The organism is Shewanella maritima (genome assembly GCF_004295345.1).
Lineage (GTDB): Bacteria > Pseudomonadota > Gammaproteobacteria > Enterobacterales > Shewanellaceae > Shewanella > Shewanella maritima.
In genome coordinates this window covers 4,094,901-4,152,571 of the sequence record NZ_CP036200.1, presented here as the reverse complement: position 1 = coordinate 4,152,571, position 57,671 = coordinate 4,094,901, and the positions used below count along the sequence as shown (strand labels likewise).

The window sequence follows — 57,671 nt, the reverse complement described above, 5'->3', positions numbered from 1 at the left end:
TTGCGTTTTGCTTGACCTGGGGAGTCATATCAACGCCTCCATATTGGGCGCATAAATGCTTGGCTAAAATTAGCGACAAAGGGACACAAGCCAAGCTCTAGCCGTCCCATCAATAATTGACTTGTTCGGTTTTCATCGTGCCCATGTTAAAACTAACACTGCTACAAAAAAATAAAGTAAATAAGGCAATGGTTTACCAATACCATTAACAAAAATACGCTTTCGACTGTAAATAGAGAAAAATAGAATTAGTAGAAATGTTATTCCTAGCAAATGAATATAATAATCATTGGCACCTTTCAGTATTTTTGCATTGAACAATGATAGCCTTTTAACGTTATCGCTTGCCTTGACACTTATGTTTACTGAGCCCTTGGGCAGATCGTATACACCATAGTTTAGGTTTGATTCATATTTACGTCCTGCGCCAGCACTCGCGTTTTTGGGCAAAATATTGTCATATTTAATAGTCTCTTCATTTGTTCTAATAATTATAGAAACAGGGACTTTTATTGCTATCGTTTCTGTACTACCACCAGAATGAACAACCAAGCGAAAATTAGTGATCGAGTTGTCATTTAGGCTGCAACTGGCTTGCTTTCCACTTAACAAGCTCAATTTGCACAATGATTCGCCACCCAACAATTCAGAGTTAAATGACGATACAAAAGCGATAAAGAACACCATAGATATAGCAAATAGTAACTCTGGGAATGTGGGTAATCTCATTGAAAACCTAACACGCTAATAGGGGCTGATACTGCTTCGCTAAACTTGTGTAACAAAGCGGAACTGAGCCAGGCGTTAGCAGTCCCTTCGCTTTAACGCGCTTGTTTTATTTTTTGAACACTCAATAGTTAATAGCTACTTAATACTCGCCACTGTACTTTTGGTTAGCTTTAAACGCCTCAACTTCCAAAGGTGCGTTCTGATATCCGTACTGTGCAAGATCAGAGAAGTGCTGAGTAATAATTGTTCCCAAGTCCGATCGTTCAATTTGTAACACATGCACTAATTCGTGAGCCAGTCTTGGTTTATCTAACTTGTAACCTGATCTGACATAAATGGAATAACCGAAAACTTGAGCGTCATTGACAATTCCCTCGCCAACAAAGCCAAGTGCCTCGCCAAGAATTTTCAAGGCATAGTTTTCATAAGGGAAAGGAACTTCATCAACATAGATGATTCTTACTTTTTCTGGATTCTGAATTCCAATTTCAGTTGCCAATAAAATCTCTCGCTCTTTAAGCGGAACTCCAACCTCCAAGCCTTTCGCATCAACATCATAAGCCCAGGAAACATACTGAGGTAAAAGTATACTAGAAATAATCTTTTCATAAGACAGTGCTAAAGTAACTATTACAACGACAACCGATAACGATAGCAATTTGAATGGTTTCATCTTTGACTTCCTTGCCTAGAACTAGTGACAACTAAATTTGTAAAAACATAGACATAATGATTCCCCAATAAGGGGCTGAAAATGCATGGCTATACTGTGAAGCGAAACTGAGCAAACTGTTTTTAGTCCCGCATGATTGGCTTGTTATAAGCACTTTCAACAAAAGCTGTAAAATTATTTATTGTATATGCAGGTGGGCACATAGTTATCCCAGACTCTGGATTATAAGAGAAAGTAACATTAATTTGATACTCACTATCCAAAGGCAGGCATCCAGTGCCAACACCTGTTGGTTCAGTTTTAAACGGTGATGTTGACAAGTTACCGTTTAGAAATACTTTACCGTTCTTAATTAATTCAAAGCTGAAAATAAGCTTTGTAAAGTCAGGATGTTTTTGATCAACGAGAGGAACCAATATCTCGAATGGCGTACATGAAAGGTATTCTTTATGTGACGTACGCTCTTTTTCAGGTATATCGTACCATTTAGATACTGATATTTTCATTTTCTCAGCATCTTCATATGAAAGGGTTGCAGGTGTGCCTGCTACAGCATTTGAGCTAAATATGAAAAAGATAAATACACCTAAAAACTTCATCGGATTCCCTGTACTTATGACGCCTCAATATTGAGCGCATAAATGCATGGCTATAATTAGCGACGACGGATCGCAAGCCATGCGTTTTGCGTCCATGCCATAATTGGCTTGTTAGTTTGCTGACATACACCAACTAGTTTTGATTAGGTAATGTACCAGCAAATACCATGTACAAGCCCCAAAAATATATTAGTAAAAAAATACTACCAAATAATCTGACTAGATTGGGTCTTATAGAAAAATCGGGCTTAATTGCACCTGCATTTAATCTAAAATATTTCATTACGCTTAGTAAAACAAATAGTAACTTTTGGTAACCTAGAGGCCAAAAAGTCAACCAAAACCCGAAAGAACCACAAATAAAAAGTACTATAATCCCTTCGAAGTCATTCATTTTGCGACAATCCTTGATAGTGAGCTAACGCCCAAATAACCGGCGCGATTTATTCGCGTCCGGTTGATTTGCTTGTTAGCTCTGGAATGGTAGAAATAAACTCTTCTATTTTAAGTTGCAGAGCCTTTGCTCCAATTACTAAGTCTGAAGGTTCAGATAAGCCCATAAAGTTAATGTAATCATCCCTTTTTGACATCTCCCTAAAAACCTTAGCAGCAGTAAACCCCAGTGATAAATGCTTTGTTTCATTAAATAGCTTTTCATATATTTCATAATTATTATCAATTATAGAGTGGTGCACTTCATCGAGAATGATTATGTTATATGTGTGTTCTTTATCTGACTCATCTAACTGGGATTTCAATTCAACTAAATCACTTACAAGCAATTTATGAGAAATAGCGCCAAACGCTGCATTGTTACTATTCAACTCTTCAAACAGTGACTCATAGATCTCGTTGTATGAGCTATACAACCAGTTTATTCTGGTTTTACGAAGCGCAGCTCTCTGAAAAGAATCACGCGCGACTTGATCTATGGTTTGGTGAATAGAATACCATTCTCGTCCGACTGCGTTACCTTTAAGTTTCTCTATTTCCGACTTAACAATTGAAGTAGATGGAGAACTGGGCAGGCATAGCCCCTTAAGAAATGAATGCGCCATAAAAATCGGTTCAAAGTATGACCTTATAGCACTGGTGGCTAAATCAGGAATGCTTTGAATGATGTATTTTACTGTTCCCATAACGCTTTACCTGCTTTAAGTGACGTTCGGACAACATGAATTACAAATAAAAGTATGTCTACGAAGAAAAGTAAATATTCTACTCCAACCAATCCAATGATGATGATATTGTCAACTGTTCCCTCAAGGCTTTTAATCCAGAGGTTTAATCCTATTGCAGGGAGTGCAATCAGAACAAATATTACCACTCCTATAAATATGTGCACTCCAAACTCATAGAGAGGAAACCACCACTTATCTTTATTTTCTTCAGTCACTTTTTCTGATCTCCGTGAATCCTAACTGTAGAGCTAACGCCCGCATAATGGGCGGATTAAGCTTGGCTAGATATAGCGAGGAACGAGCGCCAGCCAAGCTTTATGCGTCCATTCATTAATGCGCTTGTTATAAATACTTACTCAAATAGTGCGAAAACTCTTTTATTTGAATGAGATAAGCATGCGTACTTCAATTCTAATAAATGACCCGCTAAATCCATAGAGTTAACATTAGTATTAACCCATGAGTGTTCATCCGACCAATGAACTGCTGCATTTTTCAATTGCTCATCATCAATCGTAACTAGTTGTTCAGAAAAACTCGTAGGCAATAACCATAGATTATCGTTTAGAGTGGATGCAGAACAGTCAAAGCAACCAAGTAAATCACCAATTTGATCTTTGGTAAAACACCCGCCACCTAGAATTGAGCCTTCAGGGACTTCTTCGAAACTATTTAAATCACAATCTTCTTTTTCTGCGAAAAATGTAACGTCCATACTCAATCCTTTAGGTATTTATAACGCCCTGTTAAGGGGCTGATAATGTTTGGCTAAACTTGTGAAGCGAAACCGAGCCAAACTTTAGCAGTCCCGCGCTTAAACAGCTTGTTATGTTTTTACTTAAACCTATATGTTTGATACTGCATAAATTAGAACGAGAACACAACACGCGAACGCAACTGAAACACCTGTAACCACTTGCGCAATAAGTGACTTTTTAACAACTAAAAACGCTGATAGAGCCGAAACAAACGTAATAACAAATATTGAACTAATGAAATCGGAGAAATAATCCGTACCAGTTATTATAAAAGTGAAAATACTGGCGGTAAGCAAACCACTAAAGCCTGTTGTAGCAAATGCTCGATATTTCACAAACCCCTCTTAAAACATAACGCCCTGTTAAGGGGCTTTTTATCAGCCTGCTAAAATGTGTAGCGAAGCGGAACTCAGCAGGCTATAAAAAGTCCCGATTAAACAGCTTGTTATATGCGAATCATGCATACTTAATTGTTTAATGCATAAATTTTATTTATTTCTTTTACACTTAATTTTGATAAAGAACTTTCAACTTGCTCTAAGCTATGTTTTAAATTGAAATACATTGTATGAACTTCACCTTGAGCATTAGTATGTACAGTCTTATCTTCCCAATCGAGATCGCAAGTTTCAGTTACATAATCGTCAATAAAATCGAAAAGTTCATAATCTTCGATACTTACTTTTACAGCACCGTACTGATCTAGGCCGATTTCAATGTGAGGCAATATTTTCTTCATAGCATATAACGCCGCCATAAGGGGCGACCAGTACGTAGTTTGCCTTGTGTTATGGTGGAGCGCAGCGACAACACAAGGCAAACGAAGTGTTGGGCGTCCTAGCCGGTGTGTCTTTACCGGCTATTCCTTCATGGCTTTGTTATCTCACTACTCGATTACAACTAATTTTCCTGATTCATCAAGGCCAAACTCAACACCGATATCACTATCAAGAATATCTACAAAGCTATCATCTACTCGAAGTACAGCCCCAAGAGAAACATATGAAATATTATCAGCATCATCCATATATTCTTCGGATTCCAAGCCTGTAGATAAGCGCCACCCACTATCAGTTTCGTCATCTGGGGCTTCTCTATACAGATAGCCAACAGGTTCCCCTTCATAAAGAACATTGTTTGTAACAAAACACCGCTTGATATATTTTTCCGTAATGGAGGGGACGGGGTCTTTCAAATCGGTATCTATAATGTGACATTCTTTGAACTTAAGTGGATCACGATGCTTGAGATCCTTAATATAAGCAGGATCATTATCTAAATATCCGGAAAATCCATCTTCAGACCTTCCCGCAATTTCAACCCACATTCTTTCAGCTTGTGGCGCTTCAGGATCATCAGATTCGAAGCTGAAAATTAGTTTTGCTTGATTCCCAGGCTCTAGTTGATCAATCACTTGAGGCGATGGTTTGTAGAATGTATATGGAAATTCATCTGCGATCTTTTGCGCATTTTCCAATTGCCAACTCTCTTCTTCCACAATTTCCCCGATTTAGATTACAGATAACAGCGTATTAGCAGGAATTCCGATTTAATCCATTAACATTTCGCCGAAACTCAAACTGTTATACGCTTTTTAATTAATAATTCCAGTAACTTACCAGTATCACTAACCAACAGCAATAGCCGCTAGCCCAAGAGAAACCGAGAATTTACTTAACCGAGAATTATCTGGTCTCGTTATGTATTTAACTAAAAGCATTCAAACCAAGTAAAATCAACATCTTAACTGCACCCCATTCTGTAAACCGAGAATTTTGTTGCTTACATAACGAGAAGCGATTCTTGAAAATATTGGATTTTAAATTATAACTGTATAAATATACAGCTGCAGTTGGAGAGTAAAAAATGCCATCCCCATTTTTAGAATCAGTTAGAACCGAGTTGCGCACTCGGCGCTACAGCATCAAAACAGAAAAAGTTTATCTCCATTGGATAAAGCAATTCATCATTTTCAATGATAAACGCCACCCACAGGAAATGGGCAACCCAGAAATTGAGCGATTTTTGAATCATTTAGCAGTAAATCGTCAGGTGAGTGCCGCCACACAAAATCAGGCTTTATGTGCGGTGATCTTTCTATATCGCTATATCATCCAGCGCGATATTTCCAACTTACGCTACTCGTTTACCAGCAGAGAAGTGCAAATACCTACTGTATTATCTCATTCTGAAGCAATAACCATTCTGGGAAATATGTCGGGGAAATACTGGCTTATCGCTTCATTACTTTATGGCTGTGGCATGAGAATTAATGAAGCGCTCAGACTAAGAATAAAAGACATTAACTTTGCGAGGGCCTGTTGATCTTTGCTGATTAGAATTTGTTCGAATTAAAAGCACTTTAATCGCGGCGCGAGCGATGACGTCTAGTCACCTATACAAACTCGCACGCAACAATGAGTAAAGTGCTTTTAAACGAACCGTTCCGGCAGCGCTTGTTGTCATTTCTACTGCGTTAACGACTTATCATGTGGAACAACCACACATCAAAGTCGTTGCCTTGTATAAATTTCCAACAAGCAGCTGCAAAAATAATCTTGAAAGTTCAACAGGCCCTAACAGTACAGTGTTTATTTTTCGCGGTAAGGGCCGAAAAGACAGGTATACGCTGCTCCCACAATCTCTACACGACGCGCTAGCCTCGCAATTTGATAGTGTTAAACTGCAGCATCAAAAAGATTTACAAGCGGGATATGGTTTAGCATCTTTGCCGCCTTCATTATTGAAAAAGTATGGCAACGCTGCAAAGGATTTTTCATGGCAATATGTCTTTCCATCTACAACTCGCTGCAATCACCCTTACGACGGTTATATTTGCCGTCACCATATTCATGAAACCGCTTTTCGCAAACAATTAAGAAAAGCAGTTTTAGCTTCAAATATCCCTAAGAGAGTAAAAGCGCATACCTTTAGACATAGCTTTGCTACTGAGCTACTAAAAAATGGTGCAGATATACGCACAGTGCAAGAGCTGCTTGGTCACACTGATGTAAAAACAACTGAACTATACACGCATGTTATAGGCTCACGATTTGGTTATACCGCGAGCCCGTTGGACAAAATTACTCTAACTGCGAATGACTCCCAAACTACAAGCCAAGTAAATAATCTAAACCGCCAATAATCGCGGCGACTTGCGCATCAATACATTGCTGCGGTGTTGCTTTAGGGCTATCTGGATATACTTCAGTAGTGGTGTTGAATTGATTGTTGGTCATGCCAGCACATAGCCCAAGTTTTTTAGTTGGGTAGTTAATCACCCCAAATTGCTCAATATCGACACCAATTAATTGCCCGTCATCATCAGGTGCAACGTGAGTGACTTTTGCAACCGAGTCATTAATTGCCTTTTGAAACGCGGGGTTAGGGTTATCGGTATCGCCTACCAAGTAGAATCCATCTGGAATGACGCCTTTAACATAATCTTTGCCGTCTCTCGCGGCTAATGCAGGGCGAAACTCTAGCTCGTCTGTATCAGTAGTTTCATGCAAGTCAAAGTGCACAAAAACCGTGTTATTGACTTGCTTTTGTAGTAGCGCCATTAAGGCTGCTGACTCTTCTGCCGGGCTGATCTCACAAAATGAGCGATTTGGATCTACCGCATTAGGGTTCCAGCGGTTAATGGTTTCATAACCCCAAGGGCTAACACATGGGGCGATGATAAAGTTAAAGTCGCTGTGGTAGCGGTTAGCTTCATTAAGCAAAAATGCGATAGCCCCTTGCACACCGCTAGTTTCGTAGCCATGCACACCACCAGTAACTAAGACTGTTTTCTTCGCGTCATCCCAATTGGCAGACTTAAAAGCAACAAGTGGGAATCGCTCAACATTGTATGACAGCGCGCCATATTGAACGCGTTCAAACTCATCGCTTACTGCCTCTAGCTTGGTAAGCACTTCTTGCTGATAACTACGCTTGACTGAAGTTTGCGCTAACCACTGGGCTTTGTGCTCGTCTGTCCATGGCTGACCTTGAACACCAATTGGGTAAAATGACATATCTGTACCTTTATAGTTTGAATTCTGGGTGGGTGAAACTACTTCTTACGGAACTTGGCCGCAAACCAGTCTATCACCGCGATTTGTTGAACGCGTGTTAGGCCGAAATACACACATATCCAGGGTGAGATGAGTAAAAACCAGGGAATGGCACTGGTGGGCTTGCCTGAAAATAACAGATACAAAAAGCCACCATAGATAACCAGCACGCCAGCAATACCAACGAGTAGCATGAGCTTTTTGTAAATGGCTTCGAGTTTCGACATCTTAAATTCACCGCAATATTATTGTTTTTATAAACGTGTATAAGTAGAGGCCACACAGTATACAGTGATCGGTGTTAATTAATGTAGTGCTCTAATCTAGCTGCCACACAAAAAAGCCGAGCTACACAAGCTCGGCTTTTAATATGTTGCAAGGCAACTTACATCCGAATACCGCCGTCGATTTCAAACACGCGGCCGTTAACGTAATCGTTCTCAATGATAAAGCGAACCGTTGATGCAATTTCTTGTGCTTCACCAAGGCGCCCTACTGGCACCATTTTTTCTAAGCGTTCCAGCATTTCAGGCTTCATTGCTGCCGTCATTTCGGTTGCTATAACACCCGGCGCGACCGCTGCTGAGCGAATATTGTAACGCGCAAGTTCTTTTGCCCAACCCACTGACATAGCAGCAACACCAGCTTTAGAAGCTGAGTAGTTAGACTGCCCCATGTTACCAGCTTTAGCTAGGCTCGAAATGTTAATGATAACGCCAGCGTTACCGCCCTCAATCATAGCGGCAGCGGCTTCGCGGCCACATAAGAAAGTACCAGTTAGGTTGACATTGATAACCGACTGAAACTGGTCAAAAGACATGCGGTTAGTCACTTGGCCGTCTTTCGCTTTAACCATCAGGCCATCACGTAAAATGCCCGCGTTGTTAATCAATACATCAACACGTCCCATATCTTCACGGATGTACTGAAAACCAGCCATTACGTCTTCTTCATCGGTAATGTCTAGAGCATAGCCTTGCACTTCGGTCTTAGCACCTAAGTTTGCACAGGCGTGCTCAAGCTTTTCTTGGTCAACATCAATTAGTGCTAGCTTAGCGCCTTGCTCAGCTAAATCATGAGCCATTGCCAACCCTAGACCACCAGCACCACCGGTAATGACGACAACTTTATCTTTCAACTCCATTATGGGTTCCTTTACTCGTTATTTTGATTTTTGATTGGCAAACTGCTCAAAAATACTTGAAAAATCTAACTTACCATTGCCTTGGCGGGCATGGTTTACATATAAACTGCGGGCTAAAGCGCCCATTGGCGTGCTTGAATTTGAGGCTAATGCTGCTTGTTGCGACAAACCTAAATCTTTCACCATTAAGTCGACCATAAAGCCGCCTTGATAGCTATTTGATGATGGCACTGACTCCATCACATCTGGACACGGGTTATATTTCTCTAACGTCCAGTTGCCGCCGCTGCTCACCTTCATAATGTCAGACAGCACTTTCGGGTCTAACCCGTTGTCGATGCCAAGTTGCAGCGACTCACTGGTACCCACCATCAGCACAGAAAGCAGCATGTTATTACAAATCTTAGCAATTTGTCCCGCGCCAACTGCGCCAGCATGGAAAATATTTGCGCCCATCACAGTTAGCACAGTTTGCGCCTTGTTATAGGCGGCATCGCTGCCACCACAAATAAAGGTTAAGGTGCCAGCAGTTGCGCCTGCGGTGCCGCCTGATACTGGCGCATCCATAAATGCAATGCCTTTCTCTTCTGCAGCTTTCCCCACTAACTGAGCTGTGCCTGCATCTATGGTTGAGCAATCAATTAATACCGCATCTTTACTCACTACATCGAGTAAACCTTGCTGTTCACCGCTGCCTAAATATAAGCCTTGAACATGTTTACTAGCTGGCAGCATAGTAATCACATAGTCAGCGCCAGCTGCCGCGCCGCAAGCAGTTTTGGCACTCAGCGCACCTTGGCTTGTTAATGCCTCAACAGCTTGTGGTACTAGGTCAAATACCGTGACCGTCATACCAGCTTTAACTAGGTTGGCTGCCATTGGGCCGCCCATATTGCCTAATCCAATAAATGCTACTGTTGCCATATCCAATTCCTTTGTTGTGGTGTTACTTGCTGTTTTTGTACTCTCCCCCAATAACTTAACCAGCTATTCTGATGGAGATAGGTAAGCAGCGAGTCTTGTTGATCTTCTTATATTTTTATTATTGCTTTAATACTATTCCGCGTTCCATACAGCTTATTACAGCGCGTTTAACGGATGCTCGCTATCACTCCACGGCGAGGTTAATAGCTGAGTTACCGCCTCAGGCGTAACATCAGCGGCGTGAGCAAACTTCCACTGTGGGTTACGGTCTTTATCAATCAGTAGTGCGCGCACACCTTCACAAAAATCGCCGTGCATACAGCAATTTACGCTGATACCAAGCTCCCACTTAAAGCATTCAGCTAGGGTTTTGTTGGTGCCTAAATTTGCCTGAGCAAAGATTAAGAACCAGCTTAGCGGGCTACCTGCCATGGCCGTTTTTTGTGCGCGGCTTAGCCATTCAAGCTCTGTCTCTAGGCTAGATAGCTGATGATGCACATCTTCGATTTCGCCATCCATTAACATGTCGATTTGGCTTTGGTACAGCTCAAGATTAGAGTTGCCCATTTGCGCCTGAGTTTTGTCTTGCCAACTATCAAGCAGTTGCGTCAATAACTCATGGTTTTGATTAGTGTCGCTAGTCCAGTTCACATCGGCTAGCGCATCAAATAGTGGCTCTTTGTCGCTGCTACCAACAAAGTGGTTACCTAGCCCAACAAAAGCAGCATCAGCGGCATTCATATTGTAAGCAGTTAACCCCAAAAACAGCCCAAGCTTGCCCGGCATACGGTTTAAGAAATAGCTGCCGCCAACATCTGGATACAAGCCGATAGTGACTTCTGGCATGGCAATACGGCTGCGCTCAGTCAGAACCCGATGACTGCCACCAGCCATCAGGCCAAGGCCGCCGCCCATCACAATGCCATCGCCCCACACCATCACAGGCTTACCAAACTGATGCAGTAGGTAGTCAAGCTGATATTCCTCGGTGAAGAACTCACTGGCTTGAGTGGTCATTTCACCGGGGTTTGCCACCGATGCTTGATAAATAGCACGCACATCACCGCCAGCACAAAACGCTTTGTCGCCACTACCATCGAGCACAACAAACGCAATTGAGTCATCAGTTTGCCAGGCTTGAAGCTGGGTTGTCATCGCACGCACCATATCAAGGTTTAGCGCGTTGAGGGCTTTTTCAATATTGAGGGTAACAACACCAATAGACTGCCCTGATAAGGTGCCTAAGGTTTGAAAAATCACATCTTGAGTCATTATGCATTCTTCCAATCTGGTTTGCGTTTCTCTAAAAAGGCATTAACACCTTCAGCTTGATCTTCGGTATCAAACAGACCAACAAATAGCTCACGCTCTAGCGGTAAGGCTTGTGTGCGTGGCATAGTGCGGCCAGCCTGAATTAGCGTTTTACATACTGTCACGCTTGATGGCGATTGACGAGCAACTTTAGCAGCTAATTTTGTTGAAGCTTCAAGTGCTTGGCCTTGCTCTACCACCTCTTCTACTAGACCAATTTTTTCAGCTTTAGCAGCATCAAGGCGCTCACCACATAAAATCATCCGTTTTGCCCAACCTTCGCCAACAAGCGCTGTTAGGTTTTGGGTACCACCAGCACAAGGCAATAGGCCAACGGTTGCTTCAGGCAGTGCCATCTGAGCTTGTTGCTCTGCAATACGGATATCACAGGCGAGCGCGACTTCTAAACCGCCGCCCATAGCGTAGCCATTGATGGCTGCAATCGATACTCCGCGAAATGCACTTAAGGTTTCAAATGCTTCACCAAAGTGTTTTGCCATGGTCGCCGCATTACCCTTATCGCCATCTGCAAACAGGTTTAAATCAGCGCCAGCTGAGAAAAACTTTTCACCAAAGCCAGTGATAACTAATGCATAAATGTTTTTATCTTGGTTTAGCTCAAGCACCATAGATTTAAGCAGTTGCAGGCTATCTGCAGTCCAGGTATTCGCTGGCGGGTTGTTAAGCGTAAAAATGGCTGTGTTGCCTTCTACCTGCTTGATGATTGCCGTTGAGTTGTTTTGCTGTGTCATAAAACGTCCTTTAAAACTGTTGCCTGCCAATTACAGAATTGGGTGTGCGTTTTCATCTAAAATGCGACGGGCAATAATCAGACGCATGATCTCATTTGTCCCCTCAAGAATTTGATGTACACGCACATCACGGAAGTGACGTTCAAGCGGGTATTCGCGAATGTAACCATAGCCACCATGCAGCTGCAGCGCGTTATCACACACCTGGAAGCCAATGTCGGTAGCAAAACGTTTTGCCATGGCGCAGTATGCGGTTGCTTCTGGATCTTTAGTATCTAATTTAAACGCTGCTAAACGCACCATTTGACGAGCAGCAACTAGCTCAGTTGCCATATCAGCAAGCTTAAACTGCAGCGCCTGGAACGCCGCAATTGGCTTACCAAATTGCTTACGCTCATTCATGTACTGTGTCGCGCGCTCAAGGGCAGCTTGGGCAGTACCAATTGAGCAAGTGGCAATGTTAATGCGCCCGCCGTCTAAACCTTTCATTGCAAAGGTAAAGCCTTGGCCTTCTTCGCCCAGTAAGTTGGCAGCTGGTACGCGCACATTTTCAAACGTAATTAAGCGTGTTGGCTGAGCATTCCAGCCCATTTTATCTTCGGCTTTACCATAGATTATGCCGTCAAGGTTTGCTGGTACGGCAATGGCTGAAATACCTTTAGGGCCAGGCTCACCAGTGCGGCACATCACCACTAACAGCTCAGTGTCGCCCGCGCCTGAAATAAACATTTTAGAGCCGTTTATTACATACTCATCACCTTCGCGCACGGCTTTGGTTTGCAGCGACGCAGCATCACTACCAGCACCAGGCTCAGTTAAGCAGTAAGACGCAAGTTGCTGACCAGTGGTTAGTGGCTCAGACCATTGCTGACGCAGTGTTTCGCTGCCCCAGGTCGTCACCATCCAGGTCGCCATATTGTGAATGGTTAACATGGCTGTAGTTGCGGTGCAGCCTTGTGATAACTCTTCAAAGATAATTGATGAATCAAGACGTGATAAACCCATGCCGCCTTCAGATTCAGGCGAATATAGTGAGCAAAATCCAAGCTCACCCGCTTTTTGAATCACGTCTTTCGGAAAGTGGTGCTCTTCATCCCATTTAGCTGCGTATGGCGCGAGCTCTTCTTGGGCAAATTGACGGGCAAGATCGGCAAATTGGCGTTGATCTTCGTTTAAATTAAAATCCATGGAAATTTCCTCATAAGGTGATGACTCTGCGGTCATTTCTCTGAGTCAGCAGCGGTGCCATGTATTGATAGCAAGCGCTTGTTGTTATTAATCTATTGTTGTTATTGGTTTTTAGCGCGAGTTGTCGCGTTGCTGCTCAGTTTTCAAACAGGTAATTAAAAAGCCTTGCTTATCCCTCTTTTGGTAATCGAGGTACAAGCAAGGCTTGATGACTATTTCAGGTTGATACTCATGTTCGGGCCGCTTACGCTACCTTCATCAAACCAGCGTGAAGTGATGGTTTTAGTCTCGGTGTAGAAACGTACCGCTTGTTTACCATAAGCGTGTTGATCACCGTAGAAACTGCCCTTCCAACCTGTGAATGAGAAAAACGGCAGTGGTACAGGAATTGGTACGTTAATACCTACCTGACCTACTTCAATTTCATGCTGATATTTACGCGCTGCGCCGCCAGATGCAGTAAAGATAGAAGTACCGTTACCATAAGGGCTGTTGTTTACAAGGGTAATGGCTTCATCTAATGAGTCAGCTTCCATACAACAAAGCACTGGGCCGAAGATTTCTTCTTTGTAGATACTCATCTCTGTGGTCACGTTAGTGAACATGGTTGGGCCAACCCAGTTACCAGATTCATAACCTTCAACAGTAAAGTCACTGCCATCAAGCACACAATCTGCGCCTTCTTGTTTACCTTGCTCAATAAGGCTGAGTACGCGCTGCTTAGCGGCAGGGCTGATAACCGGGCCATAAGCGGCATCTTTGTCATCCCAAAGGCCAGGGCGAACTTTAGCCAGCGCTTCTTTAATCTCTGGGATCCACTCTTTCGCTTCACCAACAAACACCGCAACTGAAATCGCCATGCAGCGCTGACCAGCAGCACCGACCGATGCGCCGACCATGTTGTTGATCACTTGCTGCTTGTTAGCATCAGGCATGATCACACAGTGGTTTTTAGCACCGGCAAAAGCTTGTACACGTTTAAGGTTGTCAGTACCGGTTTTGTAGATGTATTGACCCACACCCACAGAGCCGACAAATGAAATCGCCTTAATCGCTTCATCGCTAAGCAGTTTATCAACCGCAGTTTTATCACCATGAATAAGCTGCAACACGCCTTTTGGCGCGCCCGCTTCTTCAAACAGCTCAACCAGACGTTGCGGCGTCATTGGGTCTTGCTCTGATGGTTTAAGGATGAAAGTGTTACCACAAGCAATAGCTAACGGAAACATCCATAACGGGATCATCGCTGGGAAGTTAAATGGTGTGATACCAGCACAAACACCTAAAGGCTGAGTGTAAGAGTAAGTGTCAATGTTACGCGCCACGTTCTCAACGGTTTCGCCCATAAGCAGCGATGCAACATTACAAGCGTGTTCAGCGACTTCAATACCGCGCCATACGTCGCCCTTGGCATCTTCAAAGGTTTTACCGGTTTCTTTGGCAAGAATTGTAGCAATTTCATCGTGGTTTTCTTTAAGTAGGTGCTGGTAACGCAGCATAACGCGGGCACGCTCAGAAACCGGCACTTCCTTCCAAGTCTTAAAGGCTTCTTTAGCACTGGCGATAGCTTGGTCTACTTCAGCTTCGGTTGCCGCATTTACCTTGGCAATCACGCTGTTGTTAGCAGGGTTAGTGACTTCAATAACCTTGCTACCTGTACCTGTGGTGAACTCACCTGCAATATAGTGTTTTACTTGTGTGGTCATGTTATTCCCTTCCATCCGTGAGGATTGCTTTGCTAGGCCATTTTTAAGATTGTTATTCGCGCTAGCAATGCCGTCTTGTTGAGTTTTATACTTCGAAATCTGTTGTCGAATAGGCTTAACTATTCGACCTCGATTGCCATTGCCGTTGCTTCACCACCGCCAATACATAAAGTGGCCACACCGCGTTTTAGACCGCGTGCTTTAAGTGCGTGAATTAGCGTAACCAGCACACGAGCACCAGAGCAACCAATTGGGTGGCCTAATGCACATGCGCCGCCATTAACGTTAACCTTGCCTGCATCTAAGCCAAGTTCAGAAATGGCTAGCATGGTGACCATGGCAAACGCTTCGTTGATTTCAAATAAATCAACGTCATTTTTAGTCCAGTTAGTTAAACCAAATAGCTTGTTTACCGCACCCACTGGCGCTGTGGTAAACATGGCAGGCTCTTGCGAGTGTGTTGTGTGGCCTTTAATGGTCGCGAGCACATCTAAACCTAAGTTGGCAGCAGTTTCGCGCTTCATTAACATCAGCGCCGCGGCACCATCTGAAATTGAGCTTGAGTTTGCAGCGGTAATGGTGCCGTCTTTAGCAAATGCAGGGCGCAGCGTTGGAATTTTTTCTGGGCGCGCATTGCCTGGCTGCTCATCGGTGGTAACTGTGACGTCGCCGCGACGAGTGCTAAACGTAACTGGGGTAATCTCGGCATCAAATGCACCAGAGTTAATCGCAGCGTTAGCTTTTTCAAGTGAGCTTAGGGCGAACTCGTCCATCGCTTCGCGAGTTAGGTTAAAGTCATCTGCCGTTTTTTGAGCGAATGTGCCCATTGCGCCACCAGTGTATGCATCTTCTAAACCGTCAAGGAACATGTGGTCCATTACCTTGCCATGGCCCATACGCATACCGCCGCGGGCTTTATCAAGTAAGTAAGGCGCTTGGCTCATGCTTTCCATACCACCTGCAACCACCACATCGTTACTACCAGCTTTAATCGAATCGTGCGCTAACATGACGGTTTTCATGCCTGAGCCGCATACCTTGTTTACCGTTGTCGCGCCTGCTGTAAGTGGTAAGCCAGCACCTAGTGCAGCTTGACGCGCCGGCGCTTGACCAAGACCAGCTGGCAATACACAACCCATTAATACTTCATCTACCGCGTCAGACGATACACCTGACTGCGCCAGTAAGCCTTTAATGGCTGTCGCCGCCAGCGTTGGTGAAGTGACTTGTGATAGTTCACCTTGAAAACCGCCCATTGGTGTGCGGGTTGCCGCCACAATTACAATATCTTGGCCTGACTGTTGTGCGCTCATAACGTCTCCGAAATCTATTTCTTGGATACTTTTTCAAAAATCTACCATCACTTTGACGTTTACGCGAACGTAAAGCAATAGCCAATTTTGTGATCAAGGTGGAAATTTATTCGGGGATTGTCAGTCAAAATTTACACTTTGTTTGACCAGGGTCCCAGATAACAAGCAGGGATGCACAAGCAGGGAATGGCCGAAGGTTAGTTGGGATGACACCTCTAATATGACGAAAACTAAAACAGCCCTTAACCACAATGGCTAAGGGCTGCTATTTAATTTCTCGATTAAGGCCAAAACTTCGGATTAAACCTCTGACTCCCACGGAGTGATACCGCTCATGTCGGTCAAATCATACGGGGTTAACTGGTAAACATAGTAATTAAGCCAGTTACTAATGAGCAAGCTGCCGTGGCTATGCCAGCGGGCGACCGGCTTTTGTTGTGGGTCGTTATTTCTAAAATAATTGCGCGGAATTTCTGGGTCTAAGCCCTGGTCAATGTCACGCAAATATTCATCTTTTAAAGTATTACGATGATATTCAGGGTGACCGATGACAAACAGGTTGCGGTTAGTTTTACTTAATACTAAATACGCCCCAGCTTCATCAGAATGCGCCAACACTTCAAGATCTGGATGTTGTTGTAACTCGTTTATATCCATCTCAGCAAAGCGTGAATGAGGCGCGTAGAACTCTTCATCAAATCCACGTAACAATGGGTGCGGCGTATCGGTGCGTTGGTGACAATATACGCCAGAGCGCTTGGTGCTTAACAGCTTGCGCTGCAAGTTATAAAGGTGGAACAAGCCTGCATGCGCTGCCCAGCATAAGAATAGCACTGAGGTAACATGCTGCTGCGACCAATCGATGATTTCGCGAATATGGTCCCAATAGGTAACGTCTTCAAAATCAATCTGCCCAAGTGGCGCGCCAGTGATAATTAGACCATCGTAGTTTTTGTGTTTTACGTCATTAAAATCACGATAAAAGGCATTCATATGGTCGATTGAAGTGTGCTTAGATTCTTTATCGTGAATACGCAATAAATCGACATCCACTTGCAAAGGCGTATTACCTAGCAATCTAAGGAGCTGGGTTTCGGTTTCAATCTTGTTGGGCATCAGGTTTAAGATAAGCACACGCATGGGACGGATGTCCTGATTGGCGGCGCGGCTTTCTGACATCACGAAGATGTTTTCTGATTCTAAAATTCCTGCTGCTGGCAGGTTATCTGGAATTCTTACTGGCATATACAAGCCCTAGTTTGTAGTGACTATCTTTGGTCATTATTTGAGATTGTTACTTTTAGCTGCTCATTGTGATTACTGTTATTAGTTGCAACGTTTAATTCAGCCTTTGTTCTTAGCCAAAGCCTTAACCCACTAATAAGGGAATACGATAATTTGAAGATGCACTAGTGAATGCAGATCACAATTTGATAAATAAATAAAAACCAAGTACTTAAGTGATGAGTTACCGAATAACACCACATAAAAATTATTGCTTTATTAGCAAATACAATTAAAACAGCAACTAACAATCAGTTACTTAACAAACACCTGCTAAATTGAGCGTCAATCTCATCATACACAAGGACATCTAGAAGTCTATACATCCAACATTGAAATTTTTCGAACTTGTTATCAATATCGGTAATTTCTATTATAAGTGACCAAATCAAGTCAGCCATTGAAGATAAACGCCCTTATGACTCAAGCTACCGCCATGATAATTGGCGCCAGTTCGCAACTTAGCCAAACCCTTGCAAAACAATTCTCTGAGCAAAATGTTGAGTTAGTTCTGTTCGTGCAAAACCCAGAATCAATTAAGCCATTAACTGATAGCTTAACTACACCAGTGACGGTTTACCCACTGGCAATCGAGCAGCCAAAACAATTGATTGAGCAAATTGAAACTGCTTGGCAAACCCACAATGGCGCGCATTTAGTTATCATCAATACTGGCCTCAATGGCTACGATCCAGCCCTGCCCTGGCAACTTGATGAAGACATTATTGATGTTAACGTGAAGGGCTTTGCTGCAGTGGCAAACAGCGTGTTTAAACTCTTGTGTGAACAAGGTTATGGTCAGCTTGCAGCAATCAACTCAATCGCGGGTTTACGCGGTGGGCCGAATGTGGCTTATCACGCATCTAAAGCATTTGCCCAAAGCTACCTTGAAGGTTTAAGCATGCATGCCCAGCGCTTAAAACTACCGGTGACAATTTCAGATATTCAGTTAGGGCTACTCGATAAAGCGGCTATGCAAGGCAACAAATTCTGGTTACCACCGATTGATAAGGTAGCCAGTCAAATCATCAAAGGCTTACAGAAAGGTAAGCGCAAGTTTTACGTGACGAAACGCTGGCGTTTGGTTGCTTGGTTAACCGTTGGATTGCCAGAGTTTATCTACAATACTCGTCACTGGAAACCAAAGAAGAAGCGTTAAGCTTTTGGTGATTTGGCTTAGTTATTTGAGTTGATAGCTTGCTGTCTTAATCAGCGAAATCCAATACTTTTCAAAGCATAAAAAAACCGCGCTAAGTAGCGCGGTTTTTGTTTTGCAATTTAGCTTATTAAGTCAAATTAGAACTTGTACTTAACACCAACTTTTAACTGCCATACTGATTTTTGAATGTCGTATGTGTTGTAGTTATCAGTTTCTAAGCCATCTTGACCGTAAGGTACTGAGTAAGTGTATACACCAGTATCTGGGTTGTAGTTGTGGTCAACTAACTTTTTACTACCGTAAGACTGGTAAGTCACACGACCCCAGTCGTCATTAAGCAGGTTAAGAACGTTCTTAACGTCAAAGTAGAAGATACCTTTATGCTCTTTAGTAAAGCCCGGTAGCTCTTGACTAAAGCGGAAGTCTAACGTGTGGATCCAAGGCTGGTTATCCGTACCTTTAGGTGCAATACCACCTGCGTACTGACTTAAACCAACTTCATCAAGTACCTTCTTGAACTCTTCGTAAGTTAGACCACCTGAATATTCAACGTTGGCATCATCCGCGCCTGTTGGAATGTATGGCAGGTAGTATGAAGAGTTACCAAATGTGCTTTGGTCACCAAAGCCGTAGTCTCTATATGAGCCAAGTACCCAAGTTAATGGACGACCTTCACGTGCTTCGTAAAACATATTGAAGTTAGATGCATAACCTTCAACAAACTCTGTCTCGTAACCTAAAGTCAACGTGAAACGGTGTGGCGTTTCGTATTGACCAGTGCCCATAGTCGTGCCGTTTCGGTCATACTGAACAGGTGTGTATTGGTAGTTAGATGTTGCTGTAGACGAAGAACCTTGGTTACCTTCTTCAACTGAGTTGTAGGTGTAAGTTGCACGCATGCTCATACCCATATCCCACTCTTTAGCAAGTGTTAGGGCGAGTGTTGTGCTCTTACCATCTTCTTCAGCATTGGTTAGCATTAGGTCATAGCGCTCAGTATTACCACCTGCACCATCGTTAGCTAATGGATCCCAAGTCTCGTAGATAACACGACCAGTGTCGTCTGTCTTTACGTAACGACGTGCTAAGTCTTTCCATGCAACATCGTTTTCACGTTGGATGTATAGGAACTCACCACCAACAAACCAGTCTTCACCTAATGCTCCAAAGTCCCAAGTAGAGTCAAAACCGATACTTGCGCGCCAGTCTGAAGGTAGCTCAAAGTTAGGATCCAATGAGTTAGTATTACCGTCACCACCTACTAAGCCGTCTTGTGCTTCGCTTGGTACGTTACCAAAATCAGGTGTTCCCCAAGAATCTTGCCAACCGCCGTTGTAACTTAGCAGACGAGTACCGTCGTTTGAGTAGCTGTTTGACATCCAAACTGTTGGGCTGCCGCCACTGTAGCGACCTACACCACCGTGCAGTTTCACATCATCAGTTAACTGATAAGTTACACCTACACGTGGTAACCAAATATCTTTACCGTCAAATGTGCCGTTGTTAGCAAAACCATAGCGGTCATAGAAATTTTGGTTGAATGTTGGTGCATCAGGCATGCTAATGGTTTCGTAACGCATACCATAGTTAAGTTGCAGGTCATCGGTGATGTACCAGTTATCTTCAACAAACAGCGCTAGGGTGTTCATGCTAAATGAAGCCGCAACGTCTTGTGTGTTACCAGATAGTGCATTCGAGTAATAGAAAGAACCAGGCTCACCGTTTTCGAACTCTTCAATAGAGTCAAACGCCCAAGTACCCATTACGTTTTGCGCGAACAGGTTAAATACTTCAACGTTGTTGTATTGCGCACCAAAGCCGATTTCATGATCGCCTAGGTAGTAATCACCAACAAAACGTAACTCTAGGTTTTGGTTATTTAACTGGTTAGCTTGGCGAGATTTGTCTGTACCGAATACGATATCACCGCTATCAGTTCTTACTGACACTTCACCAATACCTAGGTCTTGAATGGTATTTGAATTAGTAGTGGTGTCTTTGTAAGCAACTTTAATTTCAGTAGTAAAGCTGTCAGTCCAGTCACTGTACAGTGTACCGGCATAGGCTTCTAGAATTTCTTCTTTATTGTACCAAGTACTTGCAAGCGTAAGTTCGTAAGGGTCTTCCGCAATATTGTTGGTTAGGTTACCAACGGTTTTTTGGTAGGTGAATGCTGCACGGTGACCATCAGTAATGTTCCAGTCAATCTTAGCTAGGACTTTCTCATCTTCTTCTTGAGGAGACAGGTCATAGTCACCAATAGTGTCTAGCCCATATACGTTGCTCGCGATGTCGCGAACTTTTTGCAAGTCTTCAGAAGTTACGTTTGACTCGTTTCCAAAACCTGAGCCTTTAGGGCCGAATAATGCAGATTTAGGTGCGTCAAATTTCTCGTAAGAGCCGAAGAAGAATAACGTGTCTTCAATTAATGGGAAGCCAATGGTGCCACCAAAAGTCGTTTCTTCGAAATCGTTCTCTAGTTTTTCGCCTGATTTAGGATCTTTACCATCGCCAGCCATGCTGTCGTTAGTTGTTTCCCAAAATACGGTACCAGATAGTTCGTTAGTACCAGACTTGGTTACAGCGTTGATCTGTGCACCGGTAAAACCACCAATACGCGCTGAATATGGCGTTACGTTTAACGCAACACTTTCAACTGCATCAATTGAAATAGGTGAACGCTGAGTTGGGTAACCGTTCGAGTTAAGGCCGAAATCATCGTTTTGCGAAATACCATCAACAACGAAAGTGTTATAGCGAGGGTTTAGACCAGCAACACTTAATGACACGCCGTCCGTACCAAGTACGGCAAGCGGGTTTTGACGTACTACATCTTTAAGGTCACGGCTGATACCTGGAGAGTTTTCAATATCTTTAGAGCCAAAATCACTATTTGAACTACCACTGCGGTATAGTGCAGCATTACCAACTACGTTGATACGCTCAATATCTGCAGCTTCTGTAGTATTTAGTGAACGGTTGAAACTAAGTGTTTCACCCACGTTTAAGAATAAGCCTTGCTCAACTTCATCAGCAAATTTGTCAGAATCGACCTTGATAATGTAAGGACCGCCGACACGTAAACCACGTACGTGAAACTGGCCATTTTCGCCTACTTCAACTTCAGTTACCTTACCCGTAGGCTCGTGCATGATGGTAATTTTTGCATCAGTAACAGCATTACCTTGAGGACCGGTGATTTGACCGCGAATAGAAGACGCAGTATCGGCTGCCATGGCTGGTAGAGCAACACCCATGGCAAAGCAAGTCGCAAGTGCTATGCGACTTAGTTTTTTGTTCAACATTTTAGACCCCTGAATTTTACAAATTCAATATTATTTTTAATTGGAAATTGCTTAAGCTTGGCTCAATTTATAAGTAGTAATGGGCTCAAGTCCCTAATTAATAAGCTCAAACTCGAAAGCGAGTGTATACTGACTTTGTTGCACAAATATTTCAACTACTCACAAGAAATAAACACAAGCTCAACAATGTATCTTTCCATCAACATAAGTGTGATCTAACGCTTATTTTTCAATCACTAACTGGTTATACCAGATGGATCACCTCCAAAACCCGTTGTTTTCGTAACGAAAAAGTTACAGCTTGGATAACAAAAAATTATTGAAATTCAATTCGTCAAACTGCAATCTTACGCCCGTAAAATAAAAACTAAAAAATAACCAATTATTTTAAATAGGATGAATAATGAAACTGCACAAGTTGTTGGCAGCGACTAGCTTTGGGTTAACGCTAGTTTTGCCAATGCATGATGCTATGGCTTGGGGTCAATTAGGTCATAGAGTCATTGGTGAGATAGCCCAGCAGAATCTCACCGACGAAGTAAATGAGAAGATCACTGACCTACTCGATGGTGCAAGTCTGGCTGAAGTCTCAACTTGGGGTGATGAAATTCGCTCCAGTGGCAGCTGGGATCACGCTGCGCCTTGGCACTATGTGTCGATAGATGATCATGAAACCTGGAAAACCGTTAAGCGCAATCCCCATGGCGATGTTATCGCAGCAATGGAACTGTTTGAAAAAGCGCTACGTAACCCTAACTCAACCATTGAGCAAAAGTGGCAAGCGTTAGCGTTTTACGTACATTTTGTCGGCGATATACACCAACCTTTACACGTTGGTTATGCTGACGACTGGGGCGGAAATAAAATCAAACTAAAATGGTTTGGCGAGAACACTAACCTACATAGTGTTTGGGACACTGAGCTAGTTGAACAACAAGGCTTAAGCTTTACTGAAATGACGCGCTTTATCGGCCGTATATCAGAAAAAGAGCGTAAACAATGGCACGGTAAAAACTATTACGAATGGGCGGATGAATCTAAAGCGCTGCGTAAAGCAACGTACACGCTTGAAAAAAACCGCGATGGCGAAGATGATTTACGCTACCAGTATGTTTATGACCACACACCCACTGTGAAACTGCGTTTACGCCAAGCTGGCGTGAGGCTAGCTGAAAAGCTCAATGATATCTTTAAGTAATCATTACTAAAAAAACCAGCTGAAATTACAGCTGGTTTTTGCTTTTATGGTGTTAGTTTCATTGGTGAGTTGAACTAACTTTCACACTATCGTTTTCACGCTATGGTTTTCACGCTATGGTTTTCACGCTAGTTCAACACCAAAGAGTTGATTAGAAAGTATAACCAACGCTCACCATGTAAACCCATGGGTTAATGTCTGTTTCGATTGATACAGGAACTGAAGTTGCGCCACCATTAGGTGCATATTGGAAATTAGCGTCAGTTGAGATCTGTGCGTACCAGATTGAACCATTCACTAGCCAGTTATCACTCACTTGGTAATCAACACCCACTTGCGCCGCTAATCCCCATGAATTAGTTAAGCTTAGGTTAGACAAACGACCATCAACATCATTGGTGATTTTTGTGTCAAAGAAGTTGGTAAAGTTAACACCGACTCCCACATACGGACGAAGTTTTGAATCAGCACTGCCGAAGTAATATTGGCCAACCAAGGTTGGTGGTAGGTGCTTGGTTTCCGCAACTTTCATTCCAGCAATTGAAATGTCGTGGCTAAAAGGCGTTGCTGCAAGTAATTCAACACCAAAGTTATCAGTCAGCATGTAACCGAAATTTAAACCAACCTGAGTGTTTGAACCTACTGAGAACTCGCCTAGGTTGCCTAAATCTGGCGTTTCTACTTGCTGACTTGAATCATTTGGGCTGACCTGCACAGCACCGGCACGAACAATGATGTCACCTGCCTGGTGAGCAATCGCGCTACCTGAAAAGCTCGCAGCTAATAGACCTGCAGCAACTAGTGTTTTTGTCATTAATTTGGTTTTCATATTCATCCCCTTGAATTTGCTTAAAACCCGTGCGTTTTTCTTGTACGCACATACAAACAATTCGATAACACCCTTAACAATTGGCGCTACACTGCCAGACAAAATCCTTAACAACATTGATACAGATCAATATCTATCACTATCACCAAAGAGGTAATCGTTTTATTGATCTAGATCACCTCTACACAAGCATTTAAGATTAAAAATCAACCACTTTTGGTTAATAAAGTATCTATATTCAACCTTTAGGATTAGACCTAAGCGCATCAAATTTTGACTGTAAATGGTGAGGTGCACTCGCTGCAGCAAGTGAGAGAACGCCTAAAAATCTAAAGTTATTGAATAAAAACCGTTGGAAACAACACAGTTGAGCGAGACGAAATAGACTTTAAACTTGTCAGCCTTTACGACAGGACTATGTGGAAATTGCGAGCTTTGAATAGCGCTCAAGCCAACCTTTGGTGGTCACCCGTCGCGTAAACAACTCACGATTTCGCTTCGGGTTATGAGTGATCGAAAAATCAAATAAGCGCGCCAGATCAAACGCGTGGATGATAGAAACATGTGCTTGTGTCTGCTGGCAATCGTCTAGTGAACAAGCGAGCTCAAGCTTTACACCAACTCCAGTTTGCAGCTCAGGCCAATAACTCATGGCATCGGTGCAGCTGGCGTAAGGCGCATCACCGTTTCTAATATGCATGCGCGCTTGGTTCTTGACCGAGAAAGGTAAATTACAAGTGCTCTCCCCAAGCAGTGTTTTAGTTAACGTGTTGCTTGGAGACTGCACTAATGCTTGGGCCAACTCTTGGGTTAATGATTGAGCTAGAGCTTGCTCAAGCCGACGATCACGCTCGGGGCTTATGTCTTGCTGACAGTAATAAATCACATCAATGTCATTAAACGCAGAGTTAGGTAACTGGTGCAGCTTGTCCCACACCATATCACGCACAAAACCAGCTGCAATACACCAGTCTTCAATACCCAGCTGGGCAAAAAGCTGCGCGCACATCTTAAGTGCTTGCAGACGCGATTCATCTTCAAGCAGCCACTGACATATTTGTGCGCGGTATTGCTCGTTATGCGTCATCAATTAATTGACTGATTTAAGTCGCGTCATGCTGAGCTTCAGGTGCGGCTAGTTTAAATGCTTCCAGCTCATTTAAGGCGGCATCAACGCGCACGATATTTGGATATGCAGCTAAATCGACATTAAAGCGTCTTGCGTTGTACACCTGAGGCACTAAACACAAATCAGCTAAAGTGACACTATCGCCAAAACTATACTTGCCACCGAACTGAGCAATTTGCGCTTCAAGCGCTGCAAAACCTAAATGGATCCAATGGTGATACCACTTCATCTTGTTGTCTTCGTTTACGTCCATTTCATTCACCAGATATTGCAACACGCGCAGGTTATCTAGTGGGTGGACTTCACAAGCAATAAGCTGCGCCATCGCGCGCACTACCGCTCTATATTTTGCTTTTTGTGGCAACAAACCAGCTTGCACATAACGCTCATCAAGATATTCGATAATCGCCAGCGACTGGGTAATGCAAAACTCGCCATGTTCATCGCTATCAACTAACGCTGGAACTAAATGTTGTGGATTGAGCTTAACGAAATCTTCACTGTGTTGCTCACCGCCATTTTTCACTAGGTGAACTGAAATCTGTTCGGCATCTAACTGCTTTAAATTAAGCGCAATACGTACACGATAAGCAGCGCTTGAGCGCCAGTATCCATAGAGTTTCATTTTATACTCCTTATAAAAAAAGCAACAACGTTACCGCTGTTGCTTTTATTCAAACTCGGCGTGCTAATTAAGCCTTGTATTCAACGACTTTTTGGTCGATTGAACCAAATATTGAGTTGTCATTGTCATCAAACATTTCAATGCGAACTGTATCACCAAAGCGCATAAATGGTGTGCTAGCTTTACCATCTTCAATGATTTCTAACATACGCTTTTCAGCTAAGCAGCTTGAACCAGCACTGCGGTCATAGTTCGAAATTGTACCCGAGCCGATGATTGCACCTGCAGCCAGTGGGCGAGTTTTTGCTACGTGAGCAACAAGCTGACTAAAGTCGAAAGTCATGTCGACACCAGCATTTGGGCGACCAAATAACTCGCCATTTAAGTGAGTAACCAGTGGTAGGTGTACTTTGCTGTCTTGCCACTTATCACCTAGCTCATCAGGTGTGATGGCAACTGGAGAGAAGGCACTAGATGGCTTAGATTGGAAGAAGCCAAAGCCTTTGGCTAGCTCACCAGGAATTAAGTTGCGCAAAGACACATCGTTAACTAGCATGAGCAGTTTAATGTGCTTTTGTGCATTGCTGCTGTCTACGCCCATTGCCACATCGTCAGTGATCACTGCGATTTCAGACTCAAAGTCGATACCGTATTCTTCGCTCGCCATTTGAATGTCTGCTTTTGGCGCGATAAAGCAGTCTGAGCCGCCCTGGTATACTAGTGGATCAGTCCAGAAAGACTCTGGCATTTCTGCGCCGCGCGCTTTACGAACTAGCTCAACGTGGTTGACGTATGCACTACCGTCAGCCCATTGGTATGCACGTGGTAGTGGTGATAAGCAACGTGACTCTTCAAAGTCTACCGCGTTATCCATTTGGCCTGCGTTAAGTGCTTCATATAGCTCTTGCAGCTGTGGGTTTAGTAAGTCCCATGCATCAAGCAACTGCTGCATAGTGTGGGCAATTGCTGGTACTGCCACCGCTTTGGTTAAATCCTTACTAACTAGCATTAATTGACCGTCACGGCGGCCATTGTCATATGTGGCAAGTTTCATTGTTGCTCCTAATTTTTATATTTGATGGCAAATTTTAAAGTGCTCAACAGCTGCGCTAGTGCACAGGTTCAACAAGCTAAGCCATCAAGCTATGCAGCAAAAGGCTGCATTGGAATTCATTCTTGGGCACGTTCATTTGTGGGCACGTTCATCTGCTGGCATAACAAATACCGCAAATTGCCTGAGATTAAAATGATGTGAACTAAATCACATTTATTCTGCATTCAAACCACAATGTAAACTATTTATTACACCAACTTGATTGTGGCAGATAATCGGCAATAGGCGGTTAAATCAAACACTGCCAGCTCGTTGCTGCTGGCAGCTTTTCGTTACATCATTTCTTCTTGGCGATTTTATAATCACGCAGTTTATTAGCGATGGCGGTATGCGAAACCCCAAGCTTTTTCGCCAGTTGCCGCGTACTAGGGTACGCAGGATACAAGCGGCGCAATAAGCTGGCTTCATATTCCTTCATTGCTTGATCTAAGCTGCCTTCAAACTCTTCGTCAAAGTAGCCAAAACCTTCGGCATAAGATGGCAGCTTCAACTGCTCCACGGTGAGTTCAGTTGCACCATCCCACATTGATACAGCTCTAAAAATCGCGTTTTTAAGCTGGCGTACGTTACCAGGCCAAGCGTAGCTAAATAGGTAATCGCGACAACTTGCTGAAATACGTCGAAGTGGGCTAGATAACTGCTGACTGTAATGTTCAAGGAACATTTCGGTCAACGGAATAACGTCCACCTTGCGCTCACGCAGCGATGGCATGTGATAACTAAGTACATGAATGCGGTAGTACAAGTCTTCACGGAACTCGCCAGCCTGACATAACTCTGCCAGATTTTTCTGCGTTGAACAGATAATGCGAACATCGGCGCGCACTTCTTCGTCGCCACCAATGCGTCTAAAGGTGCCATCTTGCAGTAAACGCAGTAGTTTAACCTGCGCAGCTTTTGACATTTCAGCAATTTCATCAAGAAATACCGTGCCGCCTTTAGCTTCTTCAAACAGGCCGCGTTTAACCACTTCGCCGTTATTCACAAAGCCGAATAACTCTTCTTCTGCGACACTGTCTGGCAGTGCTGCGCAGTTAATCGCAATGAATGGTTTCTCACGGCGCATACTGGCATCATGACTTGCGCGCGCCATCAACTCTTTACCAGTACCCGTCTCACCTGTGATAAGTAGCGGCGCATCAAGCTGCGCCATACGCTTCGCTTGCTTAAGCACTTCTTTCATCTTGTCGCTGTTAGCCAGCACATTGTCAAATCCTGTAGTTTGGTTTTGCAATGCATTGAACTGTTTGCCGACTCTCGCAGGAGATTTTAACGACACAACCGCACCCGCAAGAATGGTAGTGCCATCATCATCGGGTAGGTATATTGGCAGCATTTCAGCCAGATATTCATTATTGTTAATTTGCAGACGGCAAGCCTGCGCCAAAACTGGCGTTTCACTCATCCAGCGAGAGAAGTTAAACCCTTGAACCCAATGGTTTAATGGCTCGTCTAACACTTCATGCTCGCCCATACCTAACGTCAACAATGCCGACTCATTGGCAATACGGATCCTGCCTTTGGAGTCTAGGGAAAACACTGAATCTGGTAAGGTTTTAAGTAGGGTTTTAAGCGCGTAATGTTCTTGTTCAGATGGCATAAACGACACGGTTCTTACATCGTGTACGCTTTCAACTTTACGAATTTGCGGGAGGAGCTCTCTTAGGGTTTCGAAATCGACTTCTGCAAATTGCAGATAAAGAAAGCCTTGGTTGCTGGCATCAATGGCTATCAGGTTAATGCCGTGATGTTCGAGCACGGTTAAAATATCTTTCGCGAGGCCGACGCGATCGATACAGCTAACTTCTAAACGCATAATCAACCATTTCCTTTGTTTATAATATTTTCTTTTGGAAATCGTGCATACGTTAATGTTAAAAGTTTACGCTGGCAAGCGAAGTTTACAGCAATTTTGTAACAGGCAGAAACATTTAGCATGTTACGTTAACGTAACATGCTGAATTATTGTGTTTTCGTGACTAATCAAGCAACTGGTCGGTCTTGGCTGCCATAATGAAGTCGTTCTTATGTAAGCCTTTTATAGAGTGTGACCACCAAGTTACAGTTACCTTGCCCCACTCGGTCAAGATGCCAGGATGATGGAACTCTTCCTCTGAAAGATCTGCAAGCTTGTTGGTAAATTCCATGGCAAGTTTAAAGTTTTTAAACTTGTAAACACGCTCTAATTGCATGATGCCTTCACGTACTTCTACGCCCCAATCAGGGATCATTCGGATTAGCTCAGCTAATTCTGCTTCGGTTACTTTTGGCGCGTCAGCCTGGCAAGCTTCACACTTCATTTCAGTCAATGCGGTCATGGTTACAACTCCTGATTAATTGGGTACAGCAAAATTTGTTGTTGGTTAGCGCCTGCTGAGTATTCAACAGACACATTTAATAGATAACTCGTTAATTCGGGTTTAGTTGGCTTGTGCTATTGCTTTAGGCGCAAACTTTGGCTCAAATAATCCAAGCGCCTTTGCCTTTTGCACATGCGCCATAATGTCCATTTTGCCAATCTCGTCGAGATAATCGATATGCTCAATAACATAGTAAATAGGTTGCATAATATCGATACGATAAGGCGTTCGCAGCACATCCAGTAACTCAAAAGGTTTGCGCTCTGGCTCATCACCCAGTGCATACATGGTTTCACCCGGTGAGCTTAAAATGCCGCCACCATAAATGTTTAATGGTTCGTTGGCTGCGCTTTGCATCAAACCAAATTCAACGGTAAACCAGTACAGTCTAGCCAAGAATACGCGGTCTTCCTTTGAAGCCGCTAAGCCTAGCTGACCATAAAGGTGGGAGAAATTAGCAAACGCTGGATTGGTTAGCAGTGGGCAGTGACCGAAAATCTCGTGAAAGATATCCGGCTCTTGCAGATAATCGAACTCTTCTTTTGAGCGAATAAACGTCGCAACGGGAAAGCGTTTATTGGCTAGCAGCTCAAAGAACTTACCAAACGAAATAAGCGCCGGTACCGCAGCGGTTTCCCACCCCGTAGCTTGTTTTAGTACGCTATCGATTTCTGGTAGTTGCGGAATGCGATCTACCGACATCCCTAATGCATCAATACCATCTAGGTATGCCTTACACGCACGCCCTGGCAAATTAGTAATTTGCCTTGCGTACAATTGCTGCCAAATGTCATGTTCTTGTTCGGAGTAATCTATGTATCCATTGGCATCAATTTGATGGGACACATATTGTGTGCTCTTACTCATATTGCTTCACTTTACGTAAACTTCCTTGCCTTCATACTGTGACACCTGAGCAATTTTGTTAACTACCTCACAGTTTTTTGTGCAGCACTCGGGTCAGTAAAAACGTAAACTAAAAAATACATCGCAATTTTCTAGTCAAACAAGCCCTGCAAAAACAATAAGTTAATTCTGGCTGATTTGTTTGACAGTGTACCGCATGATTAAGCACGCTGTGATGAAACAAGTGACATGGCTAGGTTGTTAAGCTTTGCTGCTTTACAATGTGAGCATTAGCGCATTTTTAGCACATTACCCTGTTTATTAGAGGTATAAATGAGTCAAAGCCCAAAGCGTGACAGTATCAATCATGCTCGCCGTAATCTATTTAGGCGTAACAAAACCAATGCTTTAAGACCACCGTGGACGAAAACTGACATCGAGTTCACCGATGTATGCACCCGCTGCGATAAATGCATAAAGGCTTGTGAAACTGGCATTTTGTTCCGCGGTGATGGTGGCTTTGTTGAAGTTGATTTCAAAAAGGACGAATGTACCTTTTGTGAAAAATGCGTTGATGTATGTGAAGAGCCCATTTTTGATAAAACAGCTGAGCAACCTTGGAGCTACCTGGCTAAAGTGCAGGATCATTGCCTCACCTTCTCTGGTGTGTGGTGCCAAAGCTGTAAAGATGCTTGCGAGCCTAGAGCGATTCGCTTTCAGCTGGCTGTTGGCGCCGTACCTAAGCCGGAAATCGATTTAGAAGCCTGCACCGGTTGTGGTGCGTGCGTTGCCCCTTGCCCTAACAACTCCATTCAGGTGGTTACGCCAAACTAGCCCTCACACTCACCTAGCCAAATTCGCGATTGAGTTAACAGATAATAGGCAAAATGTTTTATTGCTGTAATCAATCGCTTTTAAACTGGCGACTTAGACTATATATTTGAACTTCTGAGTAAGTGAACCTTCATCAGCACACAAAAATAACAAATAGGCTAAGCCATGTTTCAAGCTAAACAATCAAATAACTCACTAAGTTTTATCGCGCAGTCTTGTCAGGTTAAAGGCAAGCTTAGCTTTTCTGGTGACATTCTTATCGCTGGTAGTGTGGAAGGCGATTTGACCACTGATGGCAATATCGTTATTGAATCAACCGGCAAGGTAACTGGTAATATTTACGCTAAGGACGTGACGGTTTCGGGCAAGGTTAACGGCGAAGCACACTGCCATAAAATCACCATTAGCAACTCAGGATTGTTTGAAGGCGACATTCGCAGTGAAAAGCTTGAGATTGCTGAAGATGGTCAATTCCTAGGTCAACGCCATTTACCTCAAGCCGAGCAGCAAATTGAACAAGCTGCAGAGGCTCAAGCACCTCAAGCTGTGAGCGCTTAATCGCGTATCCTGTTATTCTTTAGTTTGCCCCTGACGGTAGCGCCTAGCGTTATCGTCAATCTTCAGCCAGGGGAGCTGATCATCAGTGTAAATATGGTAGGTTGGCTGCACTTTACTGGCGTCATCTAAACTTGTCACCGTCAAAGTAAAATAGCTCGCATGGCGAGTATCTCGAAAGGTTAGGCTTGAGCCACAATGCTCGCAAAACCCACGGCGAACAAATTCAGAAGATTCATACTCTTTGACCTTACCTTTAAGCCAAGTTACCTGCTCGACTTTAAAGTCCATCCACGCGCCAACCACTGATCCCGTAGTTTGTTTGCAAATATCACAATGGCAATAATCTGAAGCAAATGGCATAGCGCTAACTTGATAGCGAATCGCGCCGCAGTGGCAACCGCCAGTTAGTACTGCCTCTGACTTGGTCTCAGACATAACTTCTCCCTATGATTGACTTCAATCTATTATTGCTCAACGGCTTGCTTCCAATTGCGAACTAAAGTGACAAATTCTGCTTCGCTTCTGTCAAGCATATCAACTGGAATATAAAGGTGATAACCAAGGTTTTCATTAAGGGTTAAACACCTATGACCGAACATCGCCTGTACCCCTTGATAATCCTTATTCTCAATCGCCAGCGGCGTAAATTCAGCGCTAAGGTAATGCTCAAGGCTTTGTAAATCGCCATCATGCGTTGCCGCTGTCATCAAAAGTGGTCGCTGCTCAGTGAGCAAACCTGTGGCAAGCCGAGGTGAGATAGTATCGATAATCGGGCTTAGCTTTTTCAGCTTTAAACCAATATAAGGCAAGTCCACCATCTGCATATTTTGATTCACCCTGAGTTGGTCAATGCGCTGAATATTACTCCAATCAATCGCCACTTCACCGCGGCGATGAAATATCGCTAAGCCCTGTTTTGCTAACAATACACTTACTGGAGGCTCTTTGAGCTTGGTGAAGCCCAAAACCGTGCCAACAATGCCTAGCGCAAATAGCAACAATGCCACGGCAAATGCACCTTTGACGAAGATGAATAGCATAATACTGATAACAAAGCTCAAACCGCCTGCTACAGACAAAGTGATGCCGTTGCGTTTTGAAAAAGGTCTAATGGCAACCGAATCTGGCAGTGTTTGACTCATTGCGTCTGATTCAGTTGATGTTGATAAAGGCTCTGACACAGCTTTTCCTTGTATACACAGTTATTATTAGTAGTGAGCACTTGGCTTTAAGTAATGTTAGTCACCGACTTGGGCTCATTGATTAGAACCACCATCGATTGGCTGTAAGCCTTTGATTTCAAGCCAGGCTCTACCCACATATTCATGAATCGCTTTTTGGCTATTCAATAAATTTTGCGCACTCAATCGCCACCAAGGGCCATGCGCAATAGCATAGTCAGCAGGCGCGGCTTGCGGCGATAAGCCAAGGCTTGTAAAAATAGTCATGGAGCGCGGCATATGGGTCGCTGATGTCACTAGGCGAAATGGTTTGTCACCAATCATCTGATAAGCAAAATAAGCCTCTTCAATAGTATCCATTGGCGTATCAAAGGTGGTTATTAGCTGCTCTGGCACACCTAGCTCTATCGCAGCTTGTTTCATCATCTGCGCATGTGAGTGCCTAGCCCCCTGCCCGCCCCAGCCGCTTACAATTAACTGGCAAGTTTGACTAAACCCAATCTGAACCTGCCCACTTTGGTCACCCTGTTCTCCCTGTTTGCCCAAGCGCAGCTGCTTTAGCCCTTCAGTTAGCCTTGCTAGTGAGGTTGTTGAAAGTTGCTGAGTCGCACTTAAGCCAGCTTGCTCCTGATTACCTGAGCCTAATACCATCACCACACACTCAGTGGTTATGGGATTAGTATTGGCGGGATAACTTTGCTCTAAAGGTTTTACCAGAGCATTGCTCACATTGGCCTGACTAAATAGCGCCAGCACGGCAACACCAAGCACGCAGCACGCCTTACCTAAACTTGCTGGCCAGTTTTGCTTTGCTCGGGTGTAACCATAACCAAGCAATAATACACCCGCCGTGATAAGTAGTAAGGACACAGGAATAGGCATCACAAACTGACTCAACACTTTTTTTACCCAGAACATTTAGCATTTCCATTTCACCCAATTTATCTGGCGCTAGTTTATCAGCTAATAACCAAATCACGACATAAAACGTATGCAGCATCTAAACGCTACCATCATCACGGTTCTCATCTAAGTTAAAGGTAACTGCACTATGGTGAACTCAGTTAACAGGACTTAGCCTAACCAGTTAAAGTTAAAGTTAAAGCATATAGCTAATTAACAAGGCAGCAAGTTACAATAAAAAGCCGCTGTTTGCTTTACGCAACAAGCGGCTTGTTGAAGTTCCTGTCGTTTACCTTGGTTGCTAACTTTTAGTTACTAACTGTCAGTATCTAGCTTTAGGTTTCTATAACGATGACATTAAAAACTTTGATTAAGTTTTAGGTACAAGCTGCGGCCAATCACGTCATACAGATCGGTATTCACATCCTGATAGCTGGCAAAGTCATACCAATTAGGCGCATCAGCATTAAACACATTGTTAACCCCTAAGGTCACGCTGCCGTTAAATGGATGCATATAACCCACTTGCAGGTTGTGTTTAAAGTAATTTGGCGTGTCGATAATCGATTCAAAGCCTGCATCTCGCCATGCTTGACCCGATTGCTTACCAATAAACACGGTTGACCAGCCTGCTGAGAATACATCGTATTGCCAAGCTAAACTAAAATTACCCCGCCACTGCGGGTAATCAGTGTCACCTGCATAATCGACAGCCTGTGAAGCTTCATCAGCACGGTATTTGTAATCAATCACATGAGCAATATCGAGTGTCAGGTTAAAGTCACCAACGCCAGTGGTCATGTTGTAGGCACTGACAATATCAAAGCCTGAGGTTTCAATACTAGCAATGTTGCGCACGGTACTTTCTACGTAACTAATTTGACCGTTTTCATCCCTGTGCACCGAATCTGAGCCGCCATTAATTTGCTCAAAGTACAGGATGTCATTGATATCAATTGCTTCGATTTTGTTGTCATACTCAATCGCATAGTAAGACAACTCTAGACTCCAATCGTCAGTGACATTCCAAACACCACCTAAAGTGAGAGTTTGGCCTTTTTCTGCTTGCAAGTCTGGGTTGCCACCAAACCAGGTAGCATGCTGCGCAAAATAAGAGCAATAGTAAGGATCATCATTATTGGCACACCACACTGGATCATAGGCGTAATCAAAACTTAGCGAGTCTGACGAGAACATCTCAATCATATTAGGCGCTCTAAATGATTCACCAAAGCTCGCTCTAAGCAATAGTGAATCGGTAGCGCGCCATAATGCGCCAAGTTTGGGGACTACATCATCAAAGGTTGCCGACTCATTGGTAATTTGATCGCTCCCTGTGTTCATTACCCGACCGCTTTGGCTGTAGCGCTCATATCTAAGCGCGGCAGAAAGCTCTAGATCAGCGGGCAGACCAAATTTAAATTCCATAAAGCCAGCTAAACGCTTACGGTCTGCATCGGCATTATCGCCGCCGGCACCACCAGAGATCAGCCCAGCAGAAGACTCAGCATCATTTACCTGATAAAAATCAATCCATTCATGCTCAAAACCGGCAACAGCTGCAATGGTGTAATCGCCTTCGTCAAACATTAATGTCGACACTAAGCCATCAACTTGAGTGCTGGTTAACTCGCTGTCATACACGCTAGTATGCTCTGCCTGCTGATACATTTGCGCCATTTGCGCTTGCCAAGTATCAAAACTCATCCCTGAGACGTTAAAGATATCGTATAAGGCATCACCGTTTTCGTCGGTTGCCAATATCGCCTGTTGCAATTTGGCATCGTTAATCAGGTTATCGCCATACATCTTGGTGGTTGATTTTGAATGCTGTAGGTTAAGCTCCCAATCAAGGCCGCTAGCAATATCAGCGTAGCCTTGCAGACCAAGCAAGCCATCAATAGTTTGCGTCTCAACCCGCTCATCACGGTTCCCTAGTTGTGTTGAACGCAGTTGTAACTCAACTTCTTCACCAACTGGGTTGTAGGTATGATCCCAGGGCATATAAATATAGGCTGGATAGATGGGCGTTGGCGCGGTGGCACCTTCGGTGACCAAATCAGCAAACGATAGTCGACCTTTCAAAGTCACATCTTCAGTTAGCTCGTAGTCAAAATGGCTTAGCACACTGTTGCGGTCGAAATCGCCATATAACGTCGACACTTCGCCATAATTGTATAAGCATAAACCTTGATTGTTGCCATCTGATGCATCAATACCTTGCGGCTGCTGCTGACATAACTCAGAGTTAGTTATTGCCACATAATCTTCTAAGTTGTAGTCATAGTAATAACCGTTTGGCACCCCATTATAGGTGTCGTAATCCATATAACTGGGGTCATCTAAGCGCCAAACATCTCTGTCGTAGACTGCCTGACTAGAATAACGCTCATAGCTCACACTAATGTTGCCATTATCCCCCACATAGCCGCCGCTAACGGAAATTTGATGAGTATCGCCACCATTAATTTGAGGTAGCTCAGAGGAAATATTGAGCTCAACGCCGTCATACTGCTTCTTGGTAATAATGTTAATGACGCCTGCTACCGCATCAGAGCCATAAATGGCTGAAGCGCCATCACGTAAAATCTCAATACGCTCAACAATTGCCAAGGGTATTTGCGAGGTGTCAGCAATACCACCAGAGCTTGAAGTCGCGCCGGGCATGCGCCTGCCATCAAGTAAAATTAAAGTTGCTCCATCGCCCAAGCCGCGCATATTAACGCTACTTGAGGCTGAATCCCCTGAGGCATAGCCAGTCACGCCGCGCCAGGAGCCAAAGCTGTTCACGCTAGTGTTGTTGAGTACATCAGCAATATTCGCTTCACCTGACAAGGCTATTTGCTGCGCGTCAATCACCGTTAACGGCGATGCGGTTTCAATATCGACCTGTTTAATACGGGTGCCGGTCACTTGAATGCGCTCTATGTTTTCGCTGTCGATAACCGCTTCATTGGCCAACACATTAAATGGCACAATTGCACAAAGCCCTAAGCACAGTGCTCCAGCAGCAATGCTTTGCTTACTATGCCGCGCACTACTGCGCCTATAGTTAACACCCGACTGTTCTAAAATGGATTCTTCGAAAATAAGTCGTTGCAAATCATCGCGATTAATAAAACCAACGTACTGAGCTAAAGCCGAAATCTTATGCATAAACAAAACCATCCAATGAATTGTAAACGACGGCAAGTGACCATATATGTATCGGTAACACCACTGGCTGATACAATTTTATTACAGTTAAGCAAACTTTTACCGATTTTTTACGCACAAAACACACTTTGTATCAGGTGTTGCACACATGTATAGAAACGTATTGATAAGCATTCTTAGTACATAGTCCCGTTGCATAGTCCTTAAAGCATTTATTCACGCGTTGTTGGTGTTTTTGCGGACACAACAGATACAACTGATGCTCAGAAAGTTAGTAATCAATCAGCTATTACGCCAAGGGCCAACTTACAAAGTCCTAAACGCAAAAAAGCGCCATTAAGGCGCTTAATTGCAATCTTATCTGGGGAGATAATGATTAGTTTTCTTTAGTCCATAGCCATGCTGCACCGCGTACACCAGATGAAGCGCCAAACTGATTTTTCACCACTAAGGTTTCACACTCGCGGCCGACTACATACTTTGGCAATACCTTAGGCAGCTCAGTGTATATCGCATCAACGTTAGATACGCCGCCACCTAGCACGATGACATCTGGGTCAAGCATATTGATCAGGTGTGCAAGTGAGCGAGCAAGTCTATCGATATAGCGAACAAATGCTTGCGTCGCTAACGGGTCGCCCTCTGCCATCATCTGCGCAATTTGAATACCACTGTCAGCTTCACCACCTGCACGGCGAAAATCACGCACCCAACCAGTGCCCGAAATAAAGGTTTCGATACAATCTTTGTTACCGCAGAAACACGAAGTGGAGTTGAACTCGTCAGCTGTCATCCATGGCAACGGGTTATGTCCCACTCACCACCAATTCCGTTGCCGCCGCCGTGTACCTTGCCATCAACTGACAAGCCGCCGCCACAACCTGTGCCGATAATCACGCCAAACACGACTTTTTTACCGGCTGCAGCGCCGTCGGTTGCTTCAGATACTGCAAAGCAATTTGCATCATTGGCAACGCGCACTTCACGGTCAAGCAGCTCAGATAAATCCTTATCCAGCGGATGACCATTGATCCAGGTAGAATTGGAGTTTTTAACCAGGCCAGTCATTGGCGATACCACACCAGGAATGCCCACACCAACACTTCCGCGTTGATCGGTTGCCGCTTCAGCTTCAGCAACCAGCCCAGTAATCGCTTCTAGTGTGTCTGGGTAGTTTTTAGGGGTAGGAACACGTTTACGAAATAGCTCTGAGCCATCGTCGGCCAACGCAACTAACTCAATTTTGGTACCACCTAAGTCGACGCCCATGCGCATCATAGCTTGATTCTCCCTTTAACCTTCCTACATCCAACCTGCTATTGGTTTACCCGACAGTGGTTAGTTATTTTAGCTGTATCCAAGTGCGAACCATGCCGGCGATGCGGCAATAAAGTATGGATTCAACACACTCGGTTTTTGATTATATTGTAAAGCTTGTCCATTACTGTGGACCAAAACCTGCCCACCTGCGGCTTCAAGCACGGCTTGGGCTGCAGCAGTGTCCCACTCGCTAGTTGGCCCTAGGCGCGGATACACATCTGCTAAGCCTTCAGCCACCATGCAAAACTTAAGCGAGCTACCTACACTTTGCATTTCATGCTCACCCAGCTTGTCTACATATTTGGCGACATCTGGGCTGATATGCGAGCGACTGCCTACCACAATGGGTTTGCTGTTAAGCTTGCGCTTATCGATTGCAAGTTCAGTTCTATTTGCGCTGGCTTTGTCAGCACCTTGCTGGCTAAGCCAGGCGCCTTTGCCCACAATGCCGCTGTAGCATTTATCTAATACGGGCGCATAAACCACACCTAAAACAGGGTTTCCCTGGTGTATCAGCGCGATATTTACCGTAAATTCGCCGTTTCGCTTTATAAATTCTTTAGTGCCGTCTAACGGGTCAATCAGCCAGTAGGTTTGCCATTGCTTACGTTCTTGCCAATCAATCTCAGTCGACTCTTCACTCAAGATTGGAAATCGGGGTAACTGAGACAACGACTCAGATAGCCCAGCGACAATCACTTGATGACTGGCAATATCAGCTTCGGTTACCGGGCTTTCATCAGCCTTGGTTTGCACCGCTAAGTCACCGCTTTCACCGCGCTGATAAATGCCCATAATGGCTTCACCTGCTGCGATTGCTATTTGTTCAACGCTTGATAACCAAGCTAGTGGCACATTTAAATCTTGTTGTTGCACTTAATCAGTCCTTGCTCAACCGTTTCAAAAATTATGAAGTTTTCGTCAAAGTAAGATTATGCCACTGTTTCACAAGTAGATTTATAACCATTTGCGCCTATTTATATCAATCAAAGCAACTGAGCTTCGCTGCTGATTCACATCCTTAATCGGCTAACACCAATTAGCACAAGAATGTTAGTACCTTGTAACAGATTGAGCTTGATAGTAAGCCAAGCACCGCTGGCATAAAAGACAAATAGCGCTCACTGCATTCGTATTCAGTCATTTGCTCATCAAATTGCCATCGACTTAAGCGAGTATTGTTGGCAGTAGCGGATAAATGAAATAACGAATTAATACAGAAAGTTAAACTTAGCTTACTCACACTTGATTGCAGCAATACAACCAAGTGTGAGTGTGGTGCTCAAATCACTACTTTTATTGGTATCAAACGATTAAGCGCATTGTAGCTCTAGTCATTACAAGCCTAATCATTACAAGCCTAGTTATTAAAAGCCTAATCGCTACAAACCTATTCATTGCAAGCCTAATCGTTACAAACGATAGCCGCCGACTCTGCGCTATTTGGCACCAGATGCAGGTCGCTAAAGCTAACCGTTACCGCTTGCTCTGTAGCGAGATAGAACGGCGTGTTAACTGTGGCAAAGTTAACCCCCTGCTCGGCAAAACAAGTAAGATCGACGCTTACAGTTTGCCACTTGCCTAAAGCGCTATTGAGCTGCTCGCTGATATCAACACCGCCGCGGCAATCACGATTACAACTCACACCTAACGTTAACGGCTGAGTAAGCTTCTCATCTGCTTTTAGCTGCACAGTGAGACTTGCATTACCATTTGAATAAGCGCGTAAATCACGTGGGAAGTTACTAATTAATGCCACAAAGCCTTGCTTGCCACCTTGGTAAGTCACCACGCGAGCATCTTCTTGCACTTCTTTGTCCATCGACTTAATGCTCACCACACCTTGAGATTGCTCACTACTGACAACTGCGGCGCGGCCACTGTCATCACCAATGTTTAACACCCAAGGCGCTTTTACCGCGCGCTCAAATAAGGCAAGTGACTGCAGTTCGCTACTGTCAGCTAAATTATCTTCAGACAAGGTATCTAGGTTTTGCTGTTGGCCGTACTCTAGACCATAGCCATAAGCAAATAGCGGTTTCTCATCACCATACGTCTTACCATCTAAACCTACGTTGACCACAGACTGCAGCGGCGTATTTGGCCATGAGAATGACAGCTTGCCAGTAAATGGCACATTCACTTCGCCCGTTGGTTTAGCAAACAGCACATCGCTGACGCCCTGACCTTCTGAGCCAGGAAGCCAAGCCGCGACAAAGGCATTTGATGCGTTTAGCTCAGGATTAACCCACATAGCACGGCCACTAATAAACACCGACACCACAGGAATACCTTGTGCTTTGAGCGCCTTTAATAAGGCTAAATCACGCTTGTCACCGCGTTGATATTCAAGGTTATCAATATCACCATTACCCTCTGCATAAGGCTCCTCACCAAATACCACGATGGCTACATCAGGCTTAGCGGTGAAGTCACCATTAACGCTTAGCTGAACCTGACCACCGCCAGCTTCAACCGTTTGCTCAATGCCTTGGTAGATAGACGTTGCGCCTGGGAAGTCACTATTTTGGTTATCTGTGCCCTGCCAAGTGATGGTCCAGCCACCCGATTGCTTACCAATATTATCGGCGGCATCACCCGCTACCAGTACATTAATGTCTGTCGCAAGCGGTAGAATATTTTGATTGTTTTTAAGTAACACAAGTGACTGCTGCACAGCTTGTCTTGCCACTTCGCGATGCTCAGCATGGCCAATCAGCTCCGTTTTACCTGATAGCGGACGATTCGCAGGGCTTGGCTTTTCAAACAAACCAGCACGTAACTTAACGCGCAAGATCCGACTTACTGCATCATCAATACGTGCTTGACTAATTTCACCACTTTTAACCTGAGCAATGGTGTTTTCAAGTAATGGTTTCCAAGCAGAAGTCGGCACCATGTAGACATCCAAACCCGCATTGGCAGCTTCAGGGCATGATTCATTGCTACAACCTGGGATTTGCCCATGGCCATTCCAATCACCCACAACTAGGCCATCAAAACCGAATCTGTCTTTTAATACGTCTGTCAGTAGATATTTGCTGCCATGATTTTTTACCCCATGCCAGCTATTAAACGACGCCATAACCGTTTGTGCACCTGCAGCTAAACCGCCAACATAGCCCTGAGCATGCACATCAAACAAGGTTTGCTCACTGGCAATATTGTTGCCCTGATCAATGCCCTTAATTGTGCCGCCATCACCAAGAAAGTGCTTAACGGTTGAGATAACATGCTTGTCTGTTAAAAAGTCGCCATCAACCGCGCCTTGCAAGCCTTCAACTATGGCATGAGAATATTCTCGAACAATGCGAGGATCCTCTGAATAACCTTCGTAGGTACGACCCCAGCGATCGTCCTGAACAACAGCTACGGTTGGCGCAAATACCCAGTCGATACCCGTCACCATCACTTCTTTAGCCGTCACAGCAGCAATTTGTTTGATCAGCTCAGGGTTATTGGCAGCGCCTAGGCCAATATTGTGCGGGAATAACGTTGCGCCAATTACATTGTTATGACCATGGACCGCATCTGTGCCCCACATAGTCGGTATGTTTGAACCATCTATCGAGTCATCAATTGAAGCCTGATACATGTCTTCAGCTAATTGGATCCAATCTTGTGGCGTTGACTGCTTATTTGAATATGGGAACGAACCGCCACCATTGAGATATGAGCCAAAACCATATCTACGCATATCTTCAACCGTAATATCACGAATTTCTGGCTGCATCATCTGCGCGACTTTTTGCTCTAAGGTCATTTGCGACAAAATTTTAGCCACTCTCGCTTCAAGCTCTGCATCAACGGCTATTGGTACCGGTAGTTTTGGCCAAATGTTGATGTCGTGTTCTGGATAACTTGCATCAGCGTTATCTGCAATCGCCTTTGTTAGGTGTACTTGACTACTCAGTGCATTCTCAGCAGCGGTTGTAGTTACCGTTTCGCCGCTTGATTTAGCATCGTCACTGCTTTGCATACAGGCAGTTAACGCCAGAGACATTGCCAAAGCAGAGAGCACAAAAGCCGGCTTTGATGATTTGTTCAACATAAAAATGTCCTTGTTATTAGAGTCTGTTGATCTTTGCTGATTAGCGCTTGTTCCTGCTAAGCGAATTAAGTCTGTAACCGTTAGCTTAAACGTGGCTTACTGCCGCTTAAGCCATAAAAGCCAATATAGGCATAACATACCAAAGGCAAAATAAACGCCATTTGCACGCCCAAGTTATCGGCCATCACCCCTTGAAGCAATGGGACGATTGCCCCGCCGACAATGGCGAGGCACAAAATACCCGAGCCTTGACTGGTGTGTTGTTTCAAATTTTGCAGCGCTAGGCTGAAAATAGTTGGGAACATAATCGAGTTACATAAACCCACAAAAATTAGCGCCCACATTGCGGTATGCCCAGAGCTTGCAATCGCTATCGCCACTAACACACATGCGCTTACAGCATTAAATGCCAGCACTTTACCTGCCGCAATTTTTTGCATGACCAATGCACCAATAAAGCGCCCAACCATAGCGCCGCCAAAGTAATAAGCGATGTACTTAGCGGCTTCTGCCTCGGTATAACCACCAATGTCTGCCTGAGTTAAAAAGCTGATTAAAAAGCTACCAATGCCAACCTCAGCGCCGACATATACAAAAATGCCCACAGCCCCTAACACCAAGTGGCGTTGGCTCCACGCGCCGCCGCTAAATACTGATGTGGCTTGCGATTGAGCTTCCCCGTTATCCTTAATACCTAATAGCGGTAATTTTAAGAATAAAAACACTAATGCCAGAATCACCAAAGCAACTGCTAGCATCACATAGGGCATTTGCACAGCACTAGCTTGCTCTGCAGGTGAAAGCGCGGCTGCAGCAACTGCGGCGTCAGTCACATCATCGCCATGGGGCATCGTCGATAAAATTAGCCAGCTACCAAAAAATGGCGCCACCGTCGTCCCTAAAGAATTAAAAGCTTGGGTCATGGTCAGTCTTGATGAAGCCGTTTCAGCAGGCCCTAACGCACTGACATACGGATTTGCCGAAACCTGCAAGATAGTGATCCCTGAAGCCATCACAAATAACGCAATTAAGAACATATTGTATGAAGCCAAACTGGCTGATGGGTAAAACAAAAAGCAACCAATACTGGCAATAATTAAGCCTGTAATGATGCCTTTTTGATAACCAATTTTGCCTACTAGCGCCCCGGCCGGGATTGACACAATAAAGTAGGCACCAAAGAAGCAAAACTGTACTAGCATCGCCTGGGTGTAACTAAGGTCAAATAGATTTTTTAAGTAAGGGATAAGGATATCGTTTAAACACGTAAGGAAGCCCCACATAAAAAACAGCGAGGTGAGTACCACTAACGGAAATCGAAAATCGCCTTGTGATTTATATGCTTGCGAAGCCTCAGCTTGCTCCATCGACGGTGCACCAGCCATAGTTTTACCTTTTGGTTATTTGGTCGTATCTGTTTCTCGCTAAATACTGACTTCATGCCGCTCGACTAAAGCAACGAAACAAATGTTGACCTTTTGTAAATTAATCTCTACTCTCAATGTAAGCGCTTTCATTTTTAACATACCGATAACCGATGTCAACGATTTTTAAGCAGTATTTGGCACATCGGACAACTAAAATCGGGATTCATTAGCAAATAAAAGCCTTATAAAACAAAGTCTAATTAATAGTCAGTGATTAATGAATATGAAGATTACCGTACCGACTGAATCGCCAATGGCGAGCAAAGCCTTTACTTTTGGTGTCGCCACCGCCTCGTTTCAAATTGAGGGCGCAGCCGACACTCGCTTACCTTGTATTTGGGATACTTTTTGTGCCACTAAAGGAAAAATTCGTGATGGTTCAGACGGCAAACAAGCCTGTGAACACGTCAAGCTATGGAAGCAAGATATTGATTTAATTGAGTCTCTTGGCGTGGACGCCTATCGCCTATCGATTTCATGGCCACGAGTGATCCACCAAGATGGTAGCCTCAATCAACAAGGTGTCGACTTTTATATTCAGCTGCTAGATGAGCTTAACCAGCGTGGCATTAAGCCATTTGTCACCTTATATCATTGGGACTTACCGCAACATATAGAAGATAACGGTGGCTGGCTTAATCGTGAAACCGCTTACCTTTTTGCCGATTACGCCGGCAAAATCAGCCAAGCTCTTGGTGATCGAGTTTATTCTTACGCCACATTTAATGAGCCATTTTGCAGTGCTTATTTAGGTTATGAGGTAGGTATTCACGCACCAGGCAAAGCCAGCGTTAAAGATGGTCGTCAAGCTGCTCACCATATTTTGCTAGCTCACGGCTTAGCCATGAAAGTGTTACAAACCAATAGTCCAAATAGCAAAAACGGCATAGTACTCAACTTCACTCCGTGTTACGCCGCTACAGAAAGTGAAGCGGATATTCACGCAACCAAGCTTGCCGACGAATATATGAATCAATGGTATATCAAACCTTTATTTGACGGTTGCTACCCAGATAGCTTTGCATCACTCGGTGATAATACCCCAACAATTGAAGCCGGTGATTTCGACATAATTAAACAGCCACTGGATTTCCTTGGCATTAACTTCTACACCCGCGCCGTCTATACCGCTTGCGATGACATGCAATATCAGCAAATTGATATGCCACATAAACCTAAAACCGATATCGGCTGGGAGATTTACCCACAAGCGTTTACTGATTTACTGACTTCTTTGAATGAGCTTTATCCATTGCCAGAGGTGTACATCACTGAAAATGGTGCAGCCATGGCGGATAAGCTTGAAAACGGTCAGGTAAACGACCAAGACAGGGTTGATTATTACCAGCAACACCTTAATGCCGTTGACGTTGCCATTAATCAAGGGGTCAATGTGGTGGGCTACTTTGCCTGGAGCCTAATGGACAACTTTGAATGGGCCGAGGGCTATTTAAAGCGGTTTGGTATTGTGTATGTAAACTATGAAACACAAGAGCGCACTATTAAAAACAGTGGCTTAGCATACAGAAACTTGCTTAACGCTCGTAGATAGTACAAAAATACAGCTTGCTTCTCATCTAAGATAAGCAAACCACTTGCGCAAATAACAATCATAAGAGGCCAAGGATGATCAGCGTTAAAGAGAAAATAGCTTACGGCTTAGGTGACACTGCCAGCAATATTGTGTTCCAAACCGTAATGCTGTTTTTAACCTACTTTTATACCGATATTTTCGGCATTTCTCCGGCATTTGTCGGCACTATGTTTTTATCAGTACGGCTAATAGATGCGATTACCGATCCATTAATGGGTTCATTAGCAGACCGCACCCAAACTAAATGGGGCAAGTTCCGCCCTTATTTACTTTGGTTTGCCCTGCCCTTTGGTTTTATTAGTGTGCTGGCATTCACTACACCTGATCTTTCCGAAAATGGCAAAATGGTATACGCCTTTGTCACTTACACTGCGCTGATGATGGTCTATACCGCCATCAATATTCCTTATTGCGCCCTTGGTGGCGTGCTAACTGCAGACCCCAAAGAGCGAGTATCAGTGCAGTCTTACCGTTTTGTGTTTGCCATGCTGGGCGGTCTAATGGTGTCGAGTATGACCTTGCCACTGGTTGAATATCTTGGACAAGGTGATGAAGCTAAAGGCTATCAGCTAACGATTACTGCCATGAGTATCTTAGGCGTAGCCATGTTTATCGCCTGTTTTTGGGGAACCAAAGAAAGGCTGCATCCACCAGTTGATCAGCGTTCTAACTTTAAACAAGACTTTGGCTTTTTATTCAAAAACGACCAGTGGCGCATACTGTCTATTGCAGCTATCTGCTTGATGTCTGGGATGGTGCTGAGAACTAGCCTGGCGATTTACTATGTGAAGTACTACCTCAACATGCCAGACTCAGTCACCTTATTTATCACCCTTGGTATGCTTGGCAATATTGCAGGCTGTGTTCTTGCCGAGCCATTGGCGAAACGGGTGTGTAAAGTAAAGGCTTATATCAGCTTGCAGGTAATCGCCGCTAGCTTGTGTATTGTGAGTTACTTTGTCCCACCAGAGCAAGTCTACCTTGCCTTTGGTTTGTTCATCTTATGGGGCTTTAGCTTTAATATGGCAACGCCATTACTGTGGGCAAAAATGGCAGATACCGTTGACTATGGTCAACACAAAACCGGTGTGCGGATCACCGGGATGATTTATTCATCGATCATTTTCTTCATTAAATTAGGTGTGGCGATTGGCGGTGCAGCAGCGGGTTGGTTATTGGCAGGCTATGGTTATGTTGCCGACAGCCCACAAACAGCGACTGCGCTTGACGGGATCTTGATTTCCTTTACGATATACCCTGCTTTTGGCTCCATCTTGGTGGCAATTGTGATGCGTTGGTACATCCTAAATGACCGCAAGGTAAGCGAGATTAACGAGCAGCTTACATTGCAAAACCAATCACTTGCCACTAAAGGCCAATAAATGAAGCTCGGTGATTAACCAAAAGCATATGAATGTAGTCAATCAAAGCAAAAGTTAATACTCAGGGGCAGATTAAGCTGAGTATGTAGTAACATTACAGGGATAGAATCGAGTAATTTATGGCAACAATATATGATGTGTCAGTGTTAGCGGGCGTTTCATTAGCGACCGTTTCTCGAGTGATGAACAACAACACTAAGGTCAGTGAAAAGACTCGACAAAAAGTGCTCGATGCCATGGACTCACTGGGCTATAAACCAAATAACATAGCGCAGTCGTTGGCCTCTAATTGCTCCAACAGCGTTGGCGTGGTTGTGTCACAACTTGATGGTCCCTTCTATGGGCCAATGATGACCCAAATAGAAACCTCACTGCGTAGCGCCAACAAGCACGTAATCATTGCTGCGGGTCACAGTGACGAGCAACAAGAAAAAGAAGGCATCGATTTCTTAATGAGTCGCGGCTGTGATGCGCTCATTCTCGATGTTGAAGCCGTGTCAGATGACTACCTCATCAAGCTAAGCAAAGGCACCACGCCAATCGTGCTAATTAACCGCTATATTGAGGCGATTAAAGAGCGCTGTGTTTATCTGGATAACGAGCTTGGCGGCTATATGGCAACCGACCACATGTTATCGCTAGGGCATACAAACATAGCCTACATCTCAGGCCCTATGTATAAACTCGATGCCAGAGACAGGCTACGCGGCCATCAAAAGGCCATTGCAGAACATAACCTGCTGTTTGACCCTGAGCTTTGGTACGAGGGTAACTTTAGAGAACAAGGCGGTGCAGATGCTATGACGCATTTGTTGTCGCTTAATAAGCCAATCACAGCTGTTGTGTGCGCCAGTGATCAGATGGCGTCGGGCGCAATTGCGGTGTGCATTGAGCGTGGACTAAAAGTACCTGACGATATCTCATTTATCGGCTACGACAACATTCCCTTCCCGGCTTACATCACACCAACGCTCAGCACCATAAGTAACCCCATTGATGATATGGGGCATATGGCTGCGCGCTGGGTGCTAAAGCAGGTTTACAACCATCAAGAAGTCGATGTTGACAGCTGCTTTAAACCAGAGTTGTATGTTAGAGGTTCAGCGAAACAAGCTTAAGCCTGTTTTATATGACAAAGAAAGAGTGGACAGGGTTTGAGTATCGTTAGTATTAAATCGAGAAGTAAGATCGATCAAGCTACCTTCTCATTTGGTAGTGTTGAAGCAAATACAGATACTATTAACGGATACAGTTTATATTGTGCAGGTTCTCAATCTCACTATATTGACAGGTTTATGCCGATAAAAGGCGATAAGCTTCAACGTGTAATTGGTAATTTAGAGACATTAGAAGATACAAATTTCGTTGGTAAAGTTAAGTTTAAATGCGGTTTTGCTAATGTTAATTTCAAATTCAGTGGTCACTTCCCCGAAAAGGGAGTGCAAGTAAAAACGTACATTACAGGCTTATTGTTTTATAGTAGCGCTGTTGGTCATTCTTATATTTCAAAAGAGCAATTAGAGGTTCTCATTGCTCACCTCAAAGATTGTGTATAGTCGTCATATAACTAGCACTAGAAGCGCTTTGGACAAAGAACTCGCGCAAATTCTTGCAAGTTCCGCCTCGTACCTAACCCATATCGTCGGCAAAACAGCCCCTTAGCTGGGAGTTTGTCAACCTTGAATTGAGCTGAACAGGAGCTTGCTTACGTGTGCGAATACTGCGTTTAGCTAACTTCTCTTAATGCGCTCTTTCATTTGGCTTTCATCTGCCCTCTCAGGTGGCTTAGCGCCTGCGCTACTGCGCAGGCTGTACTCTTTCCATTGTTAATTCCATCACTCGCGCAAGCTGTAATGTTCAAATTAACTTCGTGGCCGAATTACCAAAACTCCATACATTCAGATACTTAATTTAAACTGCTATCAATTCAAATCCATAGTGACTTTGAATGCATTAAGCACACCTCCCTCTAAAGCCACTAACCGAAATCCTTTTTCCTACCCATAAAAAAGAAAGCGCTTACATTTCCATCATTTTAACGAGTAGCAAACCTTGCTTGATAAAAGCCTTTATAAATCAATTGCTAATATAATACTCTTTACAAAAATATACACACGAAGTTAATTTTTTGTAATAAAATCGTTTTAATTTTATTGACTGCGGTCACAATTTAATCTAGGTTTTAAATGTAAGCGCTTACATTGAGTCTGAAAACAACACTTTATTAACACTAATGTGCTAAGTCAGATCGCGTAGGCGCTAAAGGAGAATTACAAATTTGTTTACGTTTGAGGCGTAAACAAAACCTACAAAAGAAAATCTAGTCAATGGGGATTTCCTAGATGAAAACAAGAGCATTTACCAAAACCAAGGTCGCGACAAGTTTGTCGTTAGTGCTTGGTCTCGGTTCAGTAGCGCCAGTACAAGCAGCAGATGACGCTTCCGAAAACGAAAACATAGAAGTAATCCAGGTCAGCGGTATTCGTGGCAGCTTGATTAAATCAATGGATTTAAAGCGCGGCTCAAGTGGGATTGTCGATGCGATTAACGCAGAAGACATAGGTAAGTTCCCAGACACTAACCTTGCAGAATCACTGCAACGTATCACGGGTGTATCGATCGATCGCAGTAACGGTGAAGGTTCTCGTGTATCTGTGCGCGGTTTCGGTGCAGATCAAAACCTAGTTTTATTAAACAACCGTCAAATGCCGGTCACTACAGGTTCACGCTCATTTGATTTTGCCAACATTGCTTCTGAAGCAGTTAGCGCAGTTGAAGTTGAAAAAACCGCTAAGGCGCAAAACCCAACCGGTGGCATAGGTGCAACGATTAATGTTTTGACGCACAGACCACTGAATAACCCGGGCATGAAAGCTACCTTTGGCGCTAAAGCGGTTGATGACACATCAACAGACAAAGGCTCAGTGACACCAGAGCTATCTGGCTTGTATTCCAACACATTTGCCGATGACAAGTTTGGTATTTCGATTTCGGCCAGTTACCAAGCCCGTGAAAGCGGCAACCAACAGGCACAAGTGGGTACAGGTTGGCGTTCGTTCCCTGGCAGTGTTGACCAAGACTGGAGCGGCGCTCCGGGTGCTAACCCTGAATGGGGCGGCGTACCAAAAGATGACAACCAAATTAATCGCCCTGGTGATGACGATGTTTACGGTGTACCACAAACCACGATTTACCGATTTGAAGAGGTTGAGCGTAAGCGTACTAATGGTCAATTAGTACTGCAGTATGAGCCAACTGAATCAATTCGAACCACACTTGATTACACCTACATGCGTAACGATATTGAAACTCGTCACCATGATGTTTCAGCCTGGTTTAACTTTGTGCCGACCCAAGAAAGTACCTGGTCTGATGGCCCAGTTTCATCACCACTTGTTTACTCTGAAACTTACCCAGACGGCGGCGCCGACCTTTCAATGGCAGCTGGTATTTCTGGTACCCGCGATCAATCAGGTTCATTAGGTTTCAATGTTGAATGGGATGTATCAGAGCGTTTAGCACTTGAGCTTGATTATCACAGCTCATACGCGGAGCAAACACCAAACAGCCCATATGGCAGCTCAGCAAACATGAGTACTGCAGCGTTTATTAGAAACAGTGCAGCGACTGATTTCACTGGTGACATCCCAGTATTAGCTGTCGGTACAGATAAGCCTCTTACCCCTGAAGACATGCGTGTAACAGGCTCAGTATTTGGTAACTCGCAAAACCGATCTGAAATCGACCAACTACAAATCAATGGTAACTTTGACTTAGAAGAAGCTGGCACCATTGATTTTGGTATCGCTCTAACAAACGTTAACAACCATTCACAATCGGTCAATGTACAACGTAATGACTGGGGCGGTGTGGGCCAAGCGGGAGACCTAGACCCTGCATGGTTCCCAGCTGACACAGTACAAGATAAGTTTGATGGCTCAAAAGGTAATTTCTCAGACTATCAAGGTAGTGCATCGACTGTGCCGCTAGATACTATCTTCTTCTGGGATTTTGAAGCTGTACGTGCTCGTGCTGCTGAGCTTTATGGCTCTACCGCTATCGGTGACTGTGGTAATGGCTTCTGCCCATCTACTGACTATGCCAGCGACACTGACCGTTACACTGAAGAAGAATCGCAATCAGCCTATATTCAGTACAACTATATTGGTGAAATCGGCGACATGCCATTTGATGTGCACCTAGGTTTGCGTTATGAAAAAACAGATGTAACCTCTAGATCAGCAGTAACTGCTTATGATACAGCGACTTGGATTGCTGAAACCGAGATTGCGCTAAGTAGCAATGCAGCTGACAACCGCGTATTCCAGACCCAAACTGGTGATTACGATTACTTCTTACCTAACTTCAATTTCAATATTGAAGTCATCGACAGCGTATATGTTCGTGCAGCGTATAGCCAAACTATAGGTCGCCCAGATTACACCTCAATTCAAGGTGGCACCACAGTCGGTACCCTAGCTAACCGTGGTGGTGGTAGTGGTACCGCGGGTAACCCAAGTCTGTTGCCGCTTGAATCGACCAACTATGACTTGTCAACTGAGTGGTACTATGACGATGCAAGCTATGTATCTGTGGGTTACTTCCGCAAAGATGTAACTAACTTTATTGACAGTAACGTAGTTGAGTCGAACATTTACAACATTGCTGACCCGTCAAACGGTGTGTACGTACAAGAAGCAATTGCCGCTGGTGCAACGACTGCAATTGAGCAACGTCAGTGGATTTATGATAACTATGGCGCAACCGATCCAAACGTGACGCTTAACCCAGATAACGGCAACATCGAAATCACGGGTAACCCTGGTGACCCTGACATGACATTCCTTATCACTACCCCATCCAATAGCAGCGATAGCTCAGTAATCGATGGTTGGGAATTTGCGGTGCAGCACTTCTTTGGTGATACAGGCTTTGGTATGCAAGCCAACTACACCTTGGTTGATGCTGGTGACAGTTATGATAATACCAACCTAGGTCGAGCGGGTGACCCCGAGCAAAACGTACTCACCAATATATCAGATACCGCGAACGTAATTGCTATTTATGAGAATTACGGATTTTCGGCTCGTTTAGCTTGGAACTGGCGTGACAAGTTCTTGAATCAAATCGGCGATGGTACAGGTGCCAACCCAACCTACACTGAAGCCTACTCACAGGTTGACTTTAGCGTTGGTTACGATATTCCAGCTGTTGAAGGACTCACAGTGTTCTTTGAAGGCCTGAATATTACTGATGAAAGCACACGTCAACATGGTCGTAGCGAGACTCAAGTACTTAACTACACCCAAACTGGTGCTCGTTACAGCCTAGGTGCACGTTACACCTTCTAACACTCTGTTAGAAAACCAAAGGTCTAGCTTAACCATTTGTCGTTGTTTTACAGGTTAAGCTAGCCCTGTTCAAAGTTAGGTCGTTTGGGGTAACCCTGTTACCCCGCTTTTTTATAAGGAACATAAAATTTGGCGATAAGGATGTCGCCAATTTTGTTTAACCACTTTTTTGTACAAATGACTTTGTCAATGCAGGCCGTGGCGAAGCGAAAGCTCAAAACTGAGGCAATTCACTGAAGATTCAGCCGAAACAATTATTTAACACCCAAGGCTTGCAAGCGCTTACAATTTGTTGAATGCTAGAAATTTCTAGCTGTTACATCAAAAAGGTAGCAGAAATAAAAACAATAATAAAAAAACCTAGGTATGAGCTATGCAAAAACCAATTAGCAAGATAGTCATTGTTGGTGGTGGCGCTGCGGGGTGGATCACCGCAGGATTACTTGCGGCTCATCATAACGCTGACAAAGGTCAACTTGCTCCCTCGCCTAAGCTTGATATCACCTTAATTGAATCTCCCGATGTCGCCACTATTGGCGTTGGTGAAGGTACCTGGCCGTCAATGCGCAGCACACTTGAGAAAATTGGTATCAATGAAACCCAATTTCTTCTGCATTGTGACGCCAGCTTTAAGCAAGGCTCAAAATTTATCAATTGGTGTACAGAAGCAACTCACAACCCTCTGCAATCTCCAGCCAGTTACCTGCATCCATTTAGCTTACCCGCTGGGCAACCACAATTTGATATCAGCAATTATTGGCTACCGCATCATGAGCAAGTAGCTTTCGCGGCTGCAGTATCAAACCAAGAAGCAATCGCTAAAGCGTCACTTGCGCCAAAGCTTGGTTCGACTAAACAATATGGCTTTATTAACAATTACGGCTATCACCTGGATGCGGGTAAATTCAGCGAGCTATTGCGCGAACACTGCACGGGTAAGCTTGGCGTTAACCATATTCGCGATCATGTTGATGACATTCATCTAGCCGAGCTTGGGGATATCGAGTCGGTGCAATGTCGTAGCAAAGGCTTGATTAACGGCGATTTATTTATCGACTGCAGTGGCGTAAAAAGCTTACTGCTCGGCGGCGCATTAAACGTGCCGTTTATCTGCCAAAAACAGGTGTTGTTTAACGACTGCGCCCTGGCTGTACAAGTTCCTTACGATAACGATGACACGCCCATTGCGTCAAACACCCATTCTACCGCATTAGATAATGGCTGGGTTTGGGACATTGGCTTGCCTACGCGTCGCGGCGTTGGTCATGTTTATTCGTCAGATCATCAAAGTGATGACCAAGCCCTTGAGCAGCTAATCACCTACTTAACCCCATCTATTGGTGATAAAGCTTCAGACATCAACCCACGCAAACTCAGTATCGCGCCAGGTTACCGCGCGAGTTGTTGGCACAAAAACTGTGTAGCCATTGGCATGGCATCGGGTTTTATCGAGCCACTTGAAGCCTCGGCGCTAGCATTGATTGAGTGGCTAGCAAGTCAGGTTGCTGAGCAGCTGCCGGCAAATCGACAGGTAATGGACACCATTTCTACGCGAGTAAATAAACAATTTGAGCAGCACTGGCAGCAAATCATTGAGTTTTTAAAGCTGCATTACGTATTAAGTGAGCGCCAAAGCGATTACTGGCAAGATCATAGACACGAAACAAGTAGCAGTGACGAGCTACGACATAAGCTTGCACTGTGGCGACACCATGTGCCAAGTGTCGCAGATATTAATCACCGCAACCCTTTATTTCCTGCAGCCAGTTACCAGTATGTACTTTATGGCATGCGTCCAAATTACACCGCGATGCCAGCCCAGCTTAAACCATCGCTAAAGCGTCAAGCGCAGCAATTATTTAATGAAAACCAGCAACGCACAATGCAACTCGCGAAAGCCTTACCGAGCAATAGAGACTTATTACAACAACTCGCGAGTCACCCGTTTCCATTAATTTAGGACTGACTACAGGTTTAATACCAATTAGGATAAATAAGTGTTCAAAGATTACGCAGAAAAAATCGCTTAGAACAAGGCGGAAATTGCAGCTAGCTAGTGGCTCTAACTACAAAATTTCTAACGAAGTTATAAGCGATTTTAGCCAGTAAGAATGATCACACTCTTGTGCTAATTGGTATAAGTAGCGCTCTAATTAAAACAGCGCTGAAGCTATAAATATATAGCAGCAAGCGAAACGGCAGATATAACAGATAACAATTAACAATTAACAACTGCAACGAACAACAGCAATGAAAGGACGTCCACTATGAGCCAACATGTGTTACTGAACAGTGTCGAGCACCAAAACATCAAAATTGATACCCGCCATAGTGGCGAGCTAGGTGATAACGTGTGGTTCTCAGTGACCTTCCCGATTGAGTTTCGCTCTGTGCAAGCCCACTACCCTATTTTCTTCAACAAGGATACCAATGGTCAGTTTTATCCTGTGGCCTTATTTGGGTTTCAGCAGCAAGAAAACCTGTTCTTAACCGAGCAAGGTTGGGATGCGAGCTATGTACCACTCACCGTGCGCAGGCAGCCATTTTTGATTGGTCAACAAACCTTGCAAGAAGATGGCATTGCGCAACAGCAGCGCGTTATTCACATCGACATGGCAAACCCAAGAGTTGGCCAGGATGGTGAGGCGCTATTCCATGAGTTTGGTGGTAATACCGACTATCTTGAGCAAGTCGCTGACATGCTAGAAACCATTCACCATGGCCTGCAAGACAATAATGCCTTTATTCAAGCTCTTATCGAGTTAGAGCTGCTTGAGTCATTTACCTTAGACATTACTTTAGACAATGGCAGTCAAAACCAAATGATCGGCTTTTACACCATTAATGAAGATACCCTCGCAGAACTGCCAGCCGATGCCATCACTAAGTTGCATCAACAAGGCTACCTGCAAGCCATATATATGGTGTTAGCGTCGCACTCAAACATGCGTAATCTAATCGACCGTAAAAATGTCCAGGTTGGCCGTGCATTTAACTAGTAGCCAAAACACTATGAAGCAAGCAAATACTAGCTCATCACACCCGTACCAGGCGGTTGAACACATCAAGCTCGGCGCTGATGATATGAATCAAGTGTTGGCGATCATTCACGATGCGACCAAGCCATTGGTATTTGAAGGCTTGTGTGAGCATTTCCCGATTGTGCAAGCGGGCTTAGATAGCAGCGACAGTGCAATGGCGTATCTGCAACGCTTTAACGCAGACAAGCCCATCATAGGCTACAAGATAGCTAGCGAGCATCAAGGCAGAGTGTTTTACAACGATGAGCTAACTGGCTTTAACTACTCAGCAGGTCAAGCACCGCTCGCTGTAGTACTTGATCATTTAAAACAAGAGCAGCAAACGCCAACTGGTACTGGCATTTATATGGGCTCTACCGATGTGCAGCAGTTTTTTCCAGGATTTGCCGAGCAAAACACATTACAGCTTGGTGGGCTTTCACCGCTAACTAACCTTTGGCTTGGCAATCAAACCAATGTTGCTGCGCATTTTGACTTCCCGTTAAATCTAGCTTGCAATTTGGTTGGCCGCCGCCGCTTTACCTTATTTCCGCCTGAGCAAATCGCTAACTTGTATATCGGCCCTATGGAGTTTGCTCCAGGTGGTCAACCAATCAGTATGGTTAATGTTGAGCAGCCTGACTTTGATAAGTTCCCAAAATTTAAGCTGGCTCAAGCACAGGCTCAACAGGTAGAGCTTAACCCGGGCGATGTGTTGTTTATCCCAAGCATGTGGTGGCATCAGGTAACTGGAGTCGATGACTTCAATGTATTACTCACCCACTGGTGGCGCGACACGCCAGGCTTTATGGGCAGGCCTAACAATTCACTAATGCACGCTATGCTAAGTCTGCGCTCATTGCCAAAAGCTCAGCGTCAGGCATGGAAAGCGATTTTTGACTACTACATCTTTAATGATGAGCTAGACGACAATCAACATATTCCCCAAGGCGCTCAAGGCATGTTGACCACACCGCTAGATGAGTTAAATGCCCGTAAGCTGCGGGCAGACCTTAGCAATAAGCTCAGACGTTAACCCAATTACAAACCCATAATACTAATAAGATACCTAAAGAAGGATCCCATTATGACAGCACAAGTAAAACGCGTAGTAATTGCTGGCGGTGGCACCGCTGGCTGGATGACAGCTGCTGCAATCACCAAATTAATGGGTAAAAACCTCGATGTGGTACTGGTTGAGTCTGACCAAATCGGCACGGTCGGCGTGGGCGAAGCGACAATTCCAACACTGCACCTGTTTCATCGATTACTGGGATTAAAAGAGCAAGATGTGATGGCAGCAACCAATGCCACCTTCAAACTTGGGATTAATTTTGAAAACTGGCGCGACGTAGGCAAAGACTATCTGCACTCATTTGGTTTTTTAGGTAAAGACTGCTGGGCATGTGGCTTTGCGCATTTTTGGAATAAAGGACAAAAACTGGGTATCGTTAAACCCATTGGTGATTACTGCACCGAGCATTTAGCCGCACGTAATGGCCGTTTTGCGGTATTACCCAATCAAGACCAAAACCATGCATACCATATGGATGCCACTTTATACGCCCAGTTTTTACGTAAGATGGCTGAGAGCTTAGGCCTAAAGCGCATCGAGGGCAAAATTGCGCAGGTTTTGCAGCATGATAATGGCAATATAAAAGCGTTAGCGCTTGAAAACGGTGAGATGGTTGAAGGAGATTTGTTCATCGACTGCACCGGCTTCAGGGCGTTATTAATTGAGCAAACCCTAAATACCGGCTTTGAAGATTGGAGCCACTACCTACCCTGCGACAGCGCTATTGCGGTGCAAACTCGCTCAGTGGGTGAGCCAGTTGCCTATACTCGCTCAATTGCCCATCAATCTGGTTGGCAATGGCGCATCCCGTTGCAAACTCGTACTGGTAATGGTCTCGTTTATTGCAGCAAATTCTTAAGTGATGCCGATGCTACTGAGCTGCTGATGAGCAATATCGAGGGTGAGCCGCTAAACCAACCTCGCGTCATTAAATTCAAAACCGGCACTCGCAGAAAACACTGGAATAAAAACTGTGTTGCCATTGGTCTTTCAAGTGGTTTCTTAGAACCACTTGAGTCCACCAGCATTCACCTTATTCAACGCAGCATTATTCGTTTATTGCAGCAATTCCCATCAACTGGGATCAATGAGTCGGATATCAACGAGTTTAACCAACAAACCCTACTGGAAATGGACTATGTTCGAGACTTCATTATTCTGCATTACAAGGTGACAGAGCGTAAAGACAGCCGCTTTTGGCGTCACTGTAAGAACATGGAAATACCACAATCCCTCGCCCATCGTATTGAGCTGTTCAAAGATTCGGGCAAGGTATACAAACAAGACAGCGATCTGTTTGGTGTAAGCTCATGGGTACAAGTGATGTTAGGCCAGGGCTTAACACCAAATAGCTATCATCCAATCGTCGACATGATGGAAGATGAAGAGCTCAACGCATTTTTAGAGAATATTCGTGGCAATGTAAAACGCAAAGTTGATGCGCTACCGGCACATTTTGATTTTGTAAAACACTATTGCCCGTCGAAAGTGGCTCTAGATTAACAGCACCAGTGAGTTAACAAGTGCTAAATCAAACAAGGAAAAGGAGCAAGCGTGCAAGCTGTCGAAAATAGGGTTATTGAAGTAAAACCATTTAAACCTATGCTAAAGCTGATTGGCCACAGCCGCACGCC

General features: G+C 44.2%; 49 protein-coding genes and 1 pseudogene (1 of these 50 only partly in view). 16 read left to right on the top strand and 34 right to left on the bottom strand.

The features are described 5' to 3' along the window. Positions 1-132: 132 nt before the first annotated feature. The 8 genes from EXU30_RS17585 to EXU30_RS17550 form a co-directional block, all read right to left on the bottom strand. Entirely contained in the window at positions 133-729 is a 597-nt protein-coding gene (locus EXU30_RS17585; protein WP_130602235.1) for a hypothetical protein, read from the bottom strand. 139 nt (positions 730-868) lie between these two features. Further along, the gene (locus EXU30_RS17580; RefSeq protein ID WP_130602233.1) at positions 869-1,402 is read right to left on the bottom strand and encodes a hypothetical protein; all 534 of its coding nucleotides are present in this window, start codon (positions 1,400-1,402) and stop codon (positions 869-871) included. A 122-nt stretch (positions 1,403-1,524) separates the two neighbouring features. Continuing rightward, positions 1,525-2,001 carry a hypothetical protein gene (locus EXU30_RS17575; protein ID WP_130602231.1) on the bottom strand — a complete coding sequence of 159 codons (477 nt, stop codon included), beginning with the start codon at positions 1,999-2,001 and terminating at the stop codon, positions 1,525-1,527. Between the two features lie 443 nt (positions 2,002-2,444). Further along, on the bottom strand, positions 2,445-3,140 hold the full coding sequence (locus EXU30_RS17570; protein ID WP_130602229.1) for a DEAD/DEAH box helicase family protein: 696 nt from the start codon (positions 3,138-3,140) through the stop codon (positions 2,445-2,447). Further along, positions 3,128-3,397 (bottom strand): hypothetical protein, encoded by a 270-nt coding sequence (locus EXU30_RS17565; protein WP_130602227.1) that lies wholly within the window; start codon positions 3,395-3,397, stop codon positions 3,128-3,130. Before EXU30_RS17565 ends, EXU30_RS17570 begins: the two co-directional genes overlap by 13 nt. Before the next feature lie 137 nt (positions 3,398-3,534). Further along, positions 3,535-3,897, bottom strand: coding sequence for a hypothetical protein (locus tag EXU30_RS17560; protein ID WP_130602225.1), 363 nt, complete (start codon positions 3,895-3,897; stop codon positions 3,535-3,537). A 509-nt stretch (positions 3,898-4,406) separates the two neighbouring features. Next, positions 4,407-4,697 (bottom strand): hypothetical protein, encoded by a 291-nt coding sequence (locus tag EXU30_RS17555; protein ID WP_130602223.1) that lies wholly within the window; start codon positions 4,695-4,697, stop codon positions 4,407-4,409. A gap of 129 nt (positions 4,698-4,826) precedes the next feature. Beyond that, positions 4,827-5,438: an immunity protein Imm33 domain-containing protein gene (locus tag EXU30_RS17550; protein WP_130602221.1), complete on the bottom strand. Its 612-nt coding sequence runs from the start codon at positions 5,436-5,438 to the stop codon at positions 4,827-4,829. A gap of 368 nt (positions 5,439-5,806) precedes the next feature. On the opposite strand from EXU30_RS17550, the gene EXU30_RS17545 reads away from it, so the two are divergent. Continuing rightward, positions 5,807-6,265 (top strand): phage integrase N-terminal SAM-like domain-containing protein, encoded by a 459-nt coding sequence (locus EXU30_RS17545; RefSeq protein ID WP_242620254.1) that lies wholly within the window; start codon positions 5,807-5,809, stop codon positions 6,263-6,265. A gap of 166 nt (positions 6,266-6,431) precedes the next feature. Next, on the top strand, positions 6,432-7,085 hold the full coding sequence (locus EXU30_RS17540; protein ID WP_278044719.1) for a tyrosine-type recombinase/integrase: 654 nt from the start codon (positions 6,432-6,434) through the stop codon (positions 7,083-7,085). On the opposite strand, the gene EXU30_RS17535 is transcribed toward EXU30_RS17540, so the two are convergent. The 10 genes from EXU30_RS17535 to metA all read right to left on the bottom strand — a co-directional run bounded on the left by EXU30_RS17535 (position 7,051) and on the right by metA (position 17,581). Continuing rightward, positions 7,051-7,959 (bottom strand): M14 family metallopeptidase, encoded by a 909-nt coding sequence (locus EXU30_RS17535; protein ID WP_130602217.1) that lies wholly within the window; start codon positions 7,957-7,959, stop codon positions 7,051-7,053. The two genes, EXU30_RS17540 and EXU30_RS17535, sit on opposite strands and share 35 nt — an antisense overlap. Before the next feature lie 38 nt (positions 7,960-7,997). After that, complete coding sequence (locus tag EXU30_RS17530) at positions 7,998-8,225, bottom strand: hypothetical protein (protein ID WP_165399044.1); 228 nt, start codon at positions 8,223-8,225, stop codon at positions 7,998-8,000. 158 nt (positions 8,226-8,383) lie between these two features. After that, positions 8,384-9,142 carry an SDR family oxidoreductase gene (locus tag EXU30_RS17525; protein ID WP_130602215.1) on the bottom strand — a complete coding sequence of 253 codons (759 nt, stop codon included), beginning with the start codon at positions 9,140-9,142 and terminating at the stop codon, positions 8,384-8,386. An 18-nt stretch (positions 9,143-9,160) separates the two neighbouring features. Further along, the gene (gene mmsB, locus EXU30_RS17520; protein ID WP_130602213.1) at positions 9,161-10,066 is read right to left on the bottom strand and encodes a 3-hydroxyisobutyrate dehydrogenase; all 906 of its coding nucleotides are present in this window, start codon (positions 10,064-10,066) and stop codon (positions 9,161-9,163) included. Between the two features lie 156 nt (positions 10,067-10,222). Beyond that, a complete protein-coding gene (locus EXU30_RS17515) occupies positions 10,223-11,338 on the bottom strand; it encodes an enoyl-CoA hydratase/isomerase family protein (RefSeq protein WP_130602211.1) in 1,116 nt (371 codons plus the stop codon). Beyond that, the gene (locus tag EXU30_RS17510; protein WP_130602209.1) at positions 11,338-12,129 is read right to left on the bottom strand and encodes an enoyl-CoA hydratase; all 792 of its coding nucleotides are present in this window, start codon (positions 12,127-12,129) and stop codon (positions 11,338-11,340) included. Before EXU30_RS17510 ends, EXU30_RS17515 begins: the two co-directional genes overlap by 1 nt. A gap of 30 nt (positions 12,130-12,159) precedes the next feature. Beyond that, a complete protein-coding gene (locus EXU30_RS17505) occupies positions 12,160-13,317 on the bottom strand; it encodes an acyl-CoA dehydrogenase family protein (RefSeq protein ID WP_130602207.1) in 1,158 nt (385 codons plus the stop codon). Between the two features lie 212 nt (positions 13,318-13,529). Continuing rightward, the gene (locus EXU30_RS17500) at positions 13,530-15,023 is read right to left on the bottom strand and encodes a CoA-acylating methylmalonate-semialdehyde dehydrogenase (RefSeq protein ID WP_130602205.1); all 1,494 of its coding nucleotides are present in this window, start codon (positions 15,021-15,023) and stop codon (positions 13,530-13,532) included. A gap of 119 nt (positions 15,024-15,142) precedes the next feature. Then, positions 15,143-16,336 (bottom strand): thiolase family protein, encoded by a 1,194-nt coding sequence (locus EXU30_RS17495; protein WP_130602203.1) that lies wholly within the window; start codon positions 16,334-16,336, stop codon positions 15,143-15,145. Positions 16,337-16,636: 300 nt separating this feature from the next. Further along, the gene (gene metA / locus EXU30_RS17490; RefSeq protein ID WP_130602201.1) at positions 16,637-17,581 is read right to left on the bottom strand and encodes a homoserine O-acetyltransferase MetA; all 945 of its coding nucleotides are present in this window, start codon (positions 17,579-17,581) and stop codon (positions 16,637-16,639) included. Between the two features lie 457 nt (positions 17,582-18,038). On the opposite strand from metA, the gene EXU30_RS17485 reads away from it, so the two are divergent. Next, positions 18,039-18,779, top strand: coding sequence for an SDR family NAD(P)-dependent oxidoreductase (locus EXU30_RS17485; RefSeq protein WP_130602199.1), 741 nt, complete (start codon positions 18,039-18,041; stop codon positions 18,777-18,779). Positions 18,780-18,916: 137 nt separating this feature from the next. On the opposite strand, the gene EXU30_RS17480 is transcribed toward EXU30_RS17485, so the two are convergent. Continuing rightward, a complete protein-coding gene (locus EXU30_RS17480) occupies positions 18,917-22,084 on the bottom strand; it encodes a TonB-dependent receptor (RefSeq protein WP_130602197.1) in 3,168 nt (1,055 codons plus the stop codon). 403 nt (positions 22,085-22,487) lie between these two features. On the opposite strand from EXU30_RS17480, the gene EXU30_RS17475 reads away from it, so the two are divergent. After that, on the top strand, positions 22,488-23,282 hold the full coding sequence (locus EXU30_RS17475; protein ID WP_130602195.1) for a S1/P1 nuclease: 795 nt from the start codon (positions 22,488-22,490) through the stop codon (positions 23,280-23,282). 151 nt (positions 23,283-23,433) lie between these two features. Here the strand turns inward: EXU30_RS17475 and ompW are convergent, their stop codons facing one another. The 7 genes from ompW to phhA form a co-directional block, all read right to left on the bottom strand. Continuing rightward, positions 23,434-24,111 carry an outer membrane protein OmpW gene (ompW, locus tag EXU30_RS17470; RefSeq protein ID WP_130602193.1) on the bottom strand — a complete coding sequence of 226 codons (678 nt, stop codon included), beginning with the start codon at positions 24,109-24,111 and terminating at the stop codon, positions 23,434-23,436. 415 nt (positions 24,112-24,526) lie between these two features. After that, a complete protein-coding gene (locus EXU30_RS17465; protein ID WP_130603589.1) occupies positions 24,527-25,198 on the bottom strand; it encodes a nucleotidyltransferase family protein in 672 nt (223 codons plus the stop codon). A 16-nt stretch (positions 25,199-25,214) separates the two neighbouring features. Further along, entirely contained in the window at positions 25,215-25,865 is a 651-nt protein-coding gene (gene maiA, locus EXU30_RS17460; RefSeq protein ID WP_130602191.1) for a maleylacetoacetate isomerase, read from the bottom strand. Positions 25,866-25,932: 67 nt separating this feature from the next. After that, positions 25,933-26,919: a fumarylacetoacetate hydrolase family protein gene (locus EXU30_RS17455; protein WP_130602189.1), complete on the bottom strand. Its 987-nt coding sequence runs from the start codon at positions 26,917-26,919 to the stop codon at positions 25,933-25,935. Between the two features lie 337 nt (positions 26,920-27,256). Continuing rightward, positions 27,257-28,795 carry a transcriptional regulator TyrR gene (tyrR, locus tag EXU30_RS17450; protein WP_130602187.1) on the bottom strand — a complete coding sequence of 513 codons (1,539 nt, stop codon included), beginning with the start codon at positions 28,793-28,795 and terminating at the stop codon, positions 27,257-27,259. A 163-nt stretch (positions 28,796-28,958) separates the two neighbouring features. Beyond that, positions 28,959-29,297, bottom strand: a complete 339-nt coding sequence (locus EXU30_RS17445) for a 4a-hydroxytetrahydrobiopterin dehydratase (RefSeq protein ID WP_130602185.1) — start codon at positions 29,295-29,297, stop codon at positions 28,959-28,961. 102 nt (positions 29,298-29,399) lie between these two features. Next, the gene (phhA, locus tag EXU30_RS17440) at positions 29,400-30,206 is read right to left on the bottom strand and encodes a phenylalanine 4-monooxygenase (protein WP_130602183.1); all 807 of its coding nucleotides are present in this window, start codon (positions 30,204-30,206) and stop codon (positions 29,400-29,402) included. A 312-nt stretch (positions 30,207-30,518) separates the two neighbouring features. On the opposite strand from phhA, the gene napF reads away from it, so the two are divergent. Both napF and EXU30_RS17430 read left to right on the top strand, forming a co-directional pair. Continuing rightward, on the top strand, positions 30,519-31,019 hold the full coding sequence (napF, locus tag EXU30_RS17435) for a ferredoxin-type protein NapF (RefSeq protein ID WP_130602181.1): 501 nt from the start codon (positions 30,519-30,521) through the stop codon (positions 31,017-31,019). A gap of 165 nt (positions 31,020-31,184) precedes the next feature. Continuing rightward, the gene (locus EXU30_RS17430; RefSeq protein WP_130602179.1) at positions 31,185-31,577 is read left to right on the top strand and encodes a bactofilin family protein; all 393 of its coding nucleotides are present in this window, start codon (positions 31,185-31,187) and stop codon (positions 31,575-31,577) included. Between the two features lie 12 nt (positions 31,578-31,589). On the opposite strand, the gene EXU30_RS17425 is transcribed toward EXU30_RS17430, so the two are convergent. The 8 genes and pseudogenes from EXU30_RS17425 to fucP form a co-directional block, all read right to left on the bottom strand. Beyond that, positions 31,590-32,012 carry a GFA family protein gene (locus EXU30_RS17425; protein ID WP_130602177.1) on the bottom strand — a complete coding sequence of 141 codons (423 nt, stop codon included), beginning with the start codon at positions 32,010-32,012 and terminating at the stop codon, positions 31,590-31,592. A 29-nt stretch (positions 32,013-32,041) separates the two neighbouring features. Further along, positions 32,042-32,719, bottom strand: coding sequence for a DUF2982 domain-containing protein (locus tag EXU30_RS17420; protein WP_130603587.1), 678 nt, complete (start codon positions 32,717-32,719; stop codon positions 32,042-32,044). A gap of 114 nt (positions 32,720-32,833) precedes the next feature. Then, a complete protein-coding gene (locus EXU30_RS17415; RefSeq protein ID WP_130602175.1) occupies positions 32,834-33,676 on the bottom strand; it encodes an ElyC/SanA/YdcF family protein in 843 nt (280 codons plus the stop codon). A gap of 342 nt (positions 33,677-34,018) precedes the next feature. Further along, positions 34,019-36,817, bottom strand: a complete 2,799-nt coding sequence (locus tag EXU30_RS17410) for a TonB-dependent receptor plug domain-containing protein (protein ID WP_130602173.1) — start codon at positions 36,815-36,817, stop codon at positions 34,019-34,021. Positions 36,818-37,193: 376 nt separating this feature from the next. Continuing rightward, positions 37,194-38,095, bottom strand: a pseudogene (mak, locus tag EXU30_RS17405) (fructokinase). Positions 38,096-38,164: 69 nt separating this feature from the next. Next, positions 38,165-39,013 carry a 3'(2'),5'-bisphosphate nucleotidase CysQ gene (gene cysQ / locus EXU30_RS17400; protein WP_130602171.1) on the bottom strand — a complete coding sequence of 283 codons (849 nt, stop codon included), beginning with the start codon at positions 39,011-39,013 and terminating at the stop codon, positions 38,165-38,167. A 529-nt stretch (positions 39,014-39,542) separates the two neighbouring features. Next, on the bottom strand, positions 39,543-42,188 hold the full coding sequence (locus EXU30_RS17395) for a glycoside hydrolase family 3 protein (RefSeq protein ID WP_130602169.1): 2,646 nt from the start codon (positions 42,186-42,188) through the stop codon (positions 39,543-39,545). Between the two features lie 80 nt (positions 42,189-42,268). After that, on the bottom strand, positions 42,269-43,573 hold the full coding sequence (gene fucP, locus EXU30_RS17390; protein WP_130602167.1) for an L-fucose:H+ symporter permease: 1,305 nt from the start codon (positions 43,571-43,573) through the stop codon (positions 42,269-42,271). Positions 43,574-43,838: 265 nt separating this feature from the next. On the opposite strand from fucP, the gene EXU30_RS17385 reads away from it, so the two are divergent. The 10 genes from EXU30_RS17385 to EXU30_RS17340 form a co-directional block, all read left to right on the top strand. Further along, positions 43,839-45,167 carry a GH1 family beta-glucosidase gene (locus EXU30_RS17385; RefSeq protein ID WP_207234134.1) on the top strand — a complete coding sequence of 443 codons (1,329 nt, stop codon included), beginning with the start codon at positions 43,839-43,841 and terminating at the stop codon, positions 45,165-45,167. 74 nt (positions 45,168-45,241) lie between these two features. After that, positions 45,242-46,591: a glycoside-pentoside-hexuronide (GPH):cation symporter gene (locus tag EXU30_RS17380; protein ID WP_130602163.1), complete on the top strand. Its 1,350-nt coding sequence runs from the start codon at positions 45,242-45,244 to the stop codon at positions 46,589-46,591. Positions 46,592-46,710: 119 nt separating this feature from the next. Next, positions 46,711-47,709, top strand: a complete 999-nt coding sequence (locus EXU30_RS17375; RefSeq protein ID WP_130602161.1) for a LacI family DNA-binding transcriptional regulator — start codon at positions 46,711-46,713, stop codon at positions 47,707-47,709. Between the two features lie 36 nt (positions 47,710-47,745). Beyond that, on the top strand, positions 47,746-48,147 hold the full coding sequence (locus EXU30_RS17370; protein ID WP_130602159.1) for a hypothetical protein: 402 nt from the start codon (positions 47,746-47,748) through the stop codon (positions 48,145-48,147). A gap of 786 nt (positions 48,148-48,933) precedes the next feature. Then, positions 48,934-51,942: a TonB-dependent receptor gene (locus tag EXU30_RS17365; RefSeq protein ID WP_130602157.1), complete on the top strand. Its 3,009-nt coding sequence runs from the start codon at positions 48,934-48,936 to the stop codon at positions 51,940-51,942. Between the two features lie 373 nt (positions 51,943-52,315). Next, positions 52,316-53,902: a tryptophan halogenase family protein gene (locus tag EXU30_RS17360; protein WP_130602155.1), complete on the top strand. Its 1,587-nt coding sequence runs from the start codon at positions 52,316-52,318 to the stop codon at positions 53,900-53,902. Between the two features lie 307 nt (positions 53,903-54,209). Beyond that, positions 54,210-54,941, top strand: a complete 732-nt coding sequence (locus tag EXU30_RS17355; protein ID WP_130602153.1) for a SapC family protein — start codon at positions 54,210-54,212, stop codon at positions 54,939-54,941. Positions 54,942-54,954: 13 nt separating this feature from the next. After that, on the top strand, positions 54,955-55,998 hold the full coding sequence (locus tag EXU30_RS17350; RefSeq protein ID WP_130602151.1) for a cupin-like domain-containing protein: 1,044 nt from the start codon (positions 54,955-54,957) through the stop codon (positions 55,996-55,998). A 51-nt stretch (positions 55,999-56,049) separates the two neighbouring features. After that, positions 56,050-57,540 carry a tryptophan halogenase family protein gene (locus tag EXU30_RS17345; protein WP_130602149.1) on the top strand — a complete coding sequence of 497 codons (1,491 nt, stop codon included), beginning with the start codon at positions 56,050-56,052 and terminating at the stop codon, positions 57,538-57,540. A 51-nt stretch (positions 57,541-57,591) separates the two neighbouring features. Further along, positions 57,592-57,671, top strand: the start of a protein-coding gene (locus EXU30_RS17340; RefSeq protein ID WP_210147229.1) for a DUF6445 family protein. It continues 652 nt past the right edge of the window; the window shows 80 of its 732 coding nt (coding positions 1-80); the start codon lies at positions 57,592-57,594; the stop codon falls past the right edge of the window.

What these genes read in the sequence shown, in the direction of transcription:
- EXU30_RS17480 (WP_130602197.1), bottom strand. Translation starts at nt 22,084, where the DNA reads ATGTTGAACAAAAAACTAAGTCGCATAGCACTTGCGACTTGCTTTGCC.
- EXU30_RS17580 (WP_130602233.1), bottom strand. Translation starts at nt 1,402, where the DNA reads ATGAAACCATTCAAATTGCTATCGTTATCGGTTGTCGTTGTAATAGTT.
- EXU30_RS17575 (WP_130602231.1), bottom strand. Translation starts at nt 2,001, where the DNA reads ATGAAGTTTTTAGGTGTATTTATCTTTTTCATATTTAGCTCAAATGCT.
- EXU30_RS17355 (WP_130602153.1), top strand. Translation starts at nt 54,210, where the DNA reads ATGAGCCAACATGTGTTACTGAACAGTGTCGAGCACCAAAACATCAAA.
- phhA (WP_130602183.1), bottom strand. Translation starts at nt 30,206, where the DNA reads ATGAGTAAGAGCACACAATATGTGTCCCATCAAATTGATGCCAATGGA.
- tyrR (WP_130602187.1), bottom strand. Translation starts at nt 28,795, where the DNA reads ATGCGTTTAGAAGTTAGCTGTATCGATCGCGTCGGCCTCGCGAAAGAT.
- EXU30_RS17395 (WP_130602169.1), bottom strand. Translation starts at nt 42,188, where the DNA reads ATGTTGAACAAATCATCAAAGCCGGCTTTTGTGCTCTCTGCTTTGGCA.
- EXU30_RS17445 (WP_130602185.1), bottom strand. Translation starts at nt 29,297, where the DNA reads ATGACCGCATTGACTGAAATGAAGTGTGAAGCTTGCCAGGCTGACGCG.
- EXU30_RS17570 (WP_130602229.1), bottom strand. Translation starts at nt 3,140, where the DNA reads ATGGGAACAGTAAAATACATCATTCAAAGCATTCCTGATTTAGCCACC.
- EXU30_RS17495 (WP_130602203.1), bottom strand. Translation starts at nt 16,336, where the DNA reads ATGAGCGCACAACAGTCAGGCCAAGATATTGTAATTGTGGCGGCAACC.
- EXU30_RS17535 (WP_130602217.1), bottom strand. Translation starts at nt 7,959, where the DNA reads ATGTCATTTTACCCAATTGGTGTTCAAGGTCAGCCATGGACAGACGAG.
- EXU30_RS17545 (WP_242620254.1), top strand. Translation starts at nt 5,807, where the DNA reads ATGCCATCCCCATTTTTAGAATCAGTTAGAACCGAGTTGCGCACTCGG.
- EXU30_RS17555 (WP_130602223.1), bottom strand. Translation starts at nt 4,697, where the DNA reads ATGGCGGCGTTATATGCTATGAAGAAAATATTGCCTCACATTGAAATC.
- EXU30_RS17385 (WP_207234134.1), top strand. Translation starts at nt 43,839, where the DNA reads ATGAAGATTACCGTACCGACTGAATCGCCAATGGCGAGCAAAGCCTTT.
- napF (WP_130602181.1), top strand. Translation starts at nt 30,519, where the DNA reads ATGAGTCAAAGCCCAAAGCGTGACAGTATCAATCATGCTCGCCGTAAT.
- EXU30_RS17425 (WP_130602177.1), bottom strand. Translation starts at nt 32,012, where the DNA reads ATGTCTGAGACCAAGTCAGAGGCAGTACTAACTGGCGGTTGCCACTGC.
- EXU30_RS17360 (WP_130602155.1), top strand. Translation starts at nt 52,316, where the DNA reads ATGCAAAAACCAATTAGCAAGATAGTCATTGTTGGTGGTGGCGCTGCG.
- EXU30_RS17415 (WP_130602175.1), bottom strand. Translation starts at nt 33,676, where the DNA reads ATGTTCTGGGTAAAAAAAGTGTTGAGTCAGTTTGTGATGCCTATTCCT.
- EXU30_RS17500 (WP_130602205.1), bottom strand. Translation starts at nt 15,023, where the DNA reads ATGACCACACAAGTAAAACACTATATTGCAGGTGAGTTCACCACAGGT.
- metA (WP_130602201.1), bottom strand. Translation starts at nt 17,581, where the DNA reads ATGCCAGTAAGAATTCCAGATAACCTGCCAGCAGCAGGAATTTTAGAA.
- EXU30_RS17380 (WP_130602163.1), top strand. Translation starts at nt 45,242, where the DNA reads ATGATCAGCGTTAAAGAGAAAATAGCTTACGGCTTAGGTGACACTGCC.
- EXU30_RS17505 (WP_130602207.1), bottom strand. Translation starts at nt 13,317, where the DNA reads ATGGATTTTAATTTAAACGAAGATCAACGCCAATTTGCCGATCTTGCC.
- EXU30_RS17365 (WP_130602157.1), top strand. Translation starts at nt 48,934, where the DNA reads ATGAAAACAAGAGCATTTACCAAAACCAAGGTCGCGACAAGTTTGTCG.
- EXU30_RS17455 (WP_130602189.1), bottom strand. Translation starts at nt 26,919, where the DNA reads ATGAAACTTGCCACATATGACAATGGCCGCCGTGACGGTCAATTAATG.
- EXU30_RS17410 (WP_130602173.1), bottom strand. Translation starts at nt 36,817, where the DNA reads ATGCATAAGATTTCGGCTTTAGCTCAGTACGTTGGTTTTATTAATCGC.
- EXU30_RS17560 (WP_130602225.1), bottom strand. Translation starts at nt 3,897, where the DNA reads ATGGACGTTACATTTTTCGCAGAAAAAGAAGATTGTGATTTAAATAGT.
- mmsB (WP_130602213.1), bottom strand. Translation starts at nt 10,066, where the DNA reads ATGGCAACAGTAGCATTTATTGGATTAGGCAATATGGGCGGCCCAATG.
- EXU30_RS17345 (WP_130602149.1), top strand. Translation starts at nt 56,050, where the DNA reads ATGACAGCACAAGTAAAACGCGTAGTAATTGCTGGCGGTGGCACCGCT.
- EXU30_RS17475 (WP_130602195.1), top strand. Translation starts at nt 22,488, where the DNA reads ATGAAACTGCACAAGTTGTTGGCAGCGACTAGCTTTGGGTTAACGCTA.
- ompW (WP_130602193.1), bottom strand. Translation starts at nt 24,111, where the DNA reads ATGAAAACCAAATTAATGACAAAAACACTAGTTGCTGCAGGTCTATTA.
- EXU30_RS17430 (WP_130602179.1), top strand. Translation starts at nt 31,185, where the DNA reads ATGTTTCAAGCTAAACAATCAAATAACTCACTAAGTTTTATCGCGCAG.
- fucP (WP_130602167.1), bottom strand. Translation starts at nt 43,573, where the DNA reads ATGGCTGGTGCACCGTCGATGGAGCAAGCTGAGGCTTCGCAAGCATAT.
- EXU30_RS17510 (WP_130602209.1), bottom strand. Translation starts at nt 12,129, where the DNA reads ATGACACAGCAAAACAACTCAACGGCAATCATCAAGCAGGTAGAAGGC.
- EXU30_RS17585 (WP_130602235.1), bottom strand. Translation starts at nt 729, where the DNA reads ATGAGATTACCCACATTCCCAGAGTTACTATTTGCTATATCTATGGTG.
- maiA (WP_130602191.1), bottom strand. Translation starts at nt 25,865, where the DNA reads ATGAAACTCTATGGATACTGGCGCTCAAGCGCTGCTTATCGTGTACGT.
- EXU30_RS17350 (WP_130602151.1), top strand. Translation starts at nt 54,955, where the DNA reads ATGAAGCAAGCAAATACTAGCTCATCACACCCGTACCAGGCGGTTGAA.
- EXU30_RS17530 (WP_165399044.1), bottom strand. Translation starts at nt 8,225, where the DNA reads ATGTCGAAACTCGAAGCCATTTACAAAAAGCTCATGCTACTCGTTGGT.
- EXU30_RS17485 (WP_130602199.1), top strand. Translation starts at nt 18,039, where the DNA reads ATGACTCAAGCTACCGCCATGATAATTGGCGCCAGTTCGCAACTTAGC.
- EXU30_RS17525 (WP_130602215.1), bottom strand. Translation starts at nt 9,142, where the DNA reads ATGGAGTTGAAAGATAAAGTTGTCGTCATTACCGGTGGTGCTGGTGGT.
- EXU30_RS17465 (WP_130603589.1), bottom strand. Translation starts at nt 25,198, where the DNA reads ATGACGCATAACGAGCAATACCGCGCACAAATATGTCAGTGGCTGCTT.
- EXU30_RS17515 (WP_130602211.1), bottom strand. Translation starts at nt 11,338, where the DNA reads ATGACTCAAGATGTGATTTTTCAAACCTTAGGCACCTTATCAGGGCAG.
- EXU30_RS17375 (WP_130602161.1), top strand. Translation starts at nt 46,711, where the DNA reads ATGGCAACAATATATGATGTGTCAGTGTTAGCGGGCGTTTCATTAGCG.
- EXU30_RS17420 (WP_130603587.1), bottom strand. Translation starts at nt 32,719, where the DNA reads ATGAGTCAAACACTGCCAGATTCGGTTGCCATTAGACCTTTTTCAAAA.